At 31.4% G+C, this 57,671-nt stretch carries 52 protein-coding genes (1 of these 52 running past the window's edge); 30 read left to right on the top strand and 22 right to left on the bottom strand.

Going from position 1 to position 57,671, the window contains the following annotated elements; all coding sequences use genetic code 11:
• Positions 1-211 precede the first annotated feature (211 nt).
• On the bottom strand, positions 212-1,546 hold the full coding sequence (locus KLA_RS03345) for a serine hydrolase domain-containing protein (protein ID WP_034643825.1): 1,335 nt from the start codon (positions 1,544-1,546) through the stop codon (positions 212-214).
• 87 nt (positions 1,547-1,633) lie between these two features.
• On the opposite strand from KLA_RS03345, the gene KLA_RS03340 reads away from it, so the two are divergent.
• Positions 1,634-3,106 (top strand): M14 family zinc carboxypeptidase, encoded by a 1,473-nt coding sequence (locus KLA_RS03340; protein WP_034643822.1) that lies wholly within the window; start codon positions 1,634-1,636, stop codon positions 3,104-3,106.
• Here the strand turns inward: KLA_RS03340 and KLA_RS18050 are convergent, their stop codons facing one another.
• Both KLA_RS18050 and KLA_RS03335 read right to left on the bottom strand, forming a co-directional pair.
• Positions 3,107-3,274 (bottom strand): hypothetical protein, encoded by a 168-nt coding sequence (locus KLA_RS18050; protein ID WP_161633453.1) that lies wholly within the window; start codon positions 3,272-3,274, stop codon positions 3,107-3,109. It lies immediately after the preceding gene.
• Between the two features lie 170 nt (positions 3,275-3,444).
• Positions 3,445-4,545: a vWA domain-containing protein gene (locus tag KLA_RS03335; RefSeq protein ID WP_034643818.1), complete on the bottom strand. Its 1,101-nt coding sequence runs from the start codon at positions 4,543-4,545 to the stop codon at positions 3,445-3,447.
• 212 nt (positions 4,546-4,757) lie between these two features.
• Between KLA_RS03335 and KLA_RS03330 the strand changes: the two genes are divergently transcribed.
• The 11 genes from KLA_RS03330 to KLA_RS03280 all read left to right on the top strand — a co-directional run bounded on the left by KLA_RS03330 (position 4,758) and on the right by KLA_RS03280 (position 14,386).
• A complete protein-coding gene (locus KLA_RS03330; RefSeq protein WP_013622359.1) occupies positions 4,758-5,219 on the top strand; it encodes a (2Fe-2S)-binding protein in 462 nt (153 codons plus the stop codon).
• Between the two features lie 24 nt (positions 5,220-5,243).
• Positions 5,244-7,409, top strand: coding sequence for a xanthine dehydrogenase family protein molybdopterin-binding subunit (locus KLA_RS03325; RefSeq protein ID WP_034643814.1), 2,166 nt, complete (start codon positions 5,244-5,246; stop codon positions 7,407-7,409).
• 2 nt (positions 7,410-7,411) lie between these two features.
• Positions 7,412-7,657, top strand: a complete 246-nt coding sequence (locus tag KLA_RS03320; protein ID WP_013622361.1) for a MoaD/ThiS family protein — start codon at positions 7,412-7,414, stop codon at positions 7,655-7,657.
• A gap of 25 nt (positions 7,658-7,682) precedes the next feature.
• Positions 7,683-8,666 (top strand): GTP 3',8-cyclase MoaA, encoded by a 984-nt coding sequence (gene moaA, locus KLA_RS03315; protein ID WP_051456029.1) that lies wholly within the window; start codon positions 7,683-7,685, stop codon positions 8,664-8,666.
• A gap of 33 nt (positions 8,667-8,699) precedes the next feature.
• A complete protein-coding gene (locus tag KLA_RS03310; RefSeq protein ID WP_013622363.1) occupies positions 8,700-9,302 on the top strand; it encodes an NTP transferase domain-containing protein in 603 nt (200 codons plus the stop codon).
• Positions 9,303-9,311: 9 nt separating this feature from the next.
• Positions 9,312-10,376 carry a HesA/MoeB/ThiF family protein gene (locus tag KLA_RS03305; RefSeq protein ID WP_034643806.1) on the top strand — a complete coding sequence of 355 codons (1,065 nt, stop codon included), beginning with the start codon at positions 9,312-9,314 and terminating at the stop codon, positions 10,374-10,376.
• Positions 10,377-11,576: a molybdopterin molybdotransferase MoeA gene (locus KLA_RS03300; protein WP_034643803.1), complete on the top strand. Its 1,200-nt coding sequence runs from the start codon at positions 10,377-10,379 to the stop codon at positions 11,574-11,576. It abuts the gene before it with no gap.
• Between the two features lies 1 nt (position 11,577).
• Positions 11,578-12,588 carry an XdhC family protein gene (locus tag KLA_RS03295; RefSeq protein WP_034643801.1) on the top strand — a complete coding sequence of 337 codons (1,011 nt, stop codon included), beginning with the start codon at positions 11,578-11,580 and terminating at the stop codon, positions 12,586-12,588.
• Positions 12,589-12,597: 9 nt separating this feature from the next.
• The gene (locus KLA_RS03290; RefSeq protein ID WP_013622367.1) at positions 12,598-13,182 is read left to right on the top strand and encodes an NTP transferase domain-containing protein; all 585 of its coding nucleotides are present in this window, start codon (positions 12,598-12,600) and stop codon (positions 13,180-13,182) included.
• A 116-nt stretch (positions 13,183-13,298) separates the two neighbouring features.
• Positions 13,299-13,787 carry an RNA polymerase sigma factor gene (locus KLA_RS03285; RefSeq protein WP_034643796.1) on the top strand — a complete coding sequence of 163 codons (489 nt, stop codon included), beginning with the start codon at positions 13,299-13,301 and terminating at the stop codon, positions 13,785-13,787.
• A gap of 2 nt (positions 13,788-13,789) precedes the next feature.
• The gene (locus tag KLA_RS03280; RefSeq protein WP_034643793.1) at positions 13,790-14,386 is read left to right on the top strand and encodes a hypothetical protein; all 597 of its coding nucleotides are present in this window, start codon (positions 13,790-13,792) and stop codon (positions 14,384-14,386) included.
• Between the two features lie 69 nt (positions 14,387-14,455).
• On the opposite strand, the gene KLA_RS03275 is transcribed toward KLA_RS03280, so the two are convergent.
• The gene (locus KLA_RS03275) at positions 14,456-14,719 is read right to left on the bottom strand and encodes a hypothetical protein (protein ID WP_034643790.1); all 264 of its coding nucleotides are present in this window, start codon (positions 14,717-14,719) and stop codon (positions 14,456-14,458) included.
• 161 nt (positions 14,720-14,880) lie between these two features.
• Between KLA_RS03275 and KLA_RS03270 the strand changes: the two genes are divergently transcribed.
• The 3 genes from KLA_RS03270 to KLA_RS03260 all read left to right on the top strand — a co-directional run bounded on the left by KLA_RS03270 (position 14,881) and on the right by KLA_RS03260 (position 17,638).
• Entirely contained in the window at positions 14,881-15,453 is a 573-nt protein-coding gene (locus KLA_RS03270) for a uracil-DNA glycosylase family protein (RefSeq protein ID WP_034643788.1), read from the top strand.
• A 258-nt stretch (positions 15,454-15,711) separates the two neighbouring features.
• Positions 15,712-16,161 carry a cold-shock protein gene (locus KLA_RS03265; RefSeq protein ID WP_013622372.1) on the top strand — a complete coding sequence of 150 codons (450 nt, stop codon included), beginning with the start codon at positions 15,712-15,714 and terminating at the stop codon, positions 16,159-16,161.
• Between the two features lie 124 nt (positions 16,162-16,285).
• Positions 16,286-17,638, top strand: coding sequence for a DEAD/DEAH box helicase (locus tag KLA_RS03260; RefSeq protein ID WP_034643783.1), 1,353 nt, complete (start codon positions 16,286-16,288; stop codon positions 17,636-17,638).
• A 3-nt stretch (positions 17,639-17,641) separates the two neighbouring features.
• On the opposite strand, the gene KLA_RS03255 is transcribed toward KLA_RS03260, so the two are convergent.
• The gene (locus tag KLA_RS03255) at positions 17,642-18,238 is read right to left on the bottom strand and encodes an ACP phosphodiesterase (RefSeq protein ID WP_034643780.1); all 597 of its coding nucleotides are present in this window, start codon (positions 18,236-18,238) and stop codon (positions 17,642-17,644) included.
• A gap of 95 nt (positions 18,239-18,333) precedes the next feature.
• Between KLA_RS03255 and glmM the strand changes: the two genes are divergently transcribed.
• Positions 18,334-19,722, top strand: coding sequence for a phosphoglucosamine mutase (gene glmM, locus KLA_RS03250; protein ID WP_034643776.1), 1,389 nt, complete (start codon positions 18,334-18,336; stop codon positions 19,720-19,722).
• Between the two features lie 55 nt (positions 19,723-19,777).
• Here glmM and KLA_RS03245 read toward each other — a convergent pair whose 3' ends face one another.
• On the bottom strand, positions 19,778-20,665 hold the full coding sequence (locus KLA_RS03245; RefSeq protein ID WP_034643771.1) for a lysophospholipid acyltransferase family protein: 888 nt from the start codon (positions 20,663-20,665) through the stop codon (positions 19,778-19,780).
• 58 nt (positions 20,666-20,723) lie between these two features.
• Between KLA_RS03245 and KLA_RS03240 the strand changes: the two genes are divergently transcribed.
• A complete protein-coding gene (locus KLA_RS03240) occupies positions 20,724-21,371 on the top strand; it encodes a rhomboid family intramembrane serine protease (protein WP_034643769.1) in 648 nt (215 codons plus the stop codon).
• A 72-nt stretch (positions 21,372-21,443) separates the two neighbouring features.
• Here the strand turns inward: KLA_RS03240 and KLA_RS03235 are convergent, their stop codons facing one another.
• Positions 21,444-22,553, bottom strand: coding sequence for a TlpA disulfide reductase family protein (locus tag KLA_RS03235; protein ID WP_034643766.1), 1,110 nt, complete (start codon positions 22,551-22,553; stop codon positions 21,444-21,446).
• Between the two features lie 106 nt (positions 22,554-22,659).
• A complete protein-coding gene (locus KLA_RS03230; protein WP_034643763.1) occupies positions 22,660-23,175 on the bottom strand; it encodes a hypothetical protein in 516 nt (171 codons plus the stop codon).
• Between the two features lie 90 nt (positions 23,176-23,265).
• Here KLA_RS03230 and KLA_RS03225 point away from each other — a divergent pair, with 90 nt between their 5' ends.
• Positions 23,266-26,172, top strand: coding sequence for an FAD-binding and (Fe-S)-binding domain-containing protein (locus tag KLA_RS03225; RefSeq protein ID WP_034643761.1), 2,907 nt, complete (start codon positions 23,266-23,268; stop codon positions 26,170-26,172).
• A gap of 20 nt (positions 26,173-26,192) precedes the next feature.
• Here KLA_RS03225 and KLA_RS03220 read toward each other — a convergent pair whose 3' ends face one another.
• The gene (locus KLA_RS03220) at positions 26,193-27,059 is read right to left on the bottom strand and encodes a UDP-2,3-diacylglucosamine diphosphatase (RefSeq protein ID WP_013622382.1); all 867 of its coding nucleotides are present in this window, start codon (positions 27,057-27,059) and stop codon (positions 26,193-26,195) included.
• A 167-nt stretch (positions 27,060-27,226) separates the two neighbouring features.
• Between KLA_RS03220 and aroC the strand changes: the two genes are divergently transcribed.
• Entirely contained in the window at positions 27,227-28,288 is a 1,062-nt protein-coding gene (gene aroC, locus KLA_RS03215; protein ID WP_034643759.1) for a chorismate synthase, read from the top strand.
• A 125-nt stretch (positions 28,289-28,413) separates the two neighbouring features.
• Positions 28,414-29,745 (top strand): dicarboxylate/amino acid:cation symporter, encoded by a 1,332-nt coding sequence (locus tag KLA_RS03210; RefSeq protein WP_034643757.1) that lies wholly within the window; start codon positions 28,414-28,416, stop codon positions 29,743-29,745.
• Between the two features lie 38 nt (positions 29,746-29,783).
• Here the strand turns inward: KLA_RS03210 and KLA_RS17480 are convergent, their stop codons facing one another.
• From KLA_RS17480 to KLA_RS03185, 5 genes are all read right to left on the bottom strand, one after another.
• On the bottom strand, positions 29,784-29,969 hold the full coding sequence (locus KLA_RS17480; RefSeq protein ID WP_013622385.1) for a hypothetical protein: 186 nt from the start codon (positions 29,967-29,969) through the stop codon (positions 29,784-29,786).
• A 295-nt stretch (positions 29,970-30,264) separates the two neighbouring features.
• Positions 30,265-32,292, bottom strand: a complete 2,028-nt coding sequence (locus KLA_RS03200) for a DUF4139 domain-containing protein (protein WP_034643753.1) — start codon at positions 32,290-32,292, stop codon at positions 30,265-30,267.
• Between the two features lie 90 nt (positions 32,293-32,382).
• Positions 32,383-33,660 (bottom strand): mechanosensitive ion channel family protein, encoded by a 1,278-nt coding sequence (locus KLA_RS03195; RefSeq protein WP_034643750.1) that lies wholly within the window; start codon positions 33,658-33,660, stop codon positions 32,383-32,385.
• Between the two features lie 60 nt (positions 33,661-33,720).
• On the bottom strand, positions 33,721-34,128 hold the full coding sequence (locus KLA_RS03190; RefSeq protein WP_013622388.1) for a thiol-disulfide oxidoreductase DCC family protein: 408 nt from the start codon (positions 34,126-34,128) through the stop codon (positions 33,721-33,723).
• Between the two features lie 39 nt (positions 34,129-34,167).
• A complete protein-coding gene (locus KLA_RS03185; RefSeq protein WP_034643747.1) occupies positions 34,168-36,045 on the bottom strand; it encodes a tetratricopeptide repeat protein in 1,878 nt (625 codons plus the stop codon).
• 400 nt (positions 36,046-36,445) lie between these two features.
• Here KLA_RS03185 and KLA_RS03180 point away from each other — a divergent pair, with 400 nt between their 5' ends.
• Entirely contained in the window at positions 36,446-38,362 is a 1,917-nt protein-coding gene (locus tag KLA_RS03180) for a thiol-activated cytolysin family protein (RefSeq protein ID WP_235183513.1), read from the top strand.
• A gap of 737 nt (positions 38,363-39,099) precedes the next feature.
• Here KLA_RS03180 and KLA_RS03170 read toward each other — a convergent pair.
• Positions 39,100-41,271 carry an endonuclease MutS2 gene (locus tag KLA_RS03170; protein ID WP_034643738.1) on the bottom strand — a complete coding sequence of 724 codons (2,172 nt, stop codon included), beginning with the start codon at positions 41,269-41,271 and terminating at the stop codon, positions 39,100-39,102.
• Positions 41,272-41,336: 65 nt separating this feature from the next.
• Positions 41,337-42,200, bottom strand: a complete 864-nt coding sequence (rlmF, locus tag KLA_RS03165; RefSeq protein WP_034643735.1) for a 23S rRNA (adenine(1618)-N(6))-methyltransferase RlmF — start codon at positions 42,198-42,200, stop codon at positions 41,337-41,339.
• A 101-nt stretch (positions 42,201-42,301) separates the two neighbouring features.
• Between rlmF and KLA_RS03160 the strand changes: the two genes are divergently transcribed.
• The 7 genes from KLA_RS03160 to KLA_RS03130 all read left to right on the top strand — a co-directional run bounded on the left by KLA_RS03160 (position 42,302) and on the right by KLA_RS03130 (position 49,475).
• Entirely contained in the window at positions 42,302-43,639 is a 1,338-nt protein-coding gene (locus tag KLA_RS03160) for a DEAD/DEAH box helicase (RefSeq protein WP_034643731.1), read from the top strand.
• A 13-nt stretch (positions 43,640-43,652) separates the two neighbouring features.
• Entirely contained in the window at positions 43,653-44,963 is a 1,311-nt protein-coding gene (locus KLA_RS03155; protein WP_034643728.1) for a DEAD/DEAH box helicase, read from the top strand.
• 2 nt (positions 44,964-44,965) lie between these two features.
• Entirely contained in the window at positions 44,966-46,516 is a 1,551-nt protein-coding gene (locus KLA_RS03150) for an SDR family NAD(P)-dependent oxidoreductase (RefSeq protein WP_034643725.1), read from the top strand.
• Positions 46,517-46,671: 155 nt separating this feature from the next.
• A complete protein-coding gene (locus KLA_RS03145) occupies positions 46,672-47,178 on the top strand; it encodes a peroxiredoxin-like family protein (protein WP_034643722.1) in 507 nt (168 codons plus the stop codon).
• Between the two features lie 177 nt (positions 47,179-47,355).
• Positions 47,356-47,547: a cold-shock protein gene (locus KLA_RS03140; protein ID WP_013622397.1), complete on the top strand. Its 192-nt coding sequence runs from the start codon at positions 47,356-47,358 to the stop codon at positions 47,545-47,547.
• 141 nt (positions 47,548-47,688) lie between these two features.
• Positions 47,689-48,948: an NAD(P)/FAD-dependent oxidoreductase gene (locus KLA_RS03135; protein WP_013622398.1), complete on the top strand. Its 1,260-nt coding sequence runs from the start codon at positions 47,689-47,691 to the stop codon at positions 48,946-48,948.
• A gap of 77 nt (positions 48,949-49,025) precedes the next feature.
• Complete coding sequence (locus tag KLA_RS03130) at positions 49,026-49,475, top strand: KTSC domain-containing protein (protein WP_034643718.1); 450 nt, start codon at positions 49,026-49,028, stop codon at positions 49,473-49,475.
• A gap of 150 nt (positions 49,476-49,625) precedes the next feature.
• Here KLA_RS03130 and KLA_RS03125 read toward each other — a convergent pair whose 3' ends face one another.
• The 6 genes from KLA_RS03125 to KLA_RS03100 all read right to left on the bottom strand — a co-directional run bounded on the left by KLA_RS03125 (position 49,626) and on the right by KLA_RS03100 (position 54,562).
• The gene (locus KLA_RS03125; RefSeq protein ID WP_198036582.1) at positions 49,626-50,435 is read right to left on the bottom strand and encodes a type 1 glutamine amidotransferase domain-containing protein; all 810 of its coding nucleotides are present in this window, start codon (positions 50,433-50,435) and stop codon (positions 49,626-49,628) included.
• Between the two features lie 9 nt (positions 50,436-50,444).
• On the bottom strand, positions 50,445-51,602 hold the full coding sequence (locus KLA_RS03120; RefSeq protein ID WP_034643716.1) for an iron-containing alcohol dehydrogenase: 1,158 nt from the start codon (positions 51,600-51,602) through the stop codon (positions 50,445-50,447).
• Positions 51,603-51,639: 37 nt separating this feature from the next.
• Positions 51,640-52,638: an NADP-dependent oxidoreductase gene (locus KLA_RS03115; protein ID WP_034643714.1), complete on the bottom strand. Its 999-nt coding sequence runs from the start codon at positions 52,636-52,638 to the stop codon at positions 51,640-51,642.
• A gap of 10 nt (positions 52,639-52,648) precedes the next feature.
• The gene (locus tag KLA_RS03110) at positions 52,649-53,281 is read right to left on the bottom strand and encodes a nitroreductase family protein (protein WP_034643712.1); all 633 of its coding nucleotides are present in this window, start codon (positions 53,279-53,281) and stop codon (positions 52,649-52,651) included.
• Between the two features lie 27 nt (positions 53,282-53,308).
• The gene (locus KLA_RS03105) at positions 53,309-53,887 is read right to left on the bottom strand and encodes a TetR/AcrR family transcriptional regulator (RefSeq protein WP_034643971.1); all 579 of its coding nucleotides are present in this window, start codon (positions 53,885-53,887) and stop codon (positions 53,309-53,311) included.
• A gap of 99 nt (positions 53,888-53,986) precedes the next feature.
• Positions 53,987-54,562, bottom strand: coding sequence for a pseudouridine synthase (locus KLA_RS03100; protein WP_034643708.1), 576 nt, complete (start codon positions 54,560-54,562; stop codon positions 53,987-53,989).
• A gap of 144 nt (positions 54,563-54,706) precedes the next feature.
• Here KLA_RS03100 and KLA_RS03095 point away from each other — a divergent pair, with 144 nt between their 5' ends.
• Both KLA_RS03095 and KLA_RS03090 read left to right on the top strand, forming a co-directional pair.
• Entirely contained in the window at positions 54,707-56,830 is a 2,124-nt protein-coding gene (locus KLA_RS03095; protein ID WP_034643707.1) for a M3 family metallopeptidase, read from the top strand.
• Between the two features lie 222 nt (positions 56,831-57,052).
• Positions 57,053-57,671, top strand: partial view of an AraC family transcriptional regulator gene (locus KLA_RS03090; RefSeq protein WP_034643705.1) — the 5' portion only. Its footprint extends 197 nt past the window's final position; only the first 619 of its 816 coding nucleotides appear in the window; it begins with the start codon at positions 57,053-57,055; the stop codon falls past the right edge of the window.

Genomic DNA, 57,671 nt, shown 5'->3' with positions numbered 1-57,671 from the left:
CTTAAGCTAGTGTATTAAATAAAAAAAGAGTCTTGTCGGCAAAAACAAGACTCTTTTGTGAGAACACTATATGAAAATGAAAAATTTTATTCTAACTAACTAAACTACACTGTAAATATATAATCAGTATATAGTTTTAAAAATTTATTGTTGTAAACAGTACCTTATTTGTGGTTAGCACAAGTAAGTATGTTGTAGCGCTATTTTGCATCTATTTTATAGCCTTAACAATTCCGCCTAAAAAACCATTTAAATCAAAAATAGGGTAAGTAGCCAACCCTGTTCTAACAACTACTAAATCTTTAGATGGTACTATAAAAACATACTGTCCTTGGTATCCACTTGCATAGTACATATCCTTAGGAACATCTGGGAACCTACCTTCAGCATTTAGCCAAAAGTGTGCACCATAGGTACCGTTAGAGTGTGCTGTTGGTTTAGCAACATAATCTACCCAATTGGCATCAAAAATCCTTTCTCCGTTCCAATTTCCCTTGTGTAAATACAGTAATCCAAACTTAGCCCAATCTCTTGTAGTGGCCCATCCGTAAGAAGAGCCTACGTAATTACCCACCATATCTGCTTCAATTAACATAGAGTGCATTCCTATTTTATCTATTAAACTAGTGTAAGGAAAGTCTAGATACTCTTGGTGTGAGTTAAACTTCTTTTTAAGCAACCCAGATAATAGGTTAGATGTACCCGAAGAATAATTCCAAATCTCTGTAGGTTTAGCAATAGCTTCTTTGTTTAGTTGTACTGAAGTCATATCAGACTCTAAAAAAAGCATTTTAGTAGCGTCAGATATTTCAGTGTAGTTTTCATCCCATTCTAAACCACTTTGCATACGTAGTAAGTGATTGTAAGTAATATTTTTTCTGTTATCATTTTTCCACTCAGGAATAGGAGCTAATTGGCTTACGTTTAATTTGCCGTTGCACTGTAATATGCCATATAGTGTGGATACAATACTTTTTGTCATAGACCAACCTAAAATTTTAGTGTCTTTAGTAAAGCCACCATCATATTGTTCTGCAATAATTTGGTCTTTGTATATAACAATTGTACTTCTTGTTTTTTGTACATCAGGATTAGAGAAGCCTAAACCTATTGCTTTTAATAACTTAGTGTAATCTATATTAGCAAAAACAGTATCTTTTTGTTTTTTATTACCGTAAGGAAAAGGCAATCCCGTGTTAGTAAAATCTCTATGCGGTTGTAATGTAAATTTAGTAGGGTCATAATCATCATTTACCAAAACAGCTCCCAAACCGTCTCTGTACACAGCTTTACGGCTCAATAAACCGTAGACAGAAGATGTGGCGCTTTTAGATTTATTATCTACCTTAGACTTGGCAAGTTTTATTAACGGAACGTTGTTATCTACCTTATTAACTGCTTCTGCAGTTCTGTTAGCAATAAAAACGTTAGATGCCATATTTTTTGCTGCATAGCCAGAAATCATATTAAGTTTAGGGTAGTTATAAACAACAGCTACAATTATAACTACCACTATAAGTAGTAAAAGTCTTTTTAAATTTTTCATATTAAAATTGGTTAATCTCTTTTTCAAAAATAGTAGATTTTGCTTAATACCATTCATTATCTTGCAGTAATATAAATTTATACAATAATGAAATCTTTAATTTTAAGTATAGTAACTATATTAAGTTTTACAGTTGTTGTTTGTGCACAAGAAACAGAAATAACTAATGGTTTACATAGCACTTATAATACATACAAAGAATTGTCTTTAAAACAACGAAGAATAAAACATAAAGACTTGCAACCTTTAATAAAAAAGTATACTAATAACGCTAAGTTTAAGGTAACTAAAGTAGGTGAATCTATAGAAGGACGTAGCATTTCTTTAGTGAGTATAGGCACAGGGAAAATAAATGTGTTTTTATGGTCTCAAATGCACGGAGATGAACCTACTGCAACACAGGCTATTTTTGATATTCTCAATTTTTTAGATGCTAATTCGTTTCAGAAAGAAAAAGAAAAAATATTAAGTAAGCTAACGCTTCATTTTTTGCCAATGTTAAATCCGGATGGGGCAGAATATTATACACGTAGAAATACACTGGGTATAGATATAAACAGGGATGCTTTGCATCTACAATCTCCAGAAGGTAGAACATTAAAAAGGGTAAGAGATAGTCTTAAGGCTAATTTTGGTTTTAACCTACACGACCAAAGTACGTATTATAATGCAGAGCGTACAAATAAACCTGCTACTATATCTTATTTAGCGCCAGCATATAACTATGAAAAAGATATTAATGAAGTACGTGCAAATGCTATGAAAGTAATTGTTTATATGAACAGTATTGTACAAAAATATGCACCAGGACAAGTAGGGCGTTATAATGATGATTTTGAGCCGCGTGCTTTTGGTGATAATATACAAAAGTGGGGAACAAGTACTATTTTAATAGAGTCTGGTGGTAATTATGATGATGTAGAGAAACAAGAAATACGTAAGCTAAATTACGTATCTATCTTATCTGCTATATACACTATTGCAAATGGATCTTATGCTAATATTGCTATAGACGATTATAATAAAATCCCTGAAAACGATAGAAAAATGTTCGACTTAAAAATGACGAATGTTAGTTATAATCTGTTAGGTAAAACATACAAGTTAGACATAGGGGTTAACCACACAGAAATAGATAACCCTAAGCACACAAATTTTTATAATATAGGTAGAATAGCAGATCAAGGAGATTTGTCTACGTACTACGGCTATACCACTTTTAATGCAGAAGGTTATACTGCAGTACAAGCAAAAAAATATCCAAAAACGTTAAAAAGCTTAGAGCAGTTTTCTAAGCTTAACGCTTTTGCTTTATTAAAAGAGGGGTATATGTATGTACCTGTAGATAAAGTACCAGTTAAACTAAAAAATACCCAATTACCATTACATATAGTAAACACTGGTTATGTGCTACCTAAAGTAATGCGTTTAACACCTGGTAAAAATCCTAATTTCTTTTTAGAGAAAAATGGAGAGCTAGTGTACGCTATTGTTAATGGGTATTTAATAGATTTGAAAACTAAAAAAGGTTATTTTAAAAACGGACTAATTTTAAAGTAATTAATAACCAAAACCTGTAATTACTTGTTGCGGGTTTCTTAGGATTGTTGTTAGCATTGTAAAACTAATTAATACAATGCTAATAAATACACTTATTACAAATGCTTTGTAAATTACTGGTTTGTTGCCAATGGCACTTTCGTGGATAATTTCTTTTAGTATTCCCATTTTAATATATGTTATAGTGTTAGTAATTGGTTTGCAATTGTAAGTGTAAATAACAATTGCTTGGTATGTTAGTATAACAACTATAGCTAGGAAAACCCTACTTTTTAAACATAAAAAAAGAGCTTCTAAACAGAAGCTCTTTTAATTTATAGGTGTTAATTTTAATATTGTTATAAGCCGCAACCTCCTGTAAAACCATCTGCACTAAATTTAGTTTGTACAGCGCCTTCTCTATTTTGTTTTTTTACTTGTATTACCAAATTACTTGTGCCACTACCATCTCTTTTAGGAGTGCAGTACTCAAATAAGTAAAAACTATTTGCTCTTTCAGATATTTTAGTAGAGATCTCATTAAATGTAGTTTCTAACTCTTCTTTATTAGTGGCAAATACACTAAATGTTTTACCAAGTTCTTTTAAAATTTCAGCATCAATTTCACTACCTAAACCAATAGAAAAGAAAGATATGTTAGGATCTGCATCTGTTACCTTTTTTAAGGCAGCAGCTTTAGTGTATCTAGACGCTTGGTCTGTACCATCTGTAAATAAAACTACAGAGGCTGCACCAATAACATCTTTAGCAGTATTATCTTTTAAATATTTACTTGCTAAATCTGTAGATCTTATTGCTGCTCCGTATAAATCTGTAGAGGCATCAGAGCTAATAGTACTTGTAATACTTTCTATTGCAGCAACTAACTCGTCTCTAGAAGAAGTTAATGGGTTTAGCTCATGTAATTTATCTTCGCCATCAAACCAATGAATACTCATTGTAAAAGAATCACTTTTGTCTTCTTCTTCAGGCATCACATTATTAATAAAACTAATAGACGCAGCTTTTAATTCGTCTAAACTACTATCTAATACACTTTTACTTAAGTCTAATACAAGTAGTGTGCTGTTATTAAAAATTTGTCCGTTTGGAGATATTTTTTTAGATGATTCGGTAGTAGATATTTTATTAAAACAATCATCATTTCTACCTTGTTCATATATTGTAAAATCATCCTCTACTAAACCAACAACAGGGTTGCCGTCTGCGTCAGATACTTTAAAAAAGACTGATACTTTAGAGGGTTTAGCTGTGTATTGTTCTTGTATGGATAATATTAGATCATTCTCGCCAAAACCAAGACAATCATCTACTGTTGTTCCTTTTCCTAATTCACCCTTATCGTTAAAGTCAAAATCTACATCATCATCTGCGTTGCCACAAGAAATAGCTAGTAACGTTAAACAAAAAATAGAAAAAATCTTCAAATTCAATTTCATATATAATAATTTATGTTCATTAGTGTTAACGGCGGTAAACGTACAAAATTATGACTTGCTATGGTAAAGCCTGTTAAAAAATGTTAAGGTTTGTTATTAAATAGTTACACAGCTAGTAATAGTTAAAATTGTACCAGTAAATCTTATTTTTTTTGGTAAATTGTGTTTAATAAAGTTATACTCTTAATTGTTTCACCTATAAATTAACCAATATGCCAGCATACACAGTAAAGATTAACGGAAAAGAACAAACAGTAAATGTTAGTGAAGATACACCTTTATTATGGGTGTTAAGAGATCAATTAAATTTAGTAGGTACTAAGTTTGGTTGTGGTATTGGTCAGTGTGGTGCATGTACAGTGCATATAAATGGTAATGCTGTGCGTAGTTGCTCTACACCAATTAGTGTTATAGCAGAAAAGGAGGTAACAACAATAGAAGGTTTGTCTACAGAAGGTTTACACCCTGTACAAGAAGCTTGGAAAGAGGTAGATGTACCACAATGCGGATATTGCCAAGCGGGACAAATAATGACGGCTTCAGCTTTTTTAGCAAAAAATAGTAGTCCGTCATCAGAAGAAATTAAAAGTGCAATGCACGGTAACATTTGCAGATGTGCAGCTTATAACAGAATCCATAAAGCAGTAGAAGTTGCTGCTAATAAATTAGCCTAATCACTCAATTTAAAAGCAACAACTATGTCAGACTCAAAAATAACATTTAGTAGAAGAAATTTTATAAGAACATCCTCTTTGGCAAGTGGCGGATTATTAATTGGTTTTAATCTTTTTAACTCTTGTAAACCCAATGCAAAAGCACCTGTAGATATTGCAGACTTAGATTATAAAGATTTTAATGCCTACATAAAAATAGCAGAAAACGGAGCTGTAAGTATATTTTCTCCAAACCCAGAAATAGGTCAGGGTGTAAAAACTGCTATGCCTATGTTAATAGCAGAAGAGTTAGATGTAGCTTGGAGCAATGTAAACGTTATACAAGGAGATTTAGATACTGTAAACTTTCAAAGGCAAGTAGCAGGTGGTAGCCAGTCTATACGTCTTGGTTGGGAGCCTCTACGCCAAACTGGTGCTACAGCTAGGCAAATGTTAGTAAATGCAGCAGCAGCCCGTTGGGGAGTAGACCCTAGTAGCTGTACTACAAAAAATGGAGTAATTACAAATGCAAAAGGAGAAACATTAGGTTATGGAGCTGTTGTTACTGAAGCAGCAGTATTAGATGTTCCAGAGAATGTTACCTTAAAAGACCCTAAAGATTTTACCATAATTGGTACAGATGCTGTAAATGTAGATATTGATAAAATTATAACAGGTAAGCCTTTGTTTGGTTTAGATTATAAAGCAGATGGAATGGTGTATGCTGCAGTTGTGCGCCCGCCTGCTTTTGGTAAAAAACTTGTTTCTTTTGATGCTTCTAAAGCTAAAGAATATAGTAACGTTATAGATGTTATTGAGTTTGAAAATAAAATTGCAGTACTAGCAAAAGATACTTGGTCTGCATTTAAAGCAAAAAATAGCATTAAAGCAGAGTGGAAAACTGAAGAAGAATTAGAAAGTACAGAGGACCATAACAAAATATTGCAAGAGTTATTACAAAATAAAGATGCTAAGGTATTACGTGAAGACGGTAATGTAGATAAAGCTTTTGCAGAAGCAGATAAAATATTAGAGCGTACTTATGAAGCTCCTTTTTTACCTCATAATTGTATGGAACCTATGAATTTTTATGCAAATGTAACTGCAGATAAAATTCATTTGGTGGGTCCTATACAAACACCACAGCGTACTGCTGCTGGTATAGCAAATAGTTTAGGTAGAAAGCCTGATGAGGTGCATTTAGAAATGACTCGTATGGGAGGTGGTTTTGGCAGACGTTTATATGGAGATTTTGCTATAGAGGCAGCAACTATATCTAACTTGGCTAAAAAGCCAGTAAAGGTTGTTTACTCTAGAGAAGATGATATGACGGCAGGTATATACAGGCCGGCATCTAAATATAAAATAAAGGCAGCTATTAAAAATGGTAAAATAACAGGCTATCATTTAAGAGAGGCTGCTGTTAATGGTAATATGTACGGATTAATTCCTAACTTTTTTCCGGCTGGAGCTATAGAGAATTATAAGGTTGATGCTGCAAATTACCAAAGTAAAGTTACAACAGGTGCTTGGCGTGCTCCTTATACCAATTTTTTAGCTTTTGCAGAGCAAAGTTTTTTTGATGAACTTGCAGATGAGTTAAATGTAGACCGTGTGCAAATGAGACTAGACCTGTTGCAAAAAGTTAAAGGTACTACAGATGAAAAAATACAGTATTCTCCAGAACGCTTAGAGAATGTTATAAAATTAGCAGTAGAAAAATCTAACTGGGGAAAAACTTCAGATACTACTTACCAAGGTTTTTCTGCGTATTATTGTCATAACTCTCACGTAGCAGAGGTTGCAGATGTAGAAGTGGTAAATGGCCAGCCCGTAGTTAAAAAGGTTACCTGTGTTATAGATTGCGGTATTGTAGTAAACCCAATAGGTGCAGAAAACCAAGCTCAAGGTGGTGTTGTAGATGGTATTGGTCATGCAATGTATGGCGATTTTGCTTTTGATAAAGGAGTGCCTTCTTCTAAAAATTTTGATACATATAGGTTAATAAGAATGAAAGAAGCTCCGGTAGTAGAAACTCATTTTGTAGAAAACAATTTAGCACCAACAGGTTTAGGAGAACCAACCTTACCACCAGCAGGTGCAGCAGTTGCTAATGCATTAAAAGCAGTAACAGGGCATAGGTTTACACAACAGCCTTTTACTAAAAACCCAGAACATTTAAAAGTGCAGAAAAAAGAGATTATAGGTTAAATATGAAAATTTTACTATTTGGAATAACCAAAGATATTATAGGTTCTAGTGTGTTAGACGTTACTAACTTTACAACCAATACACAAAAAACAGTAGGTGATTTACATACCTACTTACAGGAAAAATATCCAGATTTAAGAAAACTGTCGTCATTAGCAATTGCTGTTAATAATGCTTATGCAGAACACAATAGCATATTAAATGATACAGATGAGGTTGCTTTAATACCACCAGTAAGTGGCGGATAATAGTTATACAAACGAAAGGAGAATAATGCTGATAGACAATCATAATAGAAAAATAAATTATTTACGCTTAGCTGTTACAGATCGATGCAATTTGCGTTGCAATTATTGTATGCCGTCTGAGGGAATTAACTTTGCCAAAAATAATAAGCTTTTTACCATTGAAGAGTTGGTAAAACTTAGTGAAATTGTTGTGCCTCAGGGAATAGATAAAATAAGAATTACTGGTGGCGAGCCTTTTGTACGCAAAGACCTTATGGTTTTACTACGTAAACTAGCTGTTTTAAATGGTTTAAATGATATCTCTATAACCACCAATGCAACATTAATTGGCCCGTATATTAGTGAGTTAAAACAATTAGGTATTACCAATATAAATGTAAGCTTAGACGCTATAAATAAAGAAACCTTTAATAAAATTACACGTAGAGATACGTATGACACGGTTTACAGCAATTTAATTAAATTAATTTCTGAAGGTTTTAATGTACGTATTAATTTTATTGTTTTAGACGGACAAAATACAGAGGATATAATTTCTATTTTAGAACTAATGAAGCATTACAACGTTTCTATTAGGTTTTTAGAAGAAATGCCATTTAATGGAGGTTCTAAGGAGTTTTCAACCATAAAATGGGATTACAAAAGTATATTTAATCATATTAAAACTGCTTTTCCTAAAATTGAAAAATTAGAGTCTCCTGCTACATCAACTTCTATCAATTATAAAATTAAAGGCCATAAAAGTACTTTTGGTTTAATACCGTCTTTTAGTAGAACATTTTGTGGGTCTTGTAACAGGTTGCGTATTTCTGCCACCGGAGATGTAATTACGTGTCTATATGCCAAACCAAGCAATAATTTAAGAGCTATTTTAAGAGAAGGAAATTCTGATGAAGCTGTAAAACAACAAATTTTAAAAGCAGTAGGCAGTAGAGCAAAAACAGGATTTGAAGCTCAAAAAAAATACGATGGTATTTTTAGCAATTCAATGACATCTATTGGCGGATAATTGCCTGCATAAACAATCTAAAACTTTTTTATTTTGAATAAAACGGAACTATACGGACTAGTATTAGCTGGTGGTAAAAGCACTAGAATGGGAACAGACAAAGGTGCAATTACCTACCATAATATTCCGCAAAGAGAATATTTATACAATTTACTAGCACAACTATGTAGTAAAACGTATTACAGTATTAGAGAAGATCAAAAAAAAGAATTTTCTAATACTACAAATGTTATTGTAGATGAAAATAAATTTAAAGGACCGTACAATGGTTTGTTAAGTGCATATAATACCAACTCTAATGTAGCTTGGTTGATTGTAGCTTGTGATTTACCTTTGCTAGACTTAACTGCTCTACAGCAACTAATAAAAGAAAGAGATAACACTAAACTGGCAACTGCTTTTGCTACTAAAGAAAGTAAATTACCAGAACCTTTATGTGCAATTTGGGAACCAGAGGCTTTGCAAAAATCTGAAGCGTATTTAAATGCAGGTAATGGTAGTTGTCCGCGTAAATTTTTAATTAATTCAGATTGTAAACTTGTGTATCCAGAACAAGATAAAGTATTGCTTAATGCAAACTCTAAAGAAGAATATGATGTTGCATTGCAAAAAATAGAAGAACAACTTGCTAAATAATTATTATCTATGAATATGAGGTACATTAGACAAACTGTTTTAAAGGAGTTTGGTGATGCTGCACAAGAAAAACTAGCTAAAGCAAAGGTTCTAGTTGTTGGTGTAGGCGGTTTAGGCATTCCTGTTTTACAATATTTAAACGCAATGGGTGTTGGTACTTTGGGTTTGGTAGAAGCAGATACTGTAGATATTACCAATTTACAACGTCAGGTATTGTATACAGAAGCTGAGGTTGGAGCATCTAAGTTAGCAACAGCTATAGAAAAATTAAAAGCTCAAAATAGCAATACATTATTTAAACAGTACAATACATTTTTAGCAAAGGATAATGTTTTAGATATAGTTTCTGGTTTTGATGTGGTTGTAGATGCTTCGGATAATTTTGCTACTAGATATTTAGTTAACGATGCTTGCATTATTTTAAACAAACCTTTTGTTTCTGGAGCAATACAGGGTTTTGAAGGTCAGCTAAGCGTTTTTAATTATAAAGGCGGACCAACATACCGTTGTTTGTTTCCTAATATGCCTTCTGCTCATGAAATACCTAATTGTAATGAAAACGGAGTGCTTGGTGTAGTGCCTGGTATAATTGGTAATTTACAAGCTTTAGAAACTGTAAAGTTACTAACAGGAGTAGGAGAGGTGTTGTCTGGAGAATTATTATTATTCAATGGTTTGCATCAAACTTATAATAAAATAAAATTTGCAGCTGTAAATAAGAATTTAAAACGTACTGAACTGGAAGATTCTTATGGTGATAATGGTTGTGCTACAGGAGCATCAATCACAATTAAAGAATTTAAAGAGTTAGTTGATAATAATACCAATTTTCAATTGATAGATGTGCGTACTATTAATGAGTACAATGTTTATCATATACCAAACTCTATACATATACCACTTGCAGAGTTAGATTTTCATCTATCCAAAATAAAAAATAATACCACAACATATGTTATTTGTCAGTCAGGTAAACGTAGCAAAATAGCGCAAAACCAACTAGCAGAAAAAACTATAAGTGTAGTAAATGTAGAAGGTGGTATAAATGCTTTTAAAAGCATAGAAATAGTGTAAATGATAACATTTAAAGAAGCATATAATAGCGTATTGCAACACACGGTAGATTACGGTACAGAACAAGTACTGTTAAAAGATGCTGTAGGTAGAGTTTTATCTGTAGATATTAAGGCTGACAGGGATTTTCCGCCATTTAACAGAGCAACAAAAGATGGTATAGCATTGTCTTTCTCTGCAATAAATGATGGTCAAAGTTTATTTAAAATTGAAGCGGTAATACCAGCAGGTAACCCTACAATAGAACTTAAGGATAAAACGGCATGTGTAGAGATTATGACAGGCGCAGTTGTACCCAAAAGTACAGATGTAGTGGTAATGTATGAAGATGTTGTAATACATAATGGTTTTGCAAAATTACAAAAACAGCCAGTTAAAGGTCAAAATATACATATAAAGGGTAGTGATGAGCTTAAGGGTGCCACTGTATTACGTAAAAATACACTAATTACTGCAGCAGAAATTGGTGTGCTTTCTGCTGTTGGCGCAGCTAAGGTATGGGTTAAAAAGTTACCTAAAATTACAACAATTGCTACAGGTAATGAGTTGGTAGAGGTTGCAGAAGTTCCGTTACCGCACCAAATACGTAAATCTAACATAAACTCTTTATATGCGGCTTTGCTAAATGAACACATACTTGCGCAAACGTTACATTTACAAGATAGTAAGGAGGCTATAAAAGATGCTTTAGAGGTAGCTTTGAAAACTAATGATGTATTGTTGCTGAGTGGCGGAGTTAGTAAGGGTAAATTTGATTTTTTACCAATAGCATTAGAAGAATTAGGCGTAGAAAAAGTTTTTCATAAAGTATTACAAAGACCAGGAAAACCATTTTGGTTTGGGGTTCACAAAGCAACTAATACAGTAATTTTTTCGTTCCCAGGTAACCCAGCATCTACTTTTGCCAACTACCATATTTATTTTAAACCTTGGTTAAATAAAAGCTTAGGTTTAACGGTTTCTAATAATTATGTTATTTTAAACGAAGAACTTGATAATAAAGGTAGTTTAACCTTATTTTTACGTGTTAAAGTTACTTTTACTAACGGTAAACTACTTGCAAACAGAATTATAGAAAACGGTTCTGGTGATTTAACCAGTTTGGCAAATTGCGATGGCTTTATTTGTATAGCCCCAAACAAAAACAGTTATAACAAAGGAACTTTGGTACCTTTTATACAAACAAGGAGATTATTGTAAAATGACGCATGAACTTAAAAAAATTGTAACGGCTTATACTAAAGCTAAACAGCAAAATATAAAAACTGTTTTAGCAACTGTTGTTGCCCTAAATGGCTCATCATACAGGCGTCCGGGAGTACGTATGCTTATATTAGAGAACGGAGAAACCGTTGGTGCTGTTAGCGGTGGTTGTGTAGAAAAAGAAGTAGTAAGGCAAGCTGCAACTGTTTTTACAACTGGTGTAGCTAAGGTAATGACATATGATGGTAGATATAGATTAGGTTGTGAAGGTATTTTATATGTTTTGCTAGAGTCTTTTACACCAAACACAGTTTTTTGTGATACGTTTTGGAAAGTAGTAGCAGATAGAGATGATTTTAGTATTACATCATATTTTGAGCAAAAAGATGCTGAAAATGGTAGTTTTGGATCTGTTTTTAGTTTTTTTAATAAAAAATATGCAGTTTATGATAAGTTTCAACTTAATAAAGAACTACCTGCTTTTACTCAAAATTTAAAGCCTTGTTTTAAATTAATGATTATTGGAGCAGAACATGATGCTGTACAATTAACATCTTATGCTGCCTTAACGGGTTGGGAAGTTACCGTTTGTGTTATTCCTAAAGAAGAGAAACAATTATCAGATTTTCCTGGAGCAGAGAGTATACAAGTTGCAGTGCCAGAGCTACTAGAGGTTTCTAAAATAGATAACCAAACCGCAGTTGTTTTAATGACGCATAGTTATGTAAAAGATCTACAGTATTTATTGGCATTAAAAAAAGCACAGCCAATATACATAGGTTTATTAGGGCCAACAACCAGAAGAGAAAAATTATTAAATGAGTTTATAGAACATTATCCAGAGGTAAATGATGCTTTTTTAGATGTAATTCACGGTCCGGCTGGTTTACACATAGGAGCAGAAACACCACAAGAAATTTCTATAGCAATAGTAGCAGAAATATTAACAGTAATAAGAAAAACAAAACCTATACGATTAAAAGATAAAATTGGAAAAATACACAACTAAACTATAACAATGAAAATAGCTAATATTATTTTAGCTGCGGGTTCATCAACTAGAATGCAACAAACTAAACAAGTATTACCTTATAAGGATACAACACTTTTGGGTAATGCAGTACAACAAGCAGAGGGCACAGCTCTGTTAGATGTTTATGTAGTTCTAGGTGCAAACGCAGCCGAAATTAAAACACAAATTAACGTAAAAGAAGAACAAGTTTTTATCAACCTAAATTGGAAGAAAGGGCTTGGGAGTTCTATTGCTCACGGAATTGTAGAATTACAAAAACTAGACGAAGAGTACAGTGCTGTTTTAATATCATTGGCAGATCAGCCATTAATAGACAGTGCATACCTTACTAAAATGGTAAGTCTGTTTTCTACATCGGTTAGTACCATTGTTGCAACAAACTATGGAGAAAGAGTAGGTGTACCTGCTATTTTTGATTCTCAATACTATGCAGAATTAAGAGAATTAAATGAAGATTTTGGAGCTAAAGAGATTCTTATAAAACACGCAAGTGAAATTGTAATGGTAGAACCTAATGGTAAAGAAATTGATGTAGATACACAACAAGATTACAACAGTATTGCACATTAAAATTGTCTGTAATCTTTAGCAAATAAACAACCTCTAAATTTTTAGAGGTTTTTTTATGCTTAAAAGTGTGATTTTTTTAAGGTAACTTATACTAATATTATAAATTAAAGTTGCTTATGAGCAAGGAAGAAAAATTTGTAGAGCTTATACAAAACAACCAAGGATTAATATTTAAGGTTACCACTGTATACACTAATAATAAAGCAGATCAGCAAGATCTTTATCAAGATATTGTATACCAACTCTGGAAGTCTTTTGATAGTTTTAATAACCAATCTAAAATAAGTACTTGGTTGTACAGAGTAGCTTTAAATACTGCATTAACAAAAATTAAAAAGCACACTAAAAAACCTAAGAGCGTGCCTATAGAGAAAGTAATTGTGCAACAAGCAGAAGATTATAACCCTATTTATGAAGAGCAATTAAAACTTGTTTATGCCCAAATACAGCAGCTAAATGTATTAGAAAAGGCCCTTATGTTATTGCTGTTAGAAGGAAAAAAATATGAAGAGATAGCAGAAATTGTTGGTATTACCACTAGTAATGTTGGAACCAAAATTTCAAGAATAAAACAAAAATTAAAGAATAACATTTTAAAGCAATAATTATGAATATTGATGAAATGCAAGCTGTTTGGCAACAAATGGATAAAGATTTAAAAAAACAGAAAAAAATAACCAATACATTAGTTATGAAAATGACACAAGAGCGTTATAAAAACAAGTTTGGAAAATTAGCAACTTATGAAACTTTAGGAGCTTTAGTTTGCTTTGTAGCTGCTATTGTAATAGTTTTTAATTTTGGTAAATTAAACACGTGGTATTTGGCTTTGTGTGGTGTACTTTTAACGGTTTACTTTGTAGCATTACCAGCTTTAGTTTTAAAATATTTGTATGCTATTAAAGCTATAAATATTGATGTTGCTAGCTATGCAGTAACGTTAAAAAAATATCTAAAGGCAAAAAATAAGCTGCTATTAGTACAACAATTAGGTATTTACTTAAATTTTGTAGCATTGTTATTAGTTATTCCTGTTTTTTCTAAACTATATAAAAACAAAGATGTTTTTATAACTCCAAATACAACTTGGTTTTGGTTAGTTCCTGTATTAGTAGTATTACTATTAGTTGTGTCTAAATGGGGATACAATTGTTATGTAAAAATAACCAGTTCTGCAGAAAACTTACTTAAAGAACTAGAGTAACTAGCATAGCATCAAAATAAAAAAAGCAGCCATAATTAGGCTGCTTTTATTTTTTTTAAAATATAGTGTTTATAAATGAAATAATCCTCCTTTAGGAATTGCATGAAAGCCAGTTGGTTTTACTGCGTTTTCAACTTTTTCAATTTCAACTATTTCTGTAGTATGTATTGTAATTTCAGCAGGAAAAACGTCAGTATTTACTAATACATCTTTAATACCATTAACCGTAAGTATTGCTTCTACAACTTTAGCAACTTCTACTTGTTCTTTTGCGTTTGTGGTAAATACTTTACCGTGGTTACCAGGTATTACATTATCAGAAAGTAAACTCATTATATATGTTTTTAAGGGTGTGTATAATCAAAATATTTACAAAATTAAATATTATTACCTGCAACCTCTAATTTAATAACCTAAAAAAAGTATAATTGTTTAAAGTTTTACGTCTAAACTTATACTATACATGGTTTTAATTTTTAAATTGGTTGTGTAATATGCAAGAGTTATTGTCAGAAATAAAAAAGTGTACTGTTTGCAGTGCTAAATTGGCTTTAGGGCCACGGCCAATAGTTAGTGCCTCTGCAAAAAGCAAAATTGTTATTGTTGGTCAGGCTCCAGGTAGCATAGTGCATAACACCGGTATTCCTTGGAACGATAAAAGTGGAGAAAACTTAAGAAACTGGATGGGAATATCTACAGAAGATTTTTATAATACAGATAAAGTAGCTATTATTCCTATGGGCTTTTGTTACCCAGGCAAAGGCAAATCAGGAGATTTACCACCAACAAAAGAATGTGCTCCTTTATGGCATAAGCAAATTTTAAATGGTATTAAAAATGTACGTTTAACACTTTTAATTGGTGCTTATGCACAGTCTTACTATTTAGGAAATAAAGCAGAAAAAACACTTACACAAACGGTTAAAAATTACCACACATATTTGCCAAATTATATGGTGCTACCACATCCGTCTCCAAGAAATAATATATGGCAAGCAAAAAATAAATGGTTTGTTACAGATGTGTTACCAGAGCTTAAAATACAAGTAAAAGAAATATTAAAATAAAGCTTAAAAGTTTTAAAACCATTAATTATCAAAAAATTAACTTTGAAAAAACAGCTTAATACTAATTTATATTTTAAATTTTGTATATTTGTAGCCTAAAAGAAAGTTTAAATACACAAACACGTGGTTCCTATAAATCCTGACTCTAGATCTTTTTAGACAGGTTCTTAAGCAAAAGTCGCCCATCTACGTATTTACTCCATTCCTTTTTAAAGAGCTATACAGGCTAAGTACAATTCTAAAAAATAGTTAATTTTAATGGCGAGATCGCAACAGACATTCGGTAAAAAAGAAAAAGAAAAAAAACGTTTAAAAAAACGTGAAGAAAAAGCAAAGCGTAAAATAGAAAGAAAAGCAAACTCTAAAGGTGGAGAGTTTGAAGATATGATTGCGTACGTTGATGAAAATGGACACCTTACCGATACGCCTCCAGATCCAACTAAAAAAGTTAAAGTTGACGCAGAAAGTATTGTTATAGGTATTCCTAAGAAAGAAGAAATGGAAGAAGAAGATCCAGTAAGAAACGGTAAAGTTTCTTTCTTTGACACTTCTAAAGGTTTCGGCTTTATTATTGACGCAGAAAATAACGAAAAGTATTTTGTACACGTTAGTGGTTTAATAGATGAAATATCTGAAAATGATAAAGTAAGCTACGAACTAGAAAGAGGTATGAAAGGTATGAATGCCGTTCGTGTAAAAAGAATATAGTACAATACCAACATATTGTATACAAAACGGTCATATTTAGTATGACCGTTTTTTTTAAATCTAATTTTGTAGTCATAACTATACGACTAGAAAATAACTTGTAACTTTGTCCAAAATATTATAAATGGAATCTTTCTCTGACTTTAATCTTAAAAAACAATTGCATTATGCAATTGACGACTTAGGGTTTACAACTCCAACACCTATACAAAAAGAAGCTTTCCCGGTAGTTATGTCTGGTAAAGATATGATAGGTATTGCACAAACAGGTACAGGGAAAACCTTTGCTTATATGTTGCCAATTTTACAAGATTTGGCTTTTTCTAAGCAAAAAAATCCAAGAGTATTAATTTTAGTGCCAACAAGAGAATTGGTTTTGCAAGTTGTAGAACAAATAAACAGTTTTACTAAGTACATTAATGTACGCGTAATGGGCGTTTATGGTGGTACAAATATGAACACGCAAGCACAAGCAGTATCTCAAGGATCAGATATTATTGTAGCAACACCTGGCCGTTTATATGATCTTGTTTTGGCAAGAGCTTTGCAATTAAAATCTATAAAAAAATTAGTTATAGATGAAGTAGATGTAATGCTAGATTTAGGTTTTCGTTTTCAGATAACTAATATTTTTGAATTGCTACCAACTCGTAGGCAAAACATTATGTTTTCTGCTACAATGACAGATGATGTAGAAACACTAATAAACGATTTTTTTATAAATCCCGAAAAAGTATCTATTGCCGTAAGTGGTACTCCGTTAGATAATATATCGCAAACTTGTTATGCTGTACCTAACTTTTATACCAAAGCAAATTTATTGGTACACTTGTTAAAAGACAAAGAAACCTATAAAAAAGTATTAGTTTTTGTTGCCAATAAGCGTTTTGCAGATCGTTTATTTAATTCTTTAGAAGAAATTTTTTCTGATGAATTATGTGTAATTCACTCTAATAAAACTCAAAATTACAGAATACGTTCTATAAACCAGTTTGATGAAGGTATTAATAGAATATTGGTAACCACAGACGTTATGGCACGTGGTTTAGATTTAGATAAAATATCTCACGTAATTAATTTTGATACGCCTACTTTTCCTGAAAACTATATGCACCGTATTGGTAGAACAGGTAGAGCAGAGGAAGAAGGAAATTCTATTTTGTTTTATACAGAAAAGGAAGAGCAGTATAAAGATGCTATTGAGGAGTTAATGGATTATAAAATACCAACTATTACTATACCAGAAAGTGTAGAAATTTCTAAAGAATTAATACCAGAAGAGCGACCAAAAATTTTAGAGCACCACAATCCTATTAATCTTAATGCAGAAGAAAGAGGTGCTAGCTTTCATGAAAAGAAAGAGAAAAATAAAAAAGTAAATAAAGGTGGTTCTTATAAGTTTGAAATTGCCAGAAAATATAAGAAACCAAAAACAAGAGGAGATAAAAACTATAATAAACGTAATAAGAAGAAATAGTGTTTATTCTTCTTCAAGTAAAGACGTATATTTTTGTTTTGCAAAGGTGGTTAGTTCTTCAAAAAAAGAAGTAAATTCATCTTCAAACTCATTGTAATGTTCTTTTAAATCTACAATGGCAAAATTCATTTTAGATCTGTTTTTTGTACGTCTATTCATTCCGTCTAAAACCTTAGAAATACCCGTTAAGCTTGCATAACTAAGTATCCAATTATCAGCAATCATATAAGGCATCATACGCTTTGTGTTTTCTGGTAGTATAAGATAATTGTCTTCTAAAAGATCATAAAATTTTTCTACAAATTCATCCAAAGGAGTATCAGAGTAATTCTTCCAATTTTTAGCTAAAAAGTGGTCATAAAAAATGTCTACAATTACACCGCTATAATGTCCGTAATTTTCGTGTAATTTTTTAGTGCTTTTACGTACCGTTTTGTGCGCGTCTGTAAAAGTATCTATATGCCTGTGTAAGGTAATTCCCTTTTGTATTTTTTTAGGTAAGTGTTTGTACTTGTTTCCCCTAATGCTATCTGCTATAAAGTTCCCTATAGTAATTTCATCATCTTCAAAAGAAAGGTAAATGTGTGCAAGAAAATTCATAAGTCGATATTAGCATTCTTAAAATCGAATTTACAAATTCAAAACATAAGAATTGCTTTTGTACATGTATATTTGTAAAAACTTTTATAATATATATGACACTAATCAAATCTATTTCGGGAATACGAGGAACAATAGGGGGTAAGCCTTCAGAAAATTTAACACCATTAGATGCAGTAAAATTTGCTGCTGCTTATGGTATTTGGTTAAAGGAGTATGCTAAAAAAGATAAATTAAAAGTAGTTATTGGCCGTGATGCTAGGTTGTCTGGAGAAATGATTCAGAATTTAGTTGTATCTACCTTGGTAGGCTTAGGTATAGATGTAGTAGATTTAGATTTGTCTACTACACCAACTGTAGAAATTGCAGTGCCTTTAGAGAAGGCAGATGGTGGTATTATATTAACGGCTAGCCACAACCCAAAGCAATGGAATGCTTTAAAGCTTTTAAATGAAAAAGGAGAATTTTTAAATGCAGAACAAGGGGCTAAAATTTTAGCAATAGCAGAAAAAGAAGATTTTACTTTTGCAGATGTAGATGATTTAGGATCTATCTTAAAAAATGACTCTTACATAGATATACATATTGATGAAGTTTTAAACTTATCATTGGTAGATAAAGAGGTAATTAAAGCAGCTAAATTTAAAGTAGTTGTAGATGGTGTAAACTCTACCGGTGGTATTGCAATACCAAAATTGTTAGAAGAATTAGGAGTAGAAGTTGTAAAATTATATTGTGATCCTACAGGTCATTTTCCTCATAACCCAGAACCATTAAAAGAGCATTTAGCAGATATATGTGAATTGGTAGTTAAAGAAAAGGCAGATTTTGGTATTGTAGTAGACCCAGATGTAGACCGTTTAGCTTTTATTAGCAATGATGGTGAAATGTTTGGAGAAGAGTATACTTTAGTTGCTTGTGCAGATTACGTATTGGGTAAAACTAAAGGTAATACTGTATCTAACTTATCTTCTTCTAGAGCACTTAGAGATATTACAGAAAAACACGGTGGCACGTATGAAGCTGCTGCAGTTGGAGAAGTAAATGTAGTTACTAAAATGAAGGCTAATAACGCAGTTATTGGAGGTGAAGGTAATGGAGGTATAATTTACCCAGAAAGTCATTATGGTAGAGATTCTTTAGTTGGTACAGCTTTATTTTTAATGCTTATGGCAGAAAAGGGTGGTACTGTTGCAGAATTAAGAGCTAGTTACCCAAGCTATTTTATGAGCAAAAAGAAAATACAATTAACACCAGGTTTAGATGTTGATGGTATTTTGGTTGCTATGGCAGATAAATATAAGAATGAAGATATATCTACAATAGATGGTGTAAAGATAGATTTTGCAGAAAATTGGGTACACTTGCGTAAGTCTAACACAGAGCCAATTATTAGAATATATACAGAAGACAAAAGTCAGGCTGAAGCAGATAAGCTTGCAGACCGTATAATTGCAGAAATTAAAGAAGTAGCAGGTTTGTAATATACAGGCTGTGTTAAAACAAAAAACTCATTGCTTTTAAAGGCAATGAGTTTTTTTATTTGTCAAATTTAGGTTTTTTACCCGCATGTTTCCAACGTTTGTGCGTCCATAAATAATACTCAGGTTTTTCTTTAATTTGCTCTTCAGTAAGTCTTAAAAACTCTTCAGTAATGTAATCTTTTTCGGTTTCTTTGCCAGCTAAAGTTATAGGTATAAATTCAACTTTATAATATCCTCTTTTTACTTTAGACACTTTTGCATACACTACTGCTAAATCTAGTTTTCTAGCTAAAGTTTCTGCTCCGTTGTGTATAGGCACGTTTAACCCCATAAAATTGCTCCAGTGTTGGGCTCTAGAGTACTGGGGAGATTGGTCGCTTACCATACCGTATATAGCTTTTACTCCCCGTTTTTCGTTTCTAATAACAGTTTTTACGGTATCTTTTTGTGTAATGGGAGTAGTGTTCCAGCGTGCTCTTAAGTTTCTTATCCATTTATCAAAATACTTATTAGCAATTTTTTGATATACAGCATAGCCTTCAGTATCTATAAGGTTATTAATACTTACCATCCATTCCCAATTGGCATAATGGGCACAAACTAATAAAATACTTTTATTTTTTTCAATGGCTTTAAGTTTGTCTATATCAACAACATTAAACCTTTTTTTTACTTTAGCTTTAGACAAGCTCATTGTTTTTACCATTTCCATAAACATATCACACATATGTTTATAAAATTTTATTCTAATGGTTTTTAGTTCCTCATCTGACTTATCAGGAAATGTAAGTTTTAAATTGTCTAAAACTACTTTTTTACGGTAACCAAATACACGAAATACAAAAAAGTACATAATATTAGAAACCCCATAAAATAAAGTATGTGGTAATATAGAAACAACCCAAAGTATAGGATAAACTAAAATAAAAACTAGTAACTGCATTAAGAATAAAATTATGCAAATATAACTATATTTGACGCTAAACTACAGCAGTTAAAACATGAAATTACACCCAGTTACAATAGTCATAATAGCTTTAAATATAATTTTTACCTTAAAAGGGTTAAAAGACACTTCTTTTTTTGAACGCTACAAGTTTAGTATTGGAGGTATAAAAGCAGGACAAAAAGAAAGAATGTTTACTTCTGGCTTTTTGCACGTAGATATATCGCACATATTTTTTAACATGTTTACGCTTTATTTTTTTGCTAATGTAGTTATAGCATATATGGGACCTTTATACTTTGTGCTTATGTATGTAATAAGTTTATTAGCAGGCAGTTTGTTGGCTTTGTTTTTTCATAAAAATGAGCCTTATTATAGTGCAGTAGGGGCAAGTGGTGCTGTAACAGGTATTTTATATGCAGCAATTTTATTAGAGCCTAATATGCGTTTGGGTATTATGTTTATACCAATACCAATGCCAGCATATGTTTTTGGTATAGGGTATTTATTGTACTCTATTTATGGGATGAAAAAGAGAATTGGTAATATTGGGCATACAGCGCATTTTGGTGGAGCTATAGGAGGTTATGTAACAACCTTATTTTTTATGCCTAATTTAATTTTTACAGATACATTAGTAGTTGTATTAATGGCTATACCTATAATAGTTTTATTTGTTTTAGATAAAATGGGAAAAATATAACCTTGTAATAGTATAAAAAATTAAAAAGGCCGAAACTAAAACTAGTTTCGGCCTTTTTTTATAGTATTAATACTATTGTAGTAATTCTGCTATTTTCTTTTCTAAGTCGTCTCCTCTTAGGTTTTTAGCAATAATAACACCTTTTTCATCTAAAATAAAAGTAGAAGGTATAGATGTAACATTGTATAATTTAGCAATTTCTTGTACGTCTTTTTCATTGTATACGTGACTCCAAGGTAAGCCATCTTCTTCAATAGCTTTTTTCCATTCAGTTGCATTTTTATCTAAAGAAACACCAACAATATTTAATCCTTTATCATGGTATTTGTTATATACATTTACAACATTAGGATTCTCTTTTCTACAAGGTACACACCAAGCCGCCCAAAAATCTACTATTGTTACTTTGCCTAAAGCATCTTTTAATGCTAAAGGTTCTCCGTTTAAGTTGGGAGCTGTAAATTCTGGTGCTTTTGCGCCAATAGAAGTTGCTTTGTTTTTATTTATCATTTCTAAGATAGCCGTAACTGCAGCTGTATTTTTAACCTCTTCAGATAAATTATTAACAAGTTCGCTAATTTCATCTTCTGTTAAAATTCTGTTTTGAAACAATCTGTTAATTACCATTCCAGATATTACAGCATTAGGGTTTTCTTTAACAAAGTTAACTTCAAACTCTTTTCCTTCTTCTTGTATTTCCTTTATTTCATCTTGTAAAGCTTTTACAGTAGCTGTATCCTGAGCCATAGCAGCTTTTTGATAATCTTTTTGTATAGATTGTACTTTTTCTCCTATTTTTTTAGACCCTTCAATAAAATCTGTAAACATATCGTTTTGTGGTGTACCAGATATAATAACGTTTCTTAAGCTATCTTTATGAGCACTCATTTCAATAGTTCCTTGTTCAGGAAAAAACATCATATTACCTCTTACTTTGTCAATAAATACATAGTAAGGATCTAATGTAGTAGGTATAGGCGTATTAAATACAAACTTGCCATCTTTTACAGTAACAGTATCTATTTCTTTAACAGAATTGTTTTCTCCTGCTGTTTTTAAAAACACTTGTGTACCATCTGCAACATCTCCTCTAAGGTTTCCGTTAAGTACAACTGAATCTGTTTTTTCTCCACAAGACACTGCTAATACAGCAATAGTAAGCGTAACTAGTAATTTTTTCATTATAAGTTTTTATTTTTATGTGTTACAAATGTAGGTAAACTAAAAGTGATAAAAAAAGCCCTTAACATTTTGCATGGTAAGGGCTTGTTTATCTTTATTTTAACTATTAAAACTTGTATCGTAGACCAAGTGCAATATCAAAGTCAAAATTATCACTAAAATGCTCGTAGCCTGTTAAGCCAATTTCTGGTCTAATATCTAAAGAGACTAGTAATGGAAAGTCAAAATTATACTCTATACCTACATCACCAGCAGCAAAAATAAACAAACCACCATCTGGTTTTTGAACGTTTGAAGGATTGCTTGGATCTGCAATAGGCTCAAAATCTACACTACCAAAACCTGCACCTGCACCATAGTACCAGTTAAAGCCATTGTCTATAGCAAATACCCATTGGTGTATACCAGAAACTTTAAAGGCATCAAAGTTTTTGCTATCTCTCCAACCTAAATTGGCTTCTAAACGTGTATATCTTGTTAAACTTTTTTGGTATGACAATTCTGCTCCAAATCCTTTGCTATCTCCTAGTCTTAAACCTGCTGTATGCTCTGCAATATCTTGAGCACTTAGAGTGGCTGTTATCAAAAAAACAAAAAACGGAATTACTTTTAAGATTTTCATAATACTATATAATTTTGATGTAAAAATATGATGTTTAAATTACTTTTAAGTGAATAAAAACTTATTTTAGTTCCCAAAAATTATACCAAATTGAATACCGAACTACTTAACTCACTAGAACAGAATTTAGAAGGAGATTTATTTGTAGATAAACTTTCTACTACTTTATATGCTACTGATGCATCTGTATATAGAAAAATTCCGTTAGCTGTTGCTTTACCAGAAACAACAGAAGACATAAAAACACTTATACGTTTTGCATCAGAAAATAATATAGGTTTAATACCAAGAACAGCTGGTACATCTTTAGCAGGGCAATGTGTTGGTGACGGTATTGTGGTAGATGTGTCTAAACACTTTACTAAAATAATTAGTGTAGATAAAGATAAAAGGCAAGTTACTGTACAACCTGGAGTTATAAGAGATGAATTAAATCTTTTTTTAGAGCCTTATGGTTTGTTTTTTGGTCCTAATACCTCTACATCTAATAGATGTATGATTGGTGGTATGGTTGGTAATAACTCATCAGGAACTACGTCTATACAATACGGTATTACTAGAGAAAAAACAGTATCGCTAAAAGCAATTTTAGCAGATGGCTCCGAAGCAAATTTTGGAAACTTAACTACAGAAGAGTTTCATGAAAAAAGACAGCTAGACACCTTAGAGGGAAAAATTTATAATTCAATTTTTGATGAATTAAGTATAAAAGAGACACAGCAAGAAATTATTACACAGTTTCCAAAACCATCTATTCACCGAAGAAATACAGGCTATGCAGTAGATGAACTATTGCATAATAGCGTTTTTGGTAATGAGGGTAGTTTTAATATGTGTAAGCTATTAAGTGGTAGTGAAGGTACTTTGGCTTTTACAACAGAAATTACATTAAGTCTAGATCCAATTCCGCCAAAATATGCGGCAATGGTTGTTACGCATTACACCTCTCTAGAAGATTGTTTAGCAGATGTTGTACCAGTTATGGAGCACCAATTGCATTTGTGTGAAATGATGGATAAAGTTATTTTAGACTGTACTAAAAACAATAGAGCACAGCTAGCAAATAGGTTTTTTGTAGAAGGTGACCCGGCAGCATTATTAATGCTAGAGTTAAAGGCAGAGACTAAGGCAGATTTAAATTATTTAATAGATAGTTTATTAAAGACAATTAAAAAATCTGGATTAAGTTATGCTAACCCAATATTATTTGGTGATGATATTAAAAAAGCTGTAGAATTGCGTAAAGCTGGTTTAGGACTTTTAGGTAATATGGTGGGGGATAAAAAAGCTGTTGCTTGTATAGAAGACACCGCTGTAGCCATAGAAGATTTAAAAGAATTTATTGGTGAGTTTTCTACAATAATGAAAGGTCATAACCAAAGCGCTGTATATTATGCGCATGCAGGAGCAGGAGAATTACATTTACGTCCTATTTTAAATTTAAAAAAGGGAGAAGATGTTAAGCTGTTTAGAGCAATTACTACAGATGTAGCTAATTTAACAAAAAAATATAACGGTTCTTTTAGTGGTGAGCACGGAGATGGTATTGTGCGTGCCGAGTTTATACCACTAATGATTGGTGAAAAAAATTACCAGTTGCTACGCAGAATAAAATCTTACTTTGATCCTAAAGGAATTTTTAACCCAGGTAAAATAGTAGACTCTTACCCAATGGATGAGTCGTTTAGGTATAAAGTAGACCGTAAAGAACCAGAGATAGAAACATTGTTAGATTTTTCTGAGAGCGAAGGCATACTTAAAGCTGCAGAAAAATGTAACGGTAGTGGCGATTGCAGAAAAACAGAAAAAGCATCTGGAGCAATGTGTCCTAGCTACCACGTTACACGTAACGAAAAAGATACAACCAGAGGTAGGGCAAATACTTTAAGAGAAATGCTTACCAACACAGACCAAGCCAATAAGTTTAATCAAAAAGAACTTAAAGAGGTTTTTGATCTTTGTTTAAGTTGTAAAGCTTGTTCTAGTGAGTGCCCTAGTAATGTAGATGTAGCAACTTTAAAGGCAGAGTTTAGCTACCAATACCAAGAAGCAAACGGTTATTCTTTTAGAAATAAATTGTTTGCCTATAATACTAAATACAACGCCTTGGGTAGTAAAATACCAAAAGTCACCAATTTTATGTTTAATTCTTCACTTTTTGGAGGTATAATTAAAAATATTAGCGGTGTAGCTCCAGAGCGTAGTTTACCTAATGTTTATAAATTTAATTTTGATAAGTATTTAGGTCAAATAGACACATCTGTTAAAAAAAGCCTAGGTAGTGTTGTTTTGTATATAGATGAGTTTACTAAATATTTAGATGTTAATTTAGGTATAGATGCCATACAAGTACTTACAAAACTGGGGTATAATGTAGAGTTGTTTTATGCAGAAAGCGGAAGAACATTTATTTCTAAAGGATTTTTAAAAGAAGCTAAAGAACTAGCTTTAAAAAACGTAGTACGTTTAAAAGAATATACAGATAAAGGTTTGGTTATTGTTGGTTTAGAGCCATCTGCAATTTTAACCTTTAGAGATGAGTATAAAAAATTGGTAAGCGATAAAGACTTGGTAAATACTTTAGCTAAAAATTCATTTATTATTGAAGAGTTTTTGGCATCAGAAATAGAAAAAGGGAAAATTTCCAAAAATCAGTTTACTAAAGAGGCCAAAACAGTAAAAATACATAGCCATTGTCATCAAAAATCATTAAGCAACCAAAAAGTTACTTTTGATGTGTTAAACATTATAGAAAACTACAAAGTATCTATAATTAGCTCTGGTTGTTGTGGTATGGCTGGTTCTTTTGGTTACGAAAAAGAACATTATAGCACAAGTATGGCTGTTGGTAATTTAAAATTATTTCCTGCAGTTAATAATAGTGATAAAGATGTTATTATTTCTGCAAACGGAACAAGTTGTAGACATCAAATATATGATGGCACAAAGCGTAAGGCTTTGCACCCTATAACAATTATAAAAGAAGCACTTGTATAAGTTATAAGTGCTTCAATTTATTATTCTGTGGCATTACCTTCAGTCTTGTCTTTTTTTGTACTGGTGTTAGTGCTGGTAATAGAATTGATAAGTTGTTGCATATCCATATTTTTTATTTCTTCATCAGCAAAAAAAGGGGATAGTTTATCATGGTTGTATTGGTAAAGTTTCCAACGTTTAAAGGAATATTCTAAAGCCGTTAAATTTTCTACCCAATCACCAGAGTTTAAATATACACATCTACCGTGTTTATTTTCTTTAAGTTCTTTTTTGGGTTGGTGTATATGTCCGCAAGCAACATAATCATACCCTTTTTCTATAGCTAAATTAATAGCAGTTTCTTCAAAATTACTAATGTACTTTACAGCACCTTTTACACTGTTTTTTATACGTTTAGATAAAGAGTATTTTTCTTTCCCCATTTTGGTTAACCCCCAATTTAGAGCTCTATTTATAAGTATTAACAAGTCATACCCTTTGCCACCTAATTTAGCTAACCATTTAGCATTGGTTATAGATGCATCAAAAACATCACCATGAAAAAACCAAGCTTTTTTTCCGTCTAAATCTAAAACTAGCTTATCTACAATTTGTACATTACCCATAATGGTGCCACTAAACTTACGTAACATTTCATCATGGTTACCAGTTATGTAATATACCTGTACGCCTTTAGAGGCCATACCAATAATTTTTTTTAAAACCTTCATATGTGAAGATGGAAAGTAACGTTTGCTAAATTGCCAAACATCTACAATATCACCATTTAAAATTAAAATTTTGGGGTCAATACTATTTAAATAAATTAGTATTTCATCTGCATGGCAACCGTATGTGCCTAAGTGAACATCAGAAATTACAGCAACATCAATTTTTCTTTTCTTCATCTTTACTAGTTTATACAAACTAACTATTTCTATATGAACTAAATATAAACAACTAATGAAAATTTTGTGATGATTGTGTTAAGTACATATTAAGACATATCTAAATTTTATATTCTGATGCTTATAAATTACCTTTGGGACTTATACATACCAATACAATAATTTAGATGGCAGGAAACACTTTTGGTAACCTTTTTAAGGTAGCAACCTTTGGAGAATCTCACGGAGTAGCAATAGGCGGAGTAATAGATGGTTGTCCGTCTGGAATAGAATTAGACCTAGACGCAATACAAACAGAACTAAATAGAAGAAAACCTGGGCAGTCTAAAATAGTAACCCAACGTAAAGAGCCAGATACCGTAGAATTTTTTTCAGGTATTTTTGAAGGTAAAACAACAGGAACTCCAATAGGATTTGCTATTCGTAATACCAACCAAAAGTCTCATGACTATTCGCATATAAAAGACTCTTACAGGCCATCTCATGCAGATTATGTATACGATAAAAAATATGGTTTTAGAGATTACCGTGGCGGCGGACGTAGTTCTGCTCGTGAAACAGCAAGTAGAGTTGTTGCAGGTGCTATAGCAAAACAGTTTTTATCTAACATAAAAATAAATGCTTTTGTATCTCAAGTAGGAGAATTAAAATTAAATAAAAACTACACAGAGTTAAATTTAGCAGATACAGAATTAAACCCAGTTCGTTGTCCAGATCAAGAAATGGCAGCTAAAATGGAATCTTACATAAAAGAGATAAAAAAAGAAGGTGATACCATTGGAGGAGTAATTACGTGCGTAATACAAAATGTACCTATTGGCTTAGGAGAGCCTGCTTTTGATAAATTACATGCAGAATTAGGTAAAGCTATGTTAAGCATAAATGCTGTAAAGGGTTTTGAATATGGTAGCGGCTTTAACGGTGTAACTATGAAAGGCAGCGCACATAACGACCAATTTAATACAGATGGTACCACAAAAACTAATTTTAGTGGAGGTATACAAGGTGGTATTAGCAATGGTATGGATATTTATTTTAATGTTGCATTTAAGCCAGTAGCAACAATTATACAACCTTATGAAACTATAGATAATAAAGGAGATATAGTTAAAACCCAAGGTAAAGGTCGTCATGACCCTTGTGTAGTACCTAGAGCAGTGCCTATTGTAGAAGCTATGGCAGCATTAGTTTTGGCAGATTATACTCTAATTAACAACAGTACCAAGTAATTTTGATTACGGTTTAAGATTGAATTATTTTTAATAATTAACTATTATAATTATTGATTCAATTTTATTTGGAGCGTAACACTCCAAAATGGTATATTACTCACAAAAATTTATAAAAAATAAGTATGAAGAAATTGGAGCTGCACTGGCAGATTATGATTGGGATGTTTTTTGGAATCCTCTTTGGTTTTGGAATGGCACAACTCACATGGGGAAAGGATTTTATAATGGACTGGATAGGGCCGTTTGGACAAATTTTTGTAAACCTCTTAAAATTAATTGCCGTACCGCTTATTTTAGCTTCATTAATAAAAGGAATATCTGATTTAAAAGATATTTCTAAATTTAGAAATATTGGGTTTAGAACTATTGGTATTTATATGTTCACCACTGTAATAGCTATTACTATAGGCCTTGTTTTGGTAAATGTAATAGAACCAGGAGAGGGTATATCTGAAGATACAATTACCAAACTATCTAATACTTATGCAAATGATAGTAGTATACAAGGTAAAATATCAGAAGCTACAAACCAAAAAGAGCGTGGTCCGCTGCAGTTTTTGGTAGATATGGTACCAAGTAATGCTATAGCTGCAATGAGTAATAACAAACTAATGTTGCAAGTTATATTCTTTACTATTTTTATGGGCATATCTATGTTATTAGTAGGAGAAAAAAGATCTAAGCCATTAAAAGACTTTTTTGACTCTTTAAATGATGTTATCTTAAAAATGGTAGATTTAATAATGCTTGCAGCTCCTTTTGCTGTTTTTGCGTTATTAAGCCAGGTAGTTGTTACAGCAGATGATCCAGAAATTTTACAAAAACTACTTTCTTATTCTGGTGTTGTAATTTTAGGTTTGTTATTAATGATAACCTTTTATTGTTCACTAGTATATTTATACACAAAAAAGAATCCTATTTGGTTTTTAAAACAAATGAGTCCAGCTCAATTATTAGCTTTTTCTACTAGTTCTAGTGCAGCTACTTTACCAGTAACTATGGAGAGGGTAGAGGAGCACATTGGTGTAGACAAAGAAGTGTCTAGCTTTGTTTTACCTGTTGGGGCAACTATTAATATGGATGGAACAAGTTTATACCAAGCTGTAGCAGCTGTATTTATAATGCAAGTACTTTGGCCAGAAGGTTTAACATTTGGAAACCAATTGTCTATAGTAGTAACAGCTTTATTAGCATCTATAGGTTCTGCTGCAGTACCTGGTGCAGGTATGGTTATGTTGGTTATAGTTTTAGAGGCAATAGGGTTTCCTGCAGATTTATATCCGGTAGCTCTTGCACTAATATTTGCTGTAGACAGACCATTAGATATGTGTAGAACAGTTGTAAATGTTACTGGTGATGCTACTGTATCTATGATTGTTGCTAAGTCTGTTGGTAAACTACATAAAAACCCTAAAGCTAAAAATTGGGATGATAATTATGACGAAGTAAAGTAGCAAAAATACTTTTAATGTATAAAAACAGCATCAAACAACTAAGTTTGATGCTGTTTTACTTTTATAACGACATTGTCTTTAAAAATAATATCTAATGCGTCTGTATCAATACTAAAAATACCAGGTTTTAAACCCAATATATAAGCAATATGTTCTGGGTTATATTCATAAAAATCTTCACCTAATAATTGTACAACTTCTGCTCTAGTTTTACCAATTAGCATATTACTCTCAATAATATCAGCAGATAATTCATAACGTTGCTCAGGATTGTTGTTCCATTTTTGTTGATTAAACTAATGTTCAGGGTAGTAAGAAATTATTGCTATGTAACTAAATATGCTAATGAAGTATACTAGTGGAGCAAAAACGATAGATAGTCCTATTGCAGTAATTTTTTTATATTTTAAAGCAATTCTATTGATTTTTTTAAAGCCCAATTAAAAATAAAAAATAAGAAGATAGCTATAAATAGGATAATTAGTACGACCATAATTGTATATTGAATAAGTTTGTGAATTATAAAGAGATATGTTTGTTTTTAGGGTATTTAACTTCATAAGAGAAACGTTCTTTTTGGGTTTCTTTACTATTTAAATCTATTTTCCAAGTAAGTAAACCTTTAGCATCATTATAGTTTGCATTGTATGTTTCTATTTCACTTACTTTAATTTCTTTGTTTTCAGATAACGGTATTCTATCTATTAATTTTATAGTAACCGCTGTATTTTTATTATTCTTAATTTCTAAATCGTATGCTCTGTTTAATACACGATTATTACCTAATAAAGATTTACTTTTAAAGTTACGGTCTTGTTTTCTTGTAACTGTAATACCAGCATCTACATCTAAAGAAACAACCATTTCCTTTGTTGTTTTGTATGGGTCTATTACTGTTTTACCTGCAAAACCTCCTTTAAAGTAAATGTTAGCTTCACCAGGCAATAAGTTGTATTGCTCCCAGTTTTTAAAGGATGCAGTTAAAAATACATTTTCATTTAGTACAGGTATTGCTAAATACTCGTATGTAGCATCTAAATTATAGGTGTTAATTTCTATAGCAATTATATCTCCGTCAGATTTAATAGAATATGGTTTTTTAATAGCAAAAGTTGTGTTGGTAACATCATCCTCTGTAGTACTCTTTTTAGTTGTAATTACAATAACACCATTATTAGCTCTAGAACCGTAGATAGCGGTTGCAGAAGTTCCATTTAATTTTTCTAAAGATTGTATATCGTTGGCATCTATATCACCTTCTACAAAATCCTTTATTGGTACGCCATCTATAATATACAAAGGCAATTCAGGTTTATTTGTAGTTAAGGTAGATGTTCCTCTAACTTTTACGCCCGCTACTTTACCTTGTAAAGAACTAGAGTAACCTGTAACTATAACTTCGTCTAAGGTCTCATTGTTCTCTTGTAAAGTAGTATTTATTATAGATGCATAAATAGGTACTTCACTAGTTTCCATTCCTATGTAAGAAAACTGTAATTCTTGACCAGTATGGGTTGCTATGGTGTAGTTACCATCAAAATCTGTTTGCGTACCTATACTAGTACCTTTTATTAGTACATTACAGCCAGGTAGTGGTTGTCCGGATGCATCTGTAACCACACCTGTTACTTTTTTTACTGAAGGATTGTAATAATATTTATTTTTTTTAACAGCTTTAGCTTGATAGTTGTAACCATTTGTGAAATTTAAGTACTTAGTATCTATAACAGGCTTAGTTGTTTGTTTTATAGGGTTTCCGGTTGATAAATTAATTTTTACATTCTTCCATTCATTTCCTGTGTTTTGGTAGACATTAGCTTTGTACTTAAGTTGAAGATTACTGGCTGTATTTTTAGATTTAATATCGTATGTTGGTACCCAACCAGCATCAGAAACAACATAAGACAAAATTAAGTTTAAGTTAATGTCTACAGGAGCGTCAAATTTAACAACTAATTCTCCTTGTGCTATAGCAGGCCCAGTGGTAAGCTCTTTTACTTGTAAATTTAGGTCTCTAATTGTTGTACTTATTGTTGTAATTTCTTTATTTATAGTGAATATCTCATCTCTAATTTCAGTAATTCGTTTTCTGTAGTAAGTGCTTATTTGCTTTAATGTTTCTAAGTCTAAACTCTCTGTACTAGCGCTTACTTGTCTGTTTTTAGTAATTAATAATTCTTCTTCTTGTAAACCAGATATTCTATTTTTTAATAGTTGAATTTTTTCAGAAAGTAATTTAGCTTCATTTTGTAATTCTGTAGCTTCTGGTGTTACCATAAACTTATCCAAATAGTTGATGCCATAATCCATTGCTAAAATAGAAACAGACTGTAACCCGGATATTTGTATACTGTTTTCATCAATTTTAGAAGATAAACCAGTAAATTTTAACTCGGTTGTGCCTTCTTTAAGCATAAAGTTGCTTGTGCGTGTAATTTGCGCTCCGTTTAGGTAAACCGTTACTTCTTTAATTGTAGAAGGTGTTTTATTATCTGCGCCAAAAAATGTTATTGGCACAAGTAATAATAGGTAAAGTAGCTTTTTCATAAATAATAGTTTTTAAGGTTGTGTAAACCTAAATATTACTATTACCGTATAAAACAGCTAATTTGTAAAATGGTCTTTAGAGTGAGTAAACTATGCTTTTAAGCTAGTTTTAGTATTGTTTTTAAAAGATGAACTACTAGGAAGCTCAAACAACTCTAAATCAAAAAATGGAATAGCGGCAAGTAAGTGATCAAATATATCAGACATAATATACTCGTAGTTTTCCCATCTTTTATCACTACTAAAGGCATAAACCTCTAAAGGAATACCTTGTGGAGTAGGAGCTAATTGCCTAACCATAACCATCATATCTTTATTTATAGCAGAATGATTTTTTAAATACGTGTCTGCATATTTTCTAAAAAGTCCAATGTTTGTAAGGTTTCTTCCGTTTATTAAAATAGACTTGTCTATATTATTACTTGTATTAAAATCAGTAATACTCTCTTGTCTGCTTTTAATATAGTCGGAAATAAGACTAATTTTTTTAAATTTTTGAATGTCTTTTGGTGCTAAAAAATTGATACTTTCTTGTTTAATAATTAAAGCACGTTTAATTCTACGTCCTGGAGAATTTGTCATTCCTCTCCAGTTTTTAAAAGAATCCGAAATTAAGGCATAGGTTGGTATGGTTGTAATGGTATTGTCAAAGTTTTGTACTTTAACTGTAGCAAGGTTAATTTCTATAACATCACCATCTGCACCATAATTGTCAAAAGAAATCCAATCGCCAATGCGTACCATATCATTTATAGATACTTGTATGCTTGCAACAAAGCCAAGTATGGTGTCTTTAAAAATTAATAATATTACAGCAGAGGCCGTACCTAAACCAGTTAAAAATTTCCAAAGTTCTATGTCTGTAAGTATAGATATAGCTAACAAAATACCAATAGACCATAAAAAGATCATAAATACCTGTATGTAGCTATCTATAGGTTTGTCTTTAAGGTTTGGTAATGTTTTAAAGAAATCTTTTAAAGTATTAAGCAAACTCCTAACTACCCACAGCGTTAATACAATGCCAAAAACTTCTAAACCTTTTAAAATTATGCCTTGTGCTTTTATAAAACCATTAAAAACAAATGGTATAGCGTTGTAAGCAATAATAATAGGTACTATATGCGCTACATTTCTTGGTACTTTGTTTTTAACCAAAAAGTCATCAAAATTTGTTTTAGATATGCTTGTAAATTTTGCAAATACAGAAATGAATATTTTTCTTAAAACGTAATCAAAAATATAAAGAACAATTATTAAAAGAAGTAGTAAAATTAATGTGTTCAAGTATTTAGCATAAACATCATCCAAACCAATTTCTACTAAATAATTGTAAAGTAAAGAAGATACTTGATTTAAACTATACATATAATTGTTTATATTTTTAATATTAAACTAGACATTGGTAATTGTAATAAAAGGAATTAACTAATCTAAAAATTTAGATTTTAGCTCTGGAGTAGGAATCATACAATTATTTTTTTTGCCAAACCAATTGTATCTATTTTTTGCAATAATAGTATATATCCAATCTCTAAAACTAGCAGGAATTAGCTCTAAAATCCATAATAAAGACCAAATACCTCCAAATGAACGTCCAATTTTTAGAGCGGCAGACGATTTTACATAATATGCAATATTGGGCTCTATTAGTATAATAGAATCTGTTTTTTCCATATCAATATTACGTGTAGAAAAAAAATTATGTGCAATTTCTCCTTGTAATGTAGCAAATCTAAATTCATCTTTTTTATCATGTTTAATAATAAACTGTATAGCGTTGTTGCATAAATTGCAAACGCCATCAAAAAGAATTATTTTTTTATCTAAATCCACCCTGCAAAGATAAAATACCTACAGTAAAAAAGAGTGTTTTTATAATGAATTTAAGAAATCACCTAAATCTGTTTCTTTGCCTAAACTTAATTTCTTTTTAAGCCTATATTTAGATTTTAAAATACTATCTGGCAATACATTAAAAATGGCTGCAATTTCTTTAGTAGACAAGTTCATTCTTAAAAATGCAGCAAGTCTAATTTCTTTCTCAGATATATCTGCATAAATAGCCTTTAGTTTGTTATCAAAATCGTTATGAACATCTGCAAAATAAGATTTAAATAAGTCCCAGTCTTTATCATCTGCAGTTTGCTTTTTAAGTAACATTAAAATGCGTCTAAACTCTAATTTAAATTTTTCGGGATTATTTTTTATCTCTTTTAAGTTTTCTAATAGCTCTTGTGTAAAAGTATTTTTTTGTACCAAGTGTACCGTTAAACTTGCTAATTCTTTTTGTTTGAGTTCTATTTCTTTTCGGTATAATTCATCTTGTTTTTTTTGTGTAACAATGTCCTTTTTCATACGCTGCCTGTAAATAAAAAAGATCATAATAGAAATAGAAAGAACAGAGAACATACCTGCAGCATAAAGACTAGTAGTTAAGGTTTTTAACTTGTTTTGCTGCTGTAAATTTTTAATTTCCTCTTCATTTAAAGCTAATGAAGTTTGTTTTTTTTCGGTTTCGTAAATGGTTTTAAGCTCTTCAATTTGCTGTACGTTTTTTAAGTTATAAATACTGTCTTTATAATTTTGATGATTTTTTAAGTCCTGTAATGCTAAACTATTATTGCCAAGTTTTTCATAAGCTAATGAACGTAATTTGTAATTTTCCATTAAATAATCTAACCTCTTTGAAGGTGTAGATTTTTCTATAGCCTTATCTAAATATGTTATTGCTAATTTTGGTTTATTAAGGTCTAAATAAAGTGTTCCTAGTTCTTTTAAAACATCAATATAATTGTATAAAAAGCCTTCTCTTTCATGAAATCTTAAACTTTCTTCTAAATAAACTTTAGATTTTTCAAAATCTCTAGATTCCCTGTATAAAGATCCTATATTAGTGTATAGCATTGCCTCATTAGATTTTAAACCGTGTTTTTGAGCAATTTTTAAACTCTCTCTAAAATGCAAAATTGCTTTGTCAAAATCTTTTAAGTTACAATACGTAGATCCAATTTGTAAATGCGTATTACACATCCATATACTATCATCATTTAATTTATATACCTCCAGTGCTTTATTATAATATGATATAGCCTCGTTGTAATTGCCAATGTGGCTTTGTATTTCACCAATTCTAGCTGTAATATCAGCAATACGTATTGCACTACCATTTATAGAATCTAAAATTTTTAAAGATTCCATATACATTTTTTGAGATAATCTATACTGCCCCTTACTTAAATATACACTTGCAATATTTCCAATAGTATGACCATATAACCCAATTTTATTATTTTTTTTATAAATATTTTTGGCTTCGTTAAACATATCTAAAGACTTGTCTAAATTAGAGTTTAGTCTTTCTATATCTGCTAATTCATTAAGTCCCATAGCAAAAGAAACATTATCGTTAATTTCTTTTGCTAACGACATAGCAATTTTGTGATAATAAATTGAAGAATCCATTTTATGTAATACCTTATATGCTAAAGCGCTATTGTAGGCATTAGAAATAGTTTTTTGCTTATTGGATATAAGCTTAGCAATTTTATAAGCTTCTAGAGAGTATTTTAAAGATAGTTTTGGATTTTTATATTGAAGAATTGAATGTAGACTGTCTAATATTACTAATTTTTGTGATGAGGATATTTCTGTGTTTAATATATTTTTTAAACTATCTATTTCTTTATTAGATTGACTGAAAGAAAAAGTTGTAACACTTATTACCAAAAAGGTAATTATTAAGGTTTTCATAGGTTATTTCTGATAAAGTTAATTATATAAAGAATAAAATAATTGGGGACTTTACCTTTTTTCTTTGGTTCTAAGGTATTGATTTTTTTATTTTTTTTATGATTTTAATTTTCATCAATCTTTGCTTGTCTATATCTTTTGTGAGATTTTTACCTCGTTATTTAAGCAGTAATGTATTGTGTATGCCTTTGTTATATAGTGTTTTACTTTGTTTTTTGTAGTTTAAATGTAAATAAATATTTGTCCTGATGTTTATTTATTTAATATTGATTTGTCCATACTTTGTCTATTATACATCTGATGTATTGGGGGTAATTAAAATATACTTTTGTGCTTTCAAATCTTAAAATAATATATTATGAAGCAAATGCATTCATATAGATCAAAAACAAACCTACTAATGTTTTTGTTTCTATTAGCGTCAGTATTATCTTGTAGTAAGGATGATGATTCTCAGCAAAAAAATAATGAATCCGAAAAGAGTAGTTTTAATGCTGTTCTTGCTGTTGGTGAAGATTTAGAAGATCCAATACAACAACAGCTAGAGGTTTCTTCTACGCAAAGTGAGCAAGCAATTACTACAACAGACGATCAAGGTAACTCAACTGTAGAAAACTGGAGTTGCACTACAACTACTTATGATTTAAAAAGGGAATCTGGTGGAGAAGATGGTTTTCCTTTATTTAGTCCAAATGCTAAAATAATTTATCCAGGTAGCTTGTTACAGGGAAAAACACTTAAAAATACAACTCCAGACGTAATAGCTGTAGGTAGAGCAGGAGGGACGGTATCTTATGATTTGGTTAACGGTAATATATCTAGCACTGTAACTGTAGATGTGGTGTCTAAAAGTAGTATACAAGATGCTATGAACCAAATTATTGCAGCATCACCAGACGTAACGCCAGCAAATTTTACTTTTGAGTATGAACAAGTACAAAGTAGAGAGGCTTTAGCTATTAGTATGGGATTGGATGTTAAGTCTGCTTTTGTAAAAGCAGGTGCTAGTTTTGACTTTAAAAACGGAGATGACAAAAATAGAATTTTAGTAAAATTAAAACAAACGTTTTATACTATGTCTATGAACTTGCCAACTAGTAAGGACGATTTGTTTGCAGACACAGTAACTCCAGAAGATTTAGCAAAATATGTGCAAGAAGATAATCCTGCCACATACATTAGTGATGTTACCTATGGTAGGGTTTATTATATGTTAATAGAAACAAGCTCATCTTACCAAGAACTTAATGTAGCTGCTAATGCTAGTTTTGGCGTTTTTAGTACAAAAGTAAAAGCAGAATTAGAAGTTGATCACTTAAAAGAATTAAAAAATGTTAATATAAAAGTAATTGCATTTGGCGGAGATACAGAGTCTACCATTTCTACAATAGGAGAAACCAATTTAAGCTCTCTAGTAAGTTTGCTATCAAAAAGCGCAAATATTGGGTCTGGTTTACCAATAAGTTATGTAGTACGTAGTGTAAATACAAATCAAATAGTAGGTATACAACTTGCTACACAGTATAATGAAACTAATTGTGAGCCTCTTTTTGATAATGGAGAACCAATACAAACAAAGCACTGGAGAGGTAATATTTTAAATAAAATGGGAGGTGTTGGAGCAGCTTTTGAGCGTAATAAAGGAGAGTTTATACTTATAAATACTTCTGGAGATAAATATATGCGTAGTTTTAACGGTGCTTTAGAAGGTCCTTTTTCTGTAACTGATTTGTTTGGTGGCGAATACCCATTCTTTACTGGTGATAAGGACAGTGTAGAGTTTGATGGTATAGGAGCTATTGTAAATATTAGAAACAATAGTAAAGAAGATAGCATAGATAATGAAAGGCAATTTTTAGCAGTTTCAAAAAGTGGTTTGCAGTTTAAATACGCTAGTGGAAATTCTTGGGAAAGTTTTACTAGTATAGCAGATCTATCTGTTGAAAAAATAAACACTATAGGGGATAATCCTTTTGGTGTTAGTGGCATTGGAGCAGTATTAAATGTTTTTTACGAGGTAGAAGACAAAGAGACCGGTTATTATAAAAGTTCATTACACTTTTTTAATAAGGTTGGTACTAAACAAACTTTGTTTTGGTCAGGAAGTAGATATGGAAAAGGTGGAGAGATTAGTCATTCATATGATTTAACTTCAACTTTTAGTCAGTATAAAAACATACCTTTTACTGCTATTGGTGCGGCATTAAGATTTGATGTTGGAGGCAGCAAAAAATATATAATATTTGATATAACTGGTACAAAATACATAGTTTCTAGTAATATTACGGGTGATTATTCTCCAATTTTTATTCTCTAAGTGTTTAATAAAATACCTTTAGATAGCTAATTCTAAATTATTTCCAAATTTTACTTTCCTACTTATGATTGCATTTAATTATGCATTGGTCCTTAATAACTGTTAACAATTATATAGGATTGAGTTAGTGTAACTGGGCAATTTAACTATTGCTCAGTTTTTTATTGGGTATAAATTCTAGTTTTAGAAGCTCATTGATATTTAAAAAAGAATAGTAGGGTAGGTATAAAACACAGAAAAATCTTAAATTAAACAAGTAAGAATTACTTTTTTTATATTAAATAGTGACATTTACAAGTATATACTTTTGTAAGTATGCATTATTTATAAATAATTACGCAGCCATATCCTTAATGTATTATTTTTTGATAATATTTTAGATTGAAAAATTAATGTAAACTAGAAAATACTTCATTTAATTTATTGTTAATCAATATTTTGAATAAAAATTAAATTTATTGACATCTTTTTTATGTAATTGTACGTATATAAATTGCAATCAAGAAAAATCTTTATAATTATTAAGATTTTTTGAAGAAAAATGAAGAAAATATATGCTTGTCCATACTTTGTCCATAGTATTTTCTTTATAAAAGCATTGATAAAAGCTACTTTTGTAGCGTGAGAATATAACATTAAACTAAATATGGTTTACCCAAAATATTTAGTTTTAAAAGTTGGGGAACAGTCGGCCTCTTAAGTAGTTTTGTAAACTTCATAATACTTAATGCTGGCTGTTATTTTTTAGCCTGTACCAACTCTAATTTATCTACACTTACACTAGTAGTAAATAATCCATAATTTACAACAGCTTTATTCTTTTCTAAAGTATCTATACTACCAATAGCTTTACCATCTAGCAAACGGACTCTGTCACCAACTTTAAAAATATACTTAGGTTTTAGTTTTTCTTTTACAATAGCCTTTTTCTTTTCTACTTTTTTCTTTTCGCGTATTACCTCTACCTTTTTGGCTACTTCTTGTTCTACTAACTTCTTTTTAGCTTTTTGTGCTTTTACTTCTTTAGCTGTTTTCTTTTTTCTTTTACTATTTTCAGTTTCTACAATGCGTAATAGTTCAGATATTACTACTTTCTTTTTCTTATCCTGAAAATATTTCTCTGCAGCATCATTAACCTTATTACCTAAATAAATCATACGTTGGTTATGGTCATACAATTCTTGGTAATTTTCTAGTTTAGATTTAATTTTTGTATTTAGCTCTTCAAGTCGTCTAGATTCTTGTCTAGCTTTACTTTCTTCTTCTTGTAATCTAGAACCAGTTTTTTCCATTTTGCTTCGCTCTTTTTGCATTTTAGCAATAGTAGCATCAAAACGTACTTTACCTCGCTCAATTTTCTTTTTAGCTTTATTAATTAAGCTATAGGGAATACCGTTTTTTTGTGCAACTTCAAAAGTAAAAGAACTACCTGCCTGCCCTAAAACAAGTTTAAAAGTTGGTTCTAGACTTTTAGCATCAAACAACATATTGGCATTTGTAGCGTGCGGTAATTCATTTGCTAACATTTTTAGGTTTGCGTAATGTGTGGTAATTACACCATAAGCACCACGCTCATAAAACACTTCTAAAAAAGTTTCTGCCAATGCGCCACCAAGTTCAGGATCACTACCTGTACCAAATTCATCAATTAAAAAAAGTGTTTTGTCATTACACTTCTTTAAAAAGCTGTTCATATTTTTAAGCCTATAACTATAGGTACTTAAGTGGTTTTCTATAGATTGATTATCTCCAATGTCTGTCAATATTTTTTCAAATAAACAGACAGTACTACGTTCATGCACCGGAATTAGCATACCGCTTTGCAACATTACCTGTAGTAAACCAATTGTTTTTAAGGTAATACTTTTACCACCAGCATTAGGGCCAGAGATTACAATAATTCTGTTGTCTTGTTTTAGCTCTATAGTTTGTGGCCAAGTTTTTTCGTTTTTTCTGGTATTTGTTAAATACAAGAGTGGGTGGTAAGCGTCTCGCAAATACATTTCTCTTTCTTCACTTATTTTTGGTAAAAGAGACTTTGTATCTTGTGCATATTTGGCTTTTGCAGCAGTGACATCGGTCTGTGCAAGGTATTCTTGGTAACTGGCCAATACGTAATCAAAAGGTTTTATAGCAGCTGTTAATTCTTTTAAAATACGATTTACTTCCTCTTTTTCATCGTATTCTAAATTGTTTAATTCTCTACTATGGCGCAATGTAGCTTCAGGTTCTATGTAAACAATACTACCAGTTTTAGAAGCTCCCATAACGGCACCTTTTACCTTTTTGCGGTACATTGCTTTTACAGCTAAAACACGCCTGTTATCTACAACAGATTCTCTAATTTCATCTAAATAATCTGCCGAGTTATAAGAGTTTAATGCAGATATAAAACTACCATTAATTTTACCTTTTACCGCATTAATTTCTCTTCGTAAATCATACAGTTTACTAGAAGCTTTATCTTTAACCTCACCAAACTTATCTATAACAGCATCAATTGCATTTGGTATTTCTGGCAACACATTTAGCGTTTCAGAATAGCTATGTAATAGTGGATAATATTCTTTAAATTTTTTAAAAAACTTAGTATGTATAACTACAGTATTACAAATACTGCTAATTTTTTTAAAGCCTCCAATTTCTAAGGTTGCATTTTCTATTTTTAATAAATGTAATTCTTTTGTAATAGTATCAAAACCGTGATTAGGAATTCGGTTTTCATTATCATAAGACGCTACATACTCATTAGTTTTCCCTAATTGCTTTATAATTTCTTCTTTATCACTAAAAGGAGCTATTTCTAAAGCCAACTCTTTACCTAGTTCTGTACTACAGCGCAAGTTAATGTGTTCTAATACGGTATTAAACTCTAGGTCTTGAAGTGTTTTAGGGTGAATTTTATGCATTGTATAATTTTAAGCCTTGCAAAGGTAAAGATAAGTGATGAAACTGTGAATTTGTAGTATTTATTTTAGGCGTTAAATTTCCAAGCTAAAATTCTACTTTTTTTATTGCCTTGCTCCATAGGTACTATAAAATAACTAGCTTTTAGTTTAGTAAGTTGTTTTTGTAATTTAGGTAAATTATCACTTTTAGAAACCAAGCTAGTAAAAACAGTAACTTGGTCTTTAAACAAAACACTCTCTTTTATTAACCTTTTTAAAAATAATGCTTCACCACCATTACACCATAGCTCGTTAGCCATACCACCAAAGTTTAGCTCTAACCCATTAGCTTGCTTTCCTAAATTTTTTAGTTTGCGTTGTGTACCTTTTGTAGCTTCTTTTTCTGACGAATGAAAAGGCGGATTACACATTGTAAAGTTAAATTTTTCATTTGGTTTAATTATACCAGTAAAAATGTTTGCATTACTATTTTGTTTCCTTATTTCTATGCTATCTATTAGGTTAGTGTTTGCTGCTACAATTTGTTTGGCATTAGTAACTGCGGTTTCATTAATATCTGCGCCAACCATTTGCCAATTGTAAATTGTTTTACCTAAAATTGGATAAATGCAATTTGCACCAACACCAATGTCTAAGCCTTTAATTGTATCCTTTATATTTTCTTTAGCAAGTATATCTGCTATATGATGTATGTAATCTGCACGTCCGGGAATGGGAGCACAAAGGTAATTTTTAGGTATATCCCAATGGTTTATGTTATAATGTAACTTTAATAAGGCCTTATTAAGGTGTAAAACTGCTTCCGAATTAAAAAAGTCTATTGTCTTGTTATTAAATTTATTATCAGTTATATACAGGCTTAACTCTGGATGTTTCTCAATTAACTTATTAAATTGATATGGTGTATTATGTAGATTTTTTGGATGCACAGCTACTATTTTTTACAAATGTAAGATGATATCTAAAGAGATCACCCATTTTTTTATGCATTCTAGCAAAAAGAGTACCTATCTTTGTGCAAAATTATATTATGTCAAAAAAGTTTTCTAAACTAGGAGTATCTACTCCTCTTCTAAAAAGTTTAGCCGAATTAGAGATTACAACTCCTACAGAAATACAAGTAAAATCTATACCAGTATTATTAGAAGCTAACAAAGATTTTGTTGGTTTAGCAAAAACAGGAACAGGTAAAACAGCAGCTTTTGGTTTACCTCTTATACAATTAATAAATACAGAAAGCGCAAATATACAAGCAGTAATAGTTGTTCCCACAAGGGAGTTAGGACAACAAATTTACAGTAATTTAGTTTCTTTTGCTTCACATATGCCTGCCGTTTCTATAGCGTCTGTATGTGGGGGAACACCTATAAAACCACAAATAGAGCGATTAAAAGAAAACACACATATTGTTATTGCTACTCCTGGTAGATTAATAGATTTGCTTAAGCGTAATGCCATAACTATTAATAGTGCTAAATATTTGGTTTTAGATGAGGCAGATGAAATGGTAACCTCTTTAAAAGATGGTTTAGATACTATTGTTGCAGCATTGCCCAAAGACAAAAGAACTATATTGTTTACAGCTACAATGCCTGGCACAATTAAGCAAATGGTACAAAACTACTTATCTAAACACGTTACACAGGTTAGTGTAAATATGGAGACGGTTGGTAATACTAGTATAGATCACCAGTATGTTGTTGTAGAACCTATAGAAAAACTAGAGGTTTTAATGCACTTTTTAAACTCTAAAGAAGGCCAAAGAGGTATTATATTTTGTAAAACAAAAGCAGCAGTAAATAAATTAGCTAAGAATTTAGCAATAAATAAATTTTCTTCTGGTGCTTTACATGGTAGTTTAACTCAACCTATAAGAGATCGTATAATGGGTCAGTTTAGAGAAGGGCACATAAAAATACTAGTTGCAACAGATTTGGCAGCACGTGGTTTAGATGTAAAAGAAATTACCTATGTTGTAAATTATCATTTACCAGATGTTTATGAAACTTATGTGCACAGAAGTGGACGTACAGCAAGAGCAGGAGCAGATGGTTTTTCGTTAACAATACTACAGAAAGAAGAGGAGCAAGACATAGCAGAGTTTGAAAATGAATTAGGCATAACGTTTAAAAAGTTTAAAAAGGCAGATGCAGCTAGCATAGAGGAAAATAATACGCTTTTATGGGCTAGAAAAATTTTTAAAACAAAACCTAACCACACTATTTCTCCAGAATTTAAAGAAAAAGTACATACCATTTTTCATCATTTAACTAAAGAAGAATTGGTAGATAAAATTTTAGCAAATCAATTAGGGCAAACCAAAAAACTTGGTTCTGCACCATCAGAAGATAACAACTTTACGCTTTAATAGCATAAAAAGTATGGCAAATACAATAAAAAATAGGGAAGATATTTTACAAAAATTAAATATTCACCAATTAAATCCAATGCAGGAAGAGGCTCTTTCTGTAATAGAAAATACAACTAATACGGTATTATTATCACCAACAGGAACAGGTAAAACACTTGCTTTTTTATTACCTTTAATAGATAGGTTAAATCCAGATTTAGAAGAAATACAAGCTTTAATTCTAGTACCTTCTAGAGAATTAGCTATACAAATAGAACAAGTTATTCGTTCTATGGGTTCTGGTTACAAAGTTAATGCTGTTTATGGTGGTAGGGCAATGTCTAAAGATAAAATAGAGCTAAAACATACTCCTGCAATTCTAATTGGTACACCTGGTAGAATAGCAGATCATTTTGATAATGAACGTTTTTCTACAAACTTTATTAAAACGTTGGTTTTAGATGAGTTTGACAAGTCTTTGGAAACTGGTTTTGAAGAGCAAATGAAATATATAATTGGGTTGCTTCCTAGTTTAAATAGGCGTATTTTAACCTCTGCAACACAAGGAGTTACTATTCCTAAATTTGTTAGGTTAGACAAAGCTGTTACTATTAATTTTTTAAAAGAAACTACTAATAAATTAGCTGTAAAAACGGTTGTTTCTCCTAATAGAGACAAATTAAGAACCCTACTTAATTTATTAAATTATGAAGGTAATAGTCCAGGAATTATTTTTTGTAATCTTAGAGAGAGTATAAAAGGAGTTAGCAAATTTTTAGACAAAAATAATATTACGCACGGCTGTTTTCATGGAGATATGGAACAGAAAGATAGAGAACGATCTTTATTAAAATTTAGAAACGGTACTTATGATGTTATTGTAGCTACAGATTTGGCTGCTCGTGGTATAGATATTCCAGAAATGAAATATATTATTCATTATGAACTTCCTTATAAAAAAGAAGAGTTTATACACCGAAATGGTAGAACAGCACGTGTAAACTCTAAAGGTACTGCCTATGTATTAAAATGGGAAGAAGAAAACTTACCAGATTTTATAAAAAATGCTCCTGTAGCAAAAATTAATAAAACAGGAACAAGAAAACCGCCATACTGGACAACATTATTTATCTCAGGAGGAAGAAAAGATAAAATATCTAAAGGAGATATTGCTGGCCTGTTTTTTAAGCAAGGTAATATTAATAAAGATGAATTGGGGGTTATAGAGCTTAAGCAAGACTGTACTTTTGTTTCTGTACCTGCAACTATTGCACCTAAGCTTGTAAATAAATTAAACAATACAAGGCTAAAAAAGAAAAAAGTTAGAATAAGCATTATTTAAGGATGAACGATGAAACCACTGGTGCAAATAATGCATTACAACAAGAAGAAATAGATAAGTGTATTTCTGTTTTAGAACATTTAATTACTAATACAGATGAAATTTTTGAAATTTCTAAAGAGAAAAGAACCGCTTTAATTAAAGCTGCAGGTCAGCTTTCTAGACCCAATAGAGACGAGTTTTCTCGCAGAAAAAAAGATGCCAAAAAAGCGCAAAAGCGTAAACAAGATGCTAAAGACCGTAATGCTCGTAAAGAAACTGGTATACGTAGTGCTCGTGAAGCTGTAGTTTTTGTTGCTCCTAAACTGTTGCCAGAGGCAGATTTGTCTAATCAAAAAGAATTGGTGTTAGAGTCGCCAAGAAACTGTTACGTTTGTAAAGACTTGTTTACTAAGCTGCATCATTTTTATGATCAAATGTGTACTAGTTGCGCAGATTTTAACTATGCTAAACGTTTTCAAACAACAGATTTAAAAGGTCAGGTTGCAGTAATAACAGGTTCTAGATTAAAAATTGGTTACCACATAACACTAATGCTTTTACGTGCTGGTGCAACTGTTGTAGCAACAACTAGGTTTCCGGTAGATTCTGCTTTGCGTTTCTCTAAAGAAGAAGATTTTACACAATGGGGACATCGTTTAAAAATTCATGGTTTAGATTTAAGGCACATACCTAGTGTAGAGATCTTCTGTAACTTTATAGAGCAAAAATATGAGAATTTAGATATCCTTATTAATAATGCAGCGCAAACAGTGCGTAGACCAGCAGGTTTTTATACACACTTAATGGCCAATGAAGAAAAACCAATTTCTGATTTACCAAAGTATGCAGCAGATTTATTGCAAGACCACGTAGGTTGTATGCAAGAGCTTAAGGCACTAACATCTGGAGCATCACCCAATAAAAATATGCCAGTAGCTTGGCATGGTCCAGAACCAGGAATAGGAATAAGAGCTTCGGCTAAATTATCGCAAATTCCGTATAGTTTTGATAATTCATTACAAACTTCAGAAGTTTTCCCTGAAGGAGAGTTAGATGCAGATTTACAACAGGTAGATTTACGAAAAACAAATAGCTGGCGTTTAAAACTTGGGCAAATAGAAACTACAGAAATGATAGAAGTACAATTGGTAAATTCTGTGGCTCCTTTTGTGTTATGTAACCGACTTTCTGAAGTAATGAAGAAAGAGAATACAGGTAAAAAACACATTATAAATGTTTCTGCTATGGAAGGTAAATTTCATAGGTTTTTTAAAGAAGACAGACACCCACATACAAATATGGCAAAAGCAGCTTTAAATATGCTTACCCATACCGCAGCAGGCAGTTTGGCTAAAGATGGTATTTATATTAATGCTGTAGATACTGGTTGGGTTACAGATGAAGATCCTGCAGAATTATCTAAAAGAAAAGTGGAATTACATGATTTTCAGCCTCCTTTAGATATTGTAGATGGTGCAGCACGTGTAATGGACCCGTTAATAGATGGTATTAATACAGGTAAACATTGGAGTGGTAAATTTTTAAAGGATTACCGACCTATAGATTGGTAGCTTTTTAAAAAGATAGTATTATTTAAATTGAAGTTAAACTTCTGTTAGGCTTTGTTAAACACTCTTTATTGATGCTCATTTTTTGTAAATTATAACATATTGATGATTTCATCAAAAAAACAATATGTATAACAAATTTTAAAAAATAATATAGAATGATAAAACCTAGAGAAAAAGCACCAGAACTTAGTATTAAATTAGTAAATAATAGTACTTGGAAATTAAGTGAACAATCTCCTGAAAATTTTACTTTAATTCTTTTTTATAGAGGTAAACATTGTCCTGTTTGTCAAAAACAATTAGAGCAAATGCAAAAATCGCTTCCTAAGTTTACAGAACGTGGAGTAAATGTAATTGCAATAAGTTCAGATACAGAAGAAGTAGCAAAAGAAACTTATAAAGATTGGGATATTGATGATATTCCGCTTGGTTATGGTTTGTCTATTGATGAAGCAAGAAAATGGGGATTATTTATTTCTAGCGGAATAAAAAAAGAACCAGATTATTTTACAGAACCAGGGTTGTTTTTGCTATCACCAGATTCTACAGTTTATTGGGAGTCTATACAATCTATGCCATTTGGGCGTCCGGAATTTAGAGATGTTTTAGGAGGTATAGACTACATTTTAAAAGCCAATTATCCTGCAAGGGGAGAAGCATAATTTTTTTGTATAAACACCCTAAAATGGTAACACACAGCTAATTGGTAAAGTGGTATAAAAATTATGTTGCAATATTATCTTTAAGTTAACTGATTATAAAGTATTTAAATAAATTTTGGTGGTACGCTTCTTTAGTAGTACTTTTGCTATAAATTAATATATTATAAATACAATACAATGAGTAAAGGAACAGTAAAATTCTTCAACGATGAAAAAGGATTTGGTTTTATCACAGAAGAAGGTTCAGGTAAAGACATCTTTGTACACATCTCAGGTTTAGTAGACGAAATTCGTGAAGGCGATGAAGTTGAATACGAGGTTACAGAAGGTAAAAAAGGTTTAAACGCAGCAAACGTAAGAGTTTTATAACATATACTATAAGAGCTTTAAGCTAAGAGTCTATTCTAAGGAATAGACTCTTTTTTTTTGCTAATTTTTAACACATAAACTAAGTAAATATCAACCTAAAAAATAAGCTTATTTTGTACCTTTATAGTACAATTTAAACTTATGGGAGATAAAAAAAAAGTAGTAGTTATAGGTGCTGGTTTTGGCGGTATAACTATAGCAAAAGCTTTTAAAAACAAAAATGTAGACGTACGTCTAATAGACCAAAACAATTACCATAATTTTCAACCTTTAATGTATCAAATAGCTACTGGAGGTCTTGAGCCAGATAGTATAGCATATCCTGTTAGGCGTATTTTTAGGGGCTATAACAATGTTACCTTTAGAATGGCAAATGTTAACTCTGTAAATGCAACAACTAAAGAGCTACAAACATCTATAGGAACAATTAAGTATGATTATTTGGTTATAGCAACAGGGAGTCAAAACAATTTCTTTAATTTTGAACCTGTAAAGAATGATTTACTTACTTTAAAGTCTATTCCAGATGCATTAAACTTAAGAAGCTATATTTTTCAAAATCTAGAAAAAGCTTTAGCTAAAAAAGATAAAGAACCCTTAGAAGAAATATTAAATATAGCTATTGTAGGTGGTGGACCAGCAGGTTTAGAATTGGCTGGTGCCCTTGCAGAAATGAAAAAGCACGTTTTACCTAAAGATTTTCCTGATTTAGACATTTCTAAAATGACTATAAATTTGTACGAAGCTTCTCCGCATCTTTTAAATGTAATGTCTAAAGATGCCTCAGAAAAAAGTTTACTGTATTTAACTAATTTAGGGGTAAATGTACATTTAAACTCCAGAGTAAGCTCATATGAGAATAATAAGTTACAAATAGGTGATAACAGTTTTTATACAGATACTGTAATTTGGACAGCTGGTGTAAAAGCAGCTCCAATAGAAGGTTTGCCAAAAGAGGCTATAATAGGAGGTAACCGCATTGCAGTTGACGCATACAACCAAGTAGTACAAACTAAAGATGTTTTTGCAATAGGTGATGTTGCTGCACATATCTCTGAAGAGGACCCTAAAGGTTTACCAATGTTAGCTCCAGTAGCACAGCAGCAAGGTGCGCATTTGGCAAAAAATATAATGAAATTGGTAAATAATGAAAAACCAGAACCTTTTGTTTATGTAAACAAAGGAGTAATGGCTACCATAGGCCGTAAAAAAGCAGTGGTAGATTTACCTAAGTTTAAATTTCAAGGAACTTTTGCTTGGATTGTGTGGATGTTTATACATATTATGTCTTTGGTAGGTTTTAAAAATAAAATATCTGCTTTTATGGGATGGATGACTAATTATTTTACTTATGATAGGCCATTAGGATTAATTATTAGGCCATTTACAAAAAGAAAATAATATTCTATTGTAGTTTATAGATTGATAATCAATTAAAAAGATGTAATTTCGCGGCTGGTTTTAAAAAAAACACCCGAATGAAACGTATAAATCAATATAAAAAGATGTTTTCTGTAGAGAATTCTATAGATCTTAAGTCGTTAAAAACTAGCTACAGGAAGCTGGTTAAAGAATGGCACCCAGATAAGTTTCAGGAAGGAGACGCAAAACGTGAAGAAGCAGAAATAAAAAGTAGAGAAATTATAGATGGTTACCATTTTCTTGTAAGTATAGCTCCAGAAACAAAAGTAGCTAATGCAGAAGAGTATAAAGCTTTGACAACTGCTTCTGGTATTTTAGACTTTCAACACAAGGGTCAGCTTTTAGAAATTACTTTTTTAGACGGTACTACTTATGAGTATTTTGGTGTTCCAAAAAAAATATACATTAAAATGATTAACTCAGACAAGATTTATCGTTTTGCAAAACGCAACATATTTGAGTCTTATATGTACCGTAAATCTAAAAAAACAATGCAAGAAGCATAGTAACTTATATGTTTAAGTTGTAGTAGTTAAATTGTTGTTTTTGTAATATATAAAGTTAAAAAAACAATTTTTATTGTGTTTGTTATACATTAAAAAGCCCGTAAACTAATTTGTTTACGGGCTTTTATATTTAGGTGTAAAATACCTTGTTTACTTATTTAATTCTGCAACTAATTTTTCTGCAACTAACTCAGACGAAGCCGGGTTTTGACCTGTAATTAAATTACCGTCTTGTATTGCATATGCAGCCCAATCTTCTTTTTTAGAGTAAATACCACCATTTTCTTTTAACATATCTTCAACTAAAAATGGTACTACATCTGTAAGTTGTACAGCTTCCTCTTCAGAATTTGTAAATCCTGTTACTTTTTTACCTTTTACTAGTGGGTTACCATCTACATCTTTAACACCTTTTAAAGCAGCAGGAGCATGACAAACAAATGCCACTGGTTTTTTCTGTGCATTAAATTTTTCAATTAATGCAATAGATTTTTCATCGTTGGCTAAATCCCATAAAGGACCGTGACCACCAGGATAAAATACAGCATCAAAATCATCTGCATTCATATCTGCTAAAACCTTAGTGTTTGCAATTTTAGCTTTTGCATCTGCATCGTTATTAAAACGCTCTGTGTCTTCTGTAGCTGCATCAGGAGAATCACTACTTGGATCTATTGGAGCAGCACCACCTTTTGGTGTAGCTATAGTAATTTCTGCGCCTTTATCTAATAAATTGTAATACGGATTAGCAAATTCCTCTACCCAAAATCCTGTTTTTTTACCAGTGTCTCCTAACTTATCGTGTGATGTTAAAACAAATAATACTTTCATTTTTTTATCTTTTTTTAATTCTGTTTTTTCTTCTAAAACTTTTTCAGAAGATTGTTTTTCTTTTTTGTTATTGCAAGCTGTAACTGTTAATATAACAAGTGCAATAACTGTTGTTTTAATTAAATTCATTTTAGCAATTTAGTATGCCATTTTTACAATTTTTTCTGCATCTTCTGGCAATAATGCTTGGCGCTCACCTAATTTCCAGCCACGTTCTGTAAAACGTTTGGCTATTTCTTCTGCAGTACCTTCATAATCTTTTGTATAGTCAGATAATTTAGTATCTATACCTAATTGGTGAAAGAATGCCTCAGTTTTTTCTATAGCAGCATAAGCTTTATCATCAATACTACCTTCCGTTACATTCCAAACACGCTCTGCATACTGTGCTAACTTTTCCTTTTTAGCTTCAAAATTGTATTTGTAATGACTAGGTGTAACTACTGCTAATGTACGTGCGTGGTCTATACCAAACAAGGCTGTTAACTCGTGCCCCATCATATGTATTGCCCAGTCTCCAGGAACTCCTTGTTGTATTAAGCCGTTTAAAGCCATTGTACAACTCCACATAAAGTTAGATGTAGCTTCATAATTTGTTGGGTCTTCTACTACAGTAGGCGCAACCTCTACTAATGTTTGTAAAATACTTTCTGCAAAACGATCTTGTAAAAGTCCGCCTGCTGGGTAGGTCATATACTGCTCTAAAACGTGTGTAAAAGCATCTGTAATACCGTTTGCTAATTGGCGCTTAGGAATAGATGTAATTACTTGTGGGTCTAGTATAGAAAAAGTAGGGAACAATGCTGGTCCGCCCATAGATAGTTTTTCTTTGGTTTCTTCTCTAGACACTACCAAACCTGAATTCATTTCAGAACCTGTAGCTGGTAACGTTAGTACTGTTCCAAAAGGTAAACCTTTGTTAGGGCGCTCTTTGTTTTTTAGCATTTCCCAAGGCTCTTCACCTTCATACAAAGCCGCAGCAGATAAAAATTTGGTACCATCTATTACAGAACCGCCACCAACAGCTAATAAATATGTTACATTTTCCTCTTTAATAACTTTTAGTGCTTCCATAAGTACATTGTACTCAGGATTTGCAGGAATACCACCAAACTCAATCATATCTACTTTAGCTAAAGCAGTTTTTACTTGGTCATATATTCCGTTTTTTTTGATACTACCACCACCGTAAAGCATTAAAACTTTAGCGTCTGCAGGTATTTCTGAAGTTAATTTTTCAATTGTATTTTTCCCAAAAATTATTTTAGTTGGGTTTTTGTATTCAAAATTGTTCATTTTCTTTGTGTTTTTAGGTTGATAAAAATTCTATCTCTTAGATTTTCACAATCATTTTCCCTTTGTTTTTACCATCAAACAGATCTATAAAGGCAGTAGGGATATTTTCAAACCCTTCTACAATAGTTTCTGTGTAGGTTAACTTGTCTTGTGCCAGCCAAGTTGATAATTCTTTCATTGCTTCTGGGAATTTATCGGCATAATTAGAAACAATAAAACCTTGCATTAGTGCACTATTCTTAACCAAAAATGGTTGTACACTTATACTTTTAGGCAATTCTGTGTTATTGTAAACAGATATTGCACCACATATTATAATTCTTGCAAACTTATTAATGTTAAATAAGACAGCGTCAGATATTGGTCCGCCTACATTATCAAAATAAACATCAACTCCATTTGGCGCAGCTTCTGCAATTGCAGCAGTCATATTTTCAGTAGTATTGTAATTAATACCAGCATCAAAACCAAATTTAGATTTTAGCATTTCTACCTTTTCATCTGTACCTGCAATACCAATTACATTAAGTCCAAGAATTTTTCCTATTTGACCAACAACGCTACCAACAGCACCAGCTGCGCCAGATACAACAAGTGTTTCACCTGCTTTAGGTTTTCCAATTTCTGTTAATCCTAAATAAGCAGTTAAGCCCGTCATACCTAAAATGCCTAAATATGCACTTAATGGAGCTTTAGATTTGTCTACTTTTAAAAGGCCTTCTCCTGTAGATACTTGTTGTGTTTTCCAGTCTAACATACCAGAAACAAAATCACCCTCTGCAAAACTTTCATTTTTAGAAGCTATTACTTTTGCAATAACACCAGAATGTATAGGTTTATTTAACTCAAAAGGAGGAACATAAGATTTAGCATCGCTCATTCTTCCTCTTAAATAAGGATCTACAGAAACATAAGTGGTTTCTAATAGTATTTCGCCATCATTAATGCTAATGTCAGATTCATCCTTTACAAATTCAAAATCTGAAACTACTGGCCTTCCAACAGGTCTGTTTTTTAATAAAATTGTCTGAATCATAATTTTGTTTTTATTCAATTACTGTTACTAAATCTTCAGTACTCTTACGCACTTTTACTAAATTTACTAACCAATCTTCATCTGCTTTTCTGTATCCTAAAGGCAATAAAACGGCGCTGCGTAACCCTTTTTCTCTTAAACCTAAAATTTCATCAACAGCAGCAGGATCAAAACCTTCTAACGGAGTTGAATCTACTTTTTCATAAGCAGCAGCCATAATTGCATGTGCAAAAGCAATGTAAGCTTGTTTGGCAGCGTGGTTAAAATTTTCTTCTGCATCTCTTTGTGGGTACATATCTAACAGCATTTTTCTGTAGTTTTCCCAACCTTCGTTTTTAAAACCACGAATTTCATTTGTCAAATCGAACATATAGTTAATACGCTCTGGAGTGTATGTATCCCAAGCAGCAAAAACTAGTAGGTGAGAGCAGTCTGTTATTACAGATTGGTTCCAAGCTATTGGCTTAATTTTTTCTTTTATTTCTTGGTTTTTTACTACTAAAATTTCAAAAGGTTGTAAACCACTAGAAGTAGGAGCCAAGCGAGCAGCTTCTATAATTCTATCAATTTTATCTTCAGCTACTTTTTCGCCATTCATTGCTTTAGCAGCGTATCTCCAATTTAGTTTATCTAATAACTCCATTATAATTTATGTTTATTAATTTGTTTTTTAAGCTTTTATACTGTTCCAAGCAGCTAAATAAGCCTCTTGTATATGTTTTTTGTTAAGGGTAATTGCTCCTCTTTTTTGTGATATTATTAAAAAAGATAAAGGAATAATTGTGTAAGCGTACATTAAATAGTCTGATAATTGGTTTAAAACACCCTCTTTTCTACCACGTTCCCAGAGATCTAATAATGTCTGAAAATGTTTTATTCCTTCTTCTCTGCTAGGTTCATCAATCATAGGTGTATTATCACACTGAGCTAAAAACATAGCTTCTTCACAATTTTTAAACTTAAAATCTGCAATTCTGTTCCAAATAATTTTAAACCCTTCTTCTACAGACATTTCTTCCTTATAGGTTTTAAAGGCATATTCTGTAAATTTTTCTTTAACCTCTATGTATGTCTTGTTCACCAAGTCTTGTTTATTTTCAAAATACAAGTAAATAGTAGCAGGCGATACATTGGCCATTTTGGCAATTTTAGACATAGGTGTTGCATGAAAACCATTGTTATTAACCAACTCTATGGTTGCTTTAACAAGGGCATTACGCTTATCTATGCTTTTCTGTAATTTAGCCATAACTTTTATTTTCTGATACAAAGATATATAAAAATGAATGTTCATTCTTTTTTTTAACGATATTTAATATCATCTTAACAAAAACGTTAATTAAGAGCCTTATATGTTAATGGGTGTTACAGCACCTAGTGTAAGGTTGTCTAAAGTAATATTGTGTATGCGTACACGCACCAAACGTAGGGTAGGGAAACCAACGGCAGCAGTCATTTTACGTACTTGTCTAAATTTACCTTCGGTTATGCAAATACTAATCCAGCTATTAGGTCTGTGTCTGCCTAACCTAATTTTAGTGCTTGGTTCTGGTAATTTTTTTGGAGTTTCTATGTGTTTTACAATACAAGTTTTTGTTGTGTAAGTAGTACCATTTAATCCTATTACTACTCCTTTTTCTAATTTATGTAAAGCTTCATTAGTTATTACGCCATCTAACTGTGCGTAGTATTCTTTTTCTATACCTGCTCTGTTAATTGTATCACTTAATTTGCCATCTGTAGTTAAAAGTAGTAGTCCTTCAGATTTTTCATCCAAACGACCAATGGGCATTATACCTTGTGGAAAATTATAAAATTCAGATAAAAACTTTTTTTTGACTTGATTATTGTCATTACTAGCCAACTGACTAAGTACACCATATGGTTTGTACATTTTATAATGAATATGTTGGCTATTAGGCATAAAAAAAGATGTTGTAATTGCAAAAATAGAAAGAAAAACAGAACTGCTCTACTGTTTTAAGTTCTATAAATATTAAGACAATTTTAAGAGGTTAGAGACAGGAACAAAAGTATCTTTATATCCAATTAAAAAAAACTATTATTAATGAAAAAAATATATACTGTAGCCCTTGTTACTATTTTGTTTGCCGCTTGTAAAGATGGTAAAACAAATACAGAAACAACTACCAAAAACACTATGAACACAACAGAAAACCCATTATTAGTGGCAAGTAAACTACCTTACGGAGCACCAGACTTTACGCTAATTAAAAACGAACATTTTAAGCCTGCTTTAAAGCAAGGTATTGCTGCGCAAAAAGCTGCTGTAGAGAAAATAGTAAGCAATACAGAAGCTGCTACTTTTGATAATACTATTTTAGAATTAGAAAAGAGTGGAACACTATTGCAAAGTGTACAAAATGTTTTTTATGGCCTTACAGGCGCACATACTAATGACGATTTGCAAGCGGTACAAGAAGAAATGGCACCTAAATTCTCTGAGTTGCAAGATGGTATTTACTTAAATGACAAATTATTTAAGCGTGTAAAAGAATTATATGTTAAAAAAGATAGCTTGGTTCTAGATCCAGAATCTTATAAATTATTAGAAACTTATTTTGAAGCGTTTGAAAAAGCAGGTGCAAACTTAAGCGCAGCTGATAAAGAAAAACTAAAAACGTACAATACTAAATTAGCTACATTAACCACTGCGTTTAATAAAACACTATTAGCAGCTAATAATGATGGAGCTTTAGTTTTTGTGAATAAAGAAGATTTAGCAGGTTTAACAGAATCTCAATTAAAATCTTTAGAGAATAAAGACGGAGAGGGATGGAAAATTCCGCTACTAAATACTACGCAACAACCGTTATTGCAAAGTTTAGAAAACAGAGCTACTAGAGAAAAAATATTTATGGCTGCTTTTAACAGAGCAGATGGTACTAAAAATGATACTAAAGACATTATTACTAAGATAGCAGAACTAAGAGCTAAAAAAGGAGCTTTATTAGGCTTTAAAAATTATGCTGAGTGGAGTTTACAAGGTACTATGGCAGAAAAACCAGAAAATGTATTTACGATGTTTAATGGTTTAATACCTGCAGCTACTACTAAAGCAAAAAATGAAGCAGAAGAAATACAAAAAATGATTGCCAAAAATGGTGAAGATTTTACTTTGGCAGCTTGGGACTGGAACCGTTATGCAGAAATGGTAAAAAAAGAAAAATACGATTTAGACGAAAGTGCTATTAAACCTTATTTTGAGATTAAAACAGTTTTGGAAAAAGGTGTTTTTTATGCCGCAGAAAAATTATATGGTATAACATTTAAAGAACGAAAAGACATTCCAACTTACCATAAAGATGTTATGGTGTATGAGCTATTTGAAGAAAATGGAGACCAACTGGGCTTATTTTACGCAGATTATTTTGCCAGACCAAGTAAAAGGGGTGGTGCGTGGATGAGTAATTTTGTAACACAGTCTCACTTATACAATAATAAACCAGTAATATATAATGTGTGTAATTACCCAAAACCAGCAGAAGGTGATGAAGCCTTACTAACTTATGATGAAGTTAGTACTATGTTTCATGAATTTGGACACGCATTACACGGCTTTTTTGCAAACCAAGAGTACCCTTCTTTATCTGGTACTGCGGTTGCTAGAGATTTTGTAGAGTTCCCTTCTCAGTTTAACGAAAATTGGGCTTTATATCCAGATGTTTTAAAAAACTACGCACTACATTACAAAACAGGAGAGCAAATACCACAAGCTTTAATAGATAAGATTAAAAAAGCAGGTACATTTAATCAAGGTTATAGCTTAACAGAGAATTTAGCAGCTTCTAATTTAGATATGAAATGGCATACTATTAGTCCAGATTTTACAATATCTAGTGCCAGTGCTTTTGAAAAAGATGCGCTACACAATACAAAACTAGATGTAGTAAGTGCTGTGCCACCACGTTACAGATCTACTTATTTTGCTCATATTTTTGGAAGTGGTTATGCTGCCGGATATTACTCTTACTTATGGACAGAGATGTTACACCATGATGCATACAATTGGTTTGAAAACAATGGTGGTTTAACTCGTGAAAATGGGCAACGTTTTAGAGATATGGTACTGTCTAGAGGCAATACTGTAGATTTAGAGGCTATGTATAAGAACTGGAGAGGTAGTGATCCTAAAATAGAACCTATGTTAAAAGCACGTGGTTTAAAATAATGTGCTTTAAAAAATATATTACTAAATATAAAGGAGCCTCGTAAGGCTCCTTTTTTATTTTTAGTGTAATAGATTTGGCATTGTTTTTAAAGTACTGTATTTGTACTATAAACTTAGTATTTAGCGAAATCCTTTTCGTGGTTTTAACATATTTTAAAGGTTTATTTTCTCAATTTTCAATGCCTATTTTTTACATTTACCTTAACCAACTAATCTAAAAACTTGCAAAACTCAATAAAAACATATAATAAAATTTCATCTGGGTTAGATTTAAAAATAGAACCTTTTGATAGTACCAAAAGGTATACAAAACCACATAAGCACAACAAGTATTTAGAGATTGTTTATTTTACCCAAGGTACTGGCTACCATCACATAGATTTTAAAAGTTATAAAATAGAACCTCCCGTATTTTTTTTAATAAAAAAGGATCAGGTTCATAATTGGGAAATAGATACTGAACCCAAAGGTTACGTTATAATTATTAAAGAATTATTTTTAGAAAAAACGCTAGATAAATTTATAAATACACAGTTGCACAAACTTAAAAACAGTTCTAAACTTAAAATTAAAGAGGTAAACAGCTCTTTAGAGTACTTGTTTAAAGCTATGAGTTTAGAAATGAAGCAAGATATTGTTAACCAGGAAGTTGTAGAGGGTGGTTTAAAGTCTATTTTAGCTAAGTTGGTTGGCTACACAAATACAAATTTTGTTACAGATTACACAAGTTTGAGTTCTGGTTTTTTAGATTTACTATCTACTCAATTAAAAAATAATGTAGCTTTTTACGCCACCCAATTGCATACTACTTCTCAGAACTTAAATGCAATGTGCAATAAGG

Source organism: Cellulophaga geojensis KL-A (assembly GCF_000568425.1).
Lineage (GTDB): Bacteria > Bacteroidota > Bacteroidia > Flavobacteriales > Flavobacteriaceae > Cellulophaga > Cellulophaga lytica.
Note: the sequence above shows the minus strand (reverse complement) of the source record. Positions and strands in the feature narration are given on the sequence as shown.

Excerpts from the sequence above, each read along its gene's own strand:
- KLA_RS03280 (WP_034643793.1), top strand. The coding sequence starts at position 13,790 with ATGAATATTGATGAAATGCAAGCTGTTTGGCAACAAATGGATAAAGAT.
- KLA_RS03105 (WP_034643971.1), bottom strand. The coding sequence starts at position 53,887 with ATGGCTAAATTACAGAAAAGCATAGATAAGCGTAATGCCCTTGTTAAA.
- KLA_RS03110 (WP_034643712.1), bottom strand. The coding sequence starts at position 53,281 with ATGGAGTTATTAGATAAACTAAATTGGAGATACGCTGCTAAAGCAATG.
- KLA_RS03320 (WP_013622361.1), top strand. The coding sequence starts at position 7,412 with ATGAAAATTTTACTATTTGGAATAACCAAAGATATTATAGGTTCTAGT.
- KLA_RS03100 (WP_034643708.1), bottom strand. The coding sequence starts at position 54,562 with ATGCCTAATAGCCAACATATTCATTATAAAATGTACAAACCATATGGT.
- KLA_RS03290 (WP_013622367.1), top strand. The coding sequence starts at position 12,598 with ATGAAAATAGCTAATATTATTTTAGCTGCGGGTTCATCAACTAGAATG.
- KLA_RS03115 (WP_034643714.1), bottom strand. The coding sequence starts at position 52,638 with ATGATTCAGACAATTTTATTAAAAAACAGACCTGTTGGAAGGCCAGTA.
- KLA_RS03160 (WP_034643731.1), top strand. The coding sequence starts at position 42,302 with ATGTCAAAAAAGTTTTCTAAACTAGGAGTATCTACTCCTCTTCTAAAA.
- KLA_RS03200 (WP_034643753.1), bottom strand. The coding sequence starts at position 32,292 with ATGAAAAAGCTACTTTACCTATTATTACTTGTGCCAATAACATTTTTT.
- KLA_RS03095 (WP_034643707.1), top strand. The coding sequence starts at position 54,707 with ATGAAAAAAATATATACTGTAGCCCTTGTTACTATTTTGTTTGCCGCT.
- KLA_RS03345 (WP_034643825.1), bottom strand. The coding sequence starts at position 1,546 with ATGAAAAATTTAAAAAGACTTTTACTACTTATAGTGGTAGTTATAATT.
- KLA_RS03135 (WP_013622398.1), top strand. The coding sequence starts at position 47,689 with ATGGGAGATAAAAAAAAAGTAGTAGTTATAGGTGCTGGTTTTGGCGGT.
- KLA_RS03130 (WP_034643718.1), top strand. The coding sequence starts at position 49,026 with ATGAAACGTATAAATCAATATAAAAAGATGTTTTCTGTAGAGAATTCT.
- KLA_RS03240 (WP_034643769.1), top strand. The coding sequence starts at position 20,724 with ATGAAATTACACCCAGTTACAATAGTCATAATAGCTTTAAATATAATT.
- KLA_RS03260 (WP_034643783.1), top strand. The coding sequence starts at position 16,286 with ATGGAATCTTTCTCTGACTTTAATCTTAAAAAACAATTGCATTATGCA.
- KLA_RS03210 (WP_034643757.1), top strand. The coding sequence starts at position 28,414 with ATGAAGAAATTGGAGCTGCACTGGCAGATTATGATTGGGATGTTTTTT.
- KLA_RS03195 (WP_034643750.1), bottom strand. The coding sequence starts at position 33,660 with ATGTATAGTTTAAATCAAGTATCTTCTTTACTTTACAATTATTTAGTA.
- KLA_RS03150 (WP_034643725.1), top strand. The coding sequence starts at position 44,966 with ATGAACGATGAAACCACTGGTGCAAATAATGCATTACAACAAGAAGAA.
- KLA_RS03305 (WP_034643806.1), top strand. The coding sequence starts at position 9,312 with ATGAATATGAGGTACATTAGACAAACTGTTTTAAAGGAGTTTGGTGAT.
- KLA_RS03340 (WP_034643822.1), top strand. The coding sequence starts at position 1,634 with ATGAAATCTTTAATTTTAAGTATAGTAACTATATTAAGTTTTACAGTT.
- KLA_RS03230 (WP_034643763.1), bottom strand. The coding sequence starts at position 23,175 with ATGAAAATCTTAAAAGTAATTCCGTTTTTTGTTTTTTTGATAACAGCC.
- KLA_RS03325 (WP_034643814.1), top strand. The coding sequence starts at position 5,244 with ATGTCAGACTCAAAAATAACATTTAGTAGAAGAAATTTTATAAGAACA.
- KLA_RS03335 (WP_034643818.1), bottom strand. The coding sequence starts at position 4,545 with ATGAAATTGAATTTGAAGATTTTTTCTATTTTTTGTTTAACGTTACTA.
- KLA_RS03255 (WP_034643780.1), bottom strand. The coding sequence starts at position 18,238 with ATGAATTTTCTTGCACACATTTACCTTTCTTTTGAAGATGATGAAATT.
- KLA_RS03330 (WP_013622359.1), top strand. The coding sequence starts at position 4,758 with ATGCCAGCATACACAGTAAAGATTAACGGAAAAGAACAAACAGTAAAT.
- KLA_RS03245 (WP_034643771.1), bottom strand. The coding sequence starts at position 20,665 with ATGCAGTTACTAGTTTTTATTTTAGTTTATCCTATACTTTGGGTTGTT.
- KLA_RS03285 (WP_034643796.1), top strand. The coding sequence starts at position 13,299 with ATGAGCAAGGAAGAAAAATTTGTAGAGCTTATACAAAACAACCAAGGA.
- KLA_RS03155 (WP_034643728.1), top strand. The coding sequence starts at position 43,653 with ATGGCAAATACAATAAAAAATAGGGAAGATATTTTACAAAAATTAAAT.
- aroC (WP_034643759.1), top strand. The coding sequence starts at position 27,227 with ATGGCAGGAAACACTTTTGGTAACCTTTTTAAGGTAGCAACCTTTGGA.
- KLA_RS03300 (WP_034643803.1), top strand. The coding sequence starts at position 10,377 with ATGATAACATTTAAAGAAGCATATAATAGCGTATTGCAACACACGGTA.
- KLA_RS03185 (WP_034643747.1), bottom strand. The coding sequence starts at position 36,045 with ATGAAAACCTTAATAATTACCTTTTTGGTAATAAGTGTTACAACTTTT.
- KLA_RS03125 (WP_198036582.1), bottom strand. The coding sequence starts at position 50,435 with ATGAATTTAATTAAAACAACAGTTATTGCACTTGTTATATTAACAGTT.
- KLA_RS03270 (WP_034643788.1), top strand. The coding sequence starts at position 14,881 with ATGCAAGAGTTATTGTCAGAAATAAAAAAGTGTACTGTTTGCAGTGCT.
- KLA_RS18050 (WP_161633453.1), bottom strand. The coding sequence starts at position 3,274 with ATGGGAATACTAAAAGAAATTATCCACGAAAGTGCCATTGGCAACAAA.
- KLA_RS17480 (WP_013622385.1), bottom strand. The coding sequence starts at position 29,969 with ATGCTAATTGGTAAAACTAGAGCAGAAGTTGTACAATTATTAGGTGAA.
- KLA_RS03265 (WP_013622372.1), top strand. The coding sequence starts at position 15,712 with ATGGCGAGATCGCAACAGACATTCGGTAAAAAAGAAAAAGAAAAAAAA.
- KLA_RS03235 (WP_034643766.1), bottom strand. The coding sequence starts at position 22,553 with ATGAAAAAATTACTAGTTACGCTTACTATTGCTGTATTAGCAGTGTCT.
- moaA (WP_051456029.1), top strand. The coding sequence starts at position 7,683 with ATGCTGATAGACAATCATAATAGAAAAATAAATTATTTACGCTTAGCT.
- KLA_RS03180 (WP_235183513.1), top strand. The coding sequence starts at position 36,446 with ATGTTTTTGTTTCTATTAGCGTCAGTATTATCTTGTAGTAAGGATGAT.
- KLA_RS03275 (WP_034643790.1), bottom strand. The coding sequence starts at position 14,719 with ATGAGTTTACTTTCTGATAATGTAATACCTGGTAACCACGGTAAAGTA.
- glmM (WP_034643776.1), top strand. The coding sequence starts at position 18,334 with ATGACACTAATCAAATCTATTTCGGGAATACGAGGAACAATAGGGGGT.
- KLA_RS03120 (WP_034643716.1), bottom strand. The coding sequence starts at position 51,602 with ATGAACAATTTTGAATACAAAAACCCAACTAAAATAATTTTTGGGAAA.
- KLA_RS03220 (WP_013622382.1), bottom strand. The coding sequence starts at position 27,059 with ATGAAGAAAAGAAAAATTGATGTTGCTGTAATTTCTGATGTTCACTTA.
- KLA_RS03140 (WP_013622397.1), top strand. The coding sequence starts at position 47,356 with ATGAGTAAAGGAACAGTAAAATTCTTCAACGATGAAAAAGGATTTGGT.
- KLA_RS03295 (WP_034643801.1), top strand. The coding sequence starts at position 11,578 with ATGACGCATGAACTTAAAAAAATTGTAACGGCTTATACTAAAGCTAAA.
- KLA_RS03145 (WP_034643722.1), top strand. The coding sequence starts at position 46,672 with ATGATAAAACCTAGAGAAAAAGCACCAGAACTTAGTATTAAATTAGTA.
- KLA_RS03170 (WP_034643738.1), bottom strand. The coding sequence starts at position 41,271 with ATGCATAAAATTCACCCTAAAACACTTCAAGACCTAGAGTTTAATACC.